This is a genomic window from Bradyrhizobium sp. UFLA05-89, assembly GCF_059803475.1.
The window spans coordinates 1-53641 of the sequence record NZ_JBANBA010000064.1; the positions used below are offsets into that span (position 1 = coordinate 1).

Consider the following 53641-nt stretch of genomic DNA (forward strand, 5'->3'; position numbering starts at 1 on the left):
GGCCACGACCCCGCCCGCCAGCTCCGCCCCGGTTCAGGCCGCCGATCCCTTTGGCCAGGAGATGACGCTGGAGCCGAAGAAGGTCGTGATGGCCAAGGGAAGCGCCAACTGGGATTCCGCCTTCGACACGCTGATCGATTCGTTCAAGGCGCTGAACGCGCTTTTGGACAAGCAGGGCATCAAGCCCGCGGGCAATCCGATGATCGTCTACACCTCGACCGACGACACCGGCTTCACCTTCCTCGCGGAGATCCCGATCGACCAGGATCCCAAGAGCCTGGGCAAGGACATGAGCATCGGCAAGTCGCCGGAGGGCAAGGCGCTGAAGTTCGTCCATCGCGGCTCCTACGACAACATGGACAACACCTATGAGGCGATCACCAATCACCTCGACGACAAGAAGCTGGAAGCCAAGGACACTTTCATCGAGGAGTACCTCACCGATCCCCTGAAGACGGCGGAGGACAAGCTCGTGATCAACGTCTATGTGCCGCTGAAGTGAACGTGATGAAGAACAACGCGATCATGGCCGCTGTTTTCACCGCCGCGCTTGGCGCGACTCCTGCGCTTGCCGACGATTTTCCGTCGGCGGTCTCGGTGAGCGGCGAGGCGAGCGTGTCGGCGGCACCTGATCTCGCGCAGATCGATGCGGGTGTCGCCAACGACGCGAAGACCGCGAAGGAAGCCTCCGACGCCAACAACGCGGCGATGGGCAAGGTGCTGCTGGCCTTGAAGGGCGCGGGCATCGACGAGAAGGACTATCAGACCTCGCGGCTATCGCTGCAGCCGCAATATGCAACCTCGTCCAAGACCTCGGACCGCGCAACGAGCATCGTCAGCTTCCGCGCCAGCAACCGCGTCACGGTGAAGATTCGCGACGTGACCAAGGTGGCCAGCGTGATCGACACGCTGGTCGGCGCCGGCGCCAATGATGTCGGCAACATTTCCTTCGAGGTCACGCTGGCCTCGAAACTGCTCGACGGTGCCCGCGAGCAGGCGCTTGCCGATGCCCGCCGCAAGGCCGAGATCTACGCCAAGGCCGCCGGCGTGACGCTCGGCGCGCCCCTCAGCATCTCCGAAGGCGGCGGTCCGATGCCGCTGTTCAAGAGCCGCATAGCAGCCGCACCCATGGCCGCAGCCCCGGCGCAGGTCGCTCCCGGCGAGGAGACGCTGTCGGTGACGGTGAATGTGAGCTGGGCGATCAAGCCGGCACAACCGGCGCAGTAAGAGGCACACTGCCGCACCAACCTGGGTGTGCGCTCGCTACGCTCGCTTGTCCGTGACGACACCGGAGATAAACGGCGCAGTCATCAAATCTCCACCACCTGCCCCGGCTTCAGCGCCACGAACCGCTCGCGCGGGATGCTCGCTGCATCGAGCGCTTCGAGCAGCGCCTTTGCCGGCGCGTCGATGGCCTCATCGGTGAGCTGGAACGTGCCATGGTGATGCGCCAGCGCGGCCTGCGCGCCGCAGTCCGATAGCGCCTTCACCGCGTCTTCCGGATTCATGTGCTGCTCGCGCATGAACCAGCGCGGCTCGTAGGCACCGATCGGCAGGATCGCGAGACGCAAGGGACCGTGCGCTTCGCCGACGCGGCGGAAATGCGCGCCCTCGCCGTAGCCGGAATCGCAGACGACGTAGATCTTTCCCGCGGGCGTCTCCAGCACGAAGCTCGCCCACAGCGCCCTGTTGCGGTCGAACAGGCTGCGCGCCGACCAGTGGCGTGTCGGCACGAGATGCACGGCAATGTCGCCGCCGAGCTCGACGCGGTCGTGCCAGTCGAACGCCTCGGCGCGGATCGCGCCGTCGCGCTCACGCATGGTGAGATCGTTGCCGAGCGGCGTGATCACGCGCGGCGCAAAATTCTTGGCGAGCCGCGACAGCGTCGCGATGTCGAGGTGATCGTAGTGACCGTGCGAGACCAGCACGACGTCGATCTTCGGCAGCTTGTCGAAGGCGATGCCGGGGTCGTTGTGGCGCTTCGGCCCGGCCCAGCCCACCGGCGAGACCCGCATCGACCAGACAGGATCGACGAGGATATTGAGCCCGCCGGTCTGGATCAGCCAGCTCGCGTGCCCGACAAAGGACAGCCTGACCTTGCCGCCATTAACCTCCACCGGCGGATAATCGGCATAGGGGCTCGGAACCCAGGCCGGCCAGACCGACCGGTCGCGCTTGCCGCCGAACTGCCAGCGCAGGACCTCGCGCAGCGATTTTGGCGGAACTCCATCGGGGTCGAAGAACTTTTCGCCGTCGAAATGATCGGACGGCGGGCCGGAATAGGTCTTGATGCTGCGGCGGGTCATCTAACGGCCCGAATGGCCCCAAAATAAAGGTTCCGGGAAGGAATAAGCAGCCGAACCGCCCCCTTCAAGATGCCACATTCCGGCTTGTTTCCTTGACTTTTGCGGCTTGCGGGGGTTTAAGGCCGCACCACTTCTCGGAAAGGCTTTCTTTTCGACCCGCCGACTGGCCCTGGAGGCCAGAGGTCAACGCCCGACAGCGCGATGCGCCCTCGGGCGTAAAGGTGTTTGGAAGATCGTATTTGGCTTCGGGCCACGACCCGAGCAAGTGGTCATCCCCTGCGAAGGCGGGGGATCCAGTATTCCGAGACGGCTCGGCTTGAACCGAGAGGCCGCGGCGTACTGGATGCCCCGCCTTCGCGGGGCATGACAGCGGAGAGTAACGGAGCGCGCCCCCACGGGGGACAGCAACAGGACGACTTCATTGTTCGACAATCTGTCGGAAAGGCTTGGCGGCATCCTCGATCGTCTGACGGGGCGCGGTGCGCTGACCGAAAAGGACGTCGACGCCGCGATGCGCGAAGTGCGCCGCGCGCTGCTGGAGGCCGACGTCGCGCTCGAAGTGGTGCGCAGCTTCACCGAGCGCGTGCGCGAGCAGGCGATCGGCGCCACCGTCGTGAAGTCGGTCACCCCCGGCCAGATGGTCGTCAAGATCGTCCATGACGAGCTGATCAACACGCTCGGCGCCGAAGGCCAGACCATCGACGTGAATTCCGTGCCGCCGGTGCCGATCATGATGGTCGGCCTGCAAGGTTCCGGCAAGACGACGACCACCGCGAAGCTCGCCCGCCGCCTCGTCCAGCGCGACAAGCGCAAGGTGCTGATGGCTTCGCTCGACGTCTACCGTCCGGCGGCGATGGAGCAGCTCGCCGTGCTCGGCCGCGATCTCGACATTCCGACCCTGCCGATCGTCGCGGGCCAGCAGCCGCCGCAAATCGCGAAGCGCGCGCTGGAAGCCGGCAAGCTCGGCGGCTACGACATCGTGCTGCTCGACACCGCCGGCCGCACCACGCTCGACGAAGAGATGATGGCGGAGGCTGCCGCGATCAAAGCCGCAGCCAATCCGCATGAAGTGCTGCTGGTTGCGGATAGCCTCACCGGCCAGGACGCGGTGAACCTCGCGCGCTCGTTCGATCAGCGCGTCGGCCTCACGGGCATCGTGCTGACAAGGGTGGACGGCGACGGCCGCGGCGGCGCCGCGCTGTCGATGCGCGCAGTCACCGGCAAGCCGATCAAGCTGATCGGCACCGGCGAAAAGACCGATGCGCTGGAGGATTTCCATCCCGACCGTATCGCCGGCCGTATCCTCGGCATGGGCGACGTGGTGTCGCTGGTCGAACGGGCCGCCGCGAACATCGACGCCGAGAAGGCCGCGCGCACCGCCGAGCGGATGCGCAAGGGCCAGTTCGATCTCAACGACATGCGCGAGCAGCTGTCGCAGATGGCCAATATGGGCGGCATCAGCGGGCTGATGGGCATGATGCCCGGCATCTCCAAGATGAAGAACCAGATTGCCGCCGCAGGGATCGACGACAAGATCCTGAAGCGGCAGGTCGCGATCATCGATTCCATGACGCGCGAGGAGCGCCGGCACCCCGACCTGCTCAAGGCGAGTCGCAAGAAGCGGATCGCCGCCGGAAGCGGCCAGAGCGTCGAGCACGTCAACAAGCTGCTCAAGATGCACCGGAACATGGCCGACGTGATGAAGGCGATGGGCTCGGGCAAGCGCGGCCCGCTCGCCGGCATCGCGCAGGCCATGGGCTTTGGCGGCGGCATGAAGATGCCCTCGCCCGAAGAGATGAAGGCGCTGCAGGAGAAGATGCAGGGCGGTGGCGGCGGACAGGGCTTGCCCAACCTGCCGAAGGATTTGCCGCCTGGTCTTCGCACCGGCCTGCCGAACCTGCCTGGACTGACCGGGCTGAGCGGCAAGCCGACGCTGCCGGGCCTCGGCGGTTTTCCAGGCAAGAAGAAATGAGGAATTCGTCGCGGGGGATCGTCAGCATCCTGCGCAACGCGGAATACCAATCAACCGAACGAACTGTACTTTGAAGGAGAACTGAATGTCCGTCGTTATCCGCCTCGCGCGCGCAGGCACCAAGAAGCGCCCCGTCTATCACGTTGTCGTCGCCGACTCGCGCTTTCCGCGCGATGGCCGCTTCATCGAGCGCTTGGGCTATTTCAACCCGCTGCTGCCGAAGGACAACGAGACCCGTCTCAAGCTCGACATGGACAAGGTGAAGGCCTGGCTCGCCAAGGGCGCGCAGCCCTCGGACCGCGTGATGCGCTTCCTGGACGCAGCCGGCGTGAAGAAGCGCGAAGCGCGCAGCAACCCGCAGAAGGCCGTGCCGCGCAAGGAGCGCAAGGCGCAGGCCGAAGCCGCCGCGAAGGCTTAAGTCTCTTCGATGCCCAGGCCTTCATGCTTCGAGACGCACGGCTTTCGCCGTGCTCCTCAGCATGAGTGTCTATCTCCTCATCCTGAGGAGCACGCGCACCCGAGCAAGCCGAGCGAAAGCGAGGCCGTCGCGAACGGTGCAAACAAAGCGTGCGTCTCGAAGGGTGAGGCCACCTGATGTCTCAACTCATTTGCGTCGCGCGGATCGGCGCCGCGCATGGAGTGCGCGGCGCGGTCAAATTGTGGACCTTCACCGAAGATCCCTTTGCCGTGCGGCGCTATGGTCCGCTGTCGACCCTCGACGGCAAGCGCCAGTTCGAGCTCGCGCAGGCACGCGAGGCCAAGGATCATCTGGTCGCGACGTTCAAGGGCGTCACGACCCGCGATGAAGCCGAACGGCTCAACGGCATCGAGCTCTATGTCGCGCGCGAAAAGCTGCCTGCGACCGATGACGACGAATATTACCACGCCGATCTGATCGGGCTCGCCGCCGTCACCACGGCCGGCGACGCGCTCGGTCGTGTGTTCGCGATCCACAATTTCGGCGCCGGCGACATCATCGAGATTGCTCCGCCCAAGGGTACGACGATGCTGCTGCCGTTCTCCAACGCGGTGGTGCCGGAGGTCGATCTCGACGGCGGTCGCGTCGTGATCGCGCTGCCGCAGGAGATCGAAGGCGAGGACGAAGGCGACGCTCTCTCCACCAGTCCCCGCGAAAGCGGGGACCCATAACCACAGGCCGTGGTTTTTGGCTAAGCTGATTGCAATGACCAACTCCTCACCCTGGCGCGCGACGGTGCTGACGCTGTTTCCCGAGATGTTTCCGGGACCGCTCGGCGTGAGCCTGGCCGGCCGGGCGCTGGCCTCCGGGCTTTGGGAGCTCGAGGCGCGGGACATCCGGGCGTCCGCGACCGATCGTCACCGCAGCGTCGACGACACGCCGGCCGGTGGCGGGCCGGGCATGGTGCTGCGGGCGGATGTCCTGGCCGCGGCCATCGATGCCGCCGGGATCGGCGAGGTGCGGCCAAAGCTCCTCATGAGCCCCCGCGGTCGGCCATTGACCCAGGCCCGCGTCATCGAGCTGGCAAAGGGCCCCGGCCCCCTGATTGTCTGCGGCCGGTTCGAGGGGATCGACCAGCGGGTGATCGAGGCAAGGGGCCTGGAGGAGGTCTCGATCGGCGATTACGTGCTTTCCGGCGGCGAAATCGCAGCACTGGCGCTGATCGACGCGTGCGTGCGGCTCTTGCCGGGAGTGATGGGCAAGGAGGCCTCGGGAACCGAGGAAAGCTTCTCCGAAGGTCTCCTGGAATATCCCCAATACACCCGTCCGCAGCTGTTTGAAGGGGTTCCGATCCCGGAGATCCTTACCTCCGGCGACCATGCCAAGGTCGCGGCCTGGCGGCGGGCCGAATCCGAGGCCCTGACGGCTGCCCGGCGGCCGGATCTGTGGGAAAAAGCGACGAATCGAGCCTCCGGCCAAAAAACGCCAAAAAACAAGACAGACGGGTGACAAACGCTCCCGCTTGCCTTATAGGAGCGGCCAAATCCGCAATGGCTGGATAGACGAATTTCGCGCAGCCCCCTCTTTTTCGTGGCTGGGCGCGCCGATGGAGAATTACCCATGAACCTGATCAAGCAGCTCGAAAAAGAGCAATTCGACAAGCTCTCCGCCGGCAAGGAGATTCCGGAATTCGCCCCCGGCGACACCGTGATCGTCAACGTGAAGGTCGTCGAAGGCGACCGCACCCGCGTGCAGGCCTATGAAGGCGTCTGCATCGGCCGTTCCGGCGGTGGCCTCAACGAGAGCTTCACCGTGCGCAAGATCTCCTACGGCGAGGGCGTCGAGCGCGTGTTCCCGCTGCTCTCCCCGATGATCGACTCGATCAAGGTGGTGCGTCGCGGCAAGGTGCGTCGCGCCAAGCTCTATTACCTGCGCAATCTCCGCGGCAAGTCGGCTCGCATCGTCGAGAAGCAGGACCGCGCGACTGCAGTCAACGAGTAATCTTCGCAACAGGCGGATCGGCGAAGAAGCGCGGGGCTTGGCTCCGCGCTTTTTTGTTTGCGGTTCGTGCGGTGACGACGAGGTGTCGATCCTCATCCTGAGGAGCGCGGAACGCGCGTCTCGAAGGATGAAGGCCCGGTCCGTGGCCTCGCCCTTCGAGACGCGCGCCAAGGCGCGCTCCTCAGGGTGAGGGGCATGCCCTGTGCAAGTAGTGAAAGCTCTCGCGCTTCCAAATCGGCCTGCTATATATTCCTGGAATGTTTCCAGATCAGACCCGCAACGAGCCCATCAAGCGCATCGTCATCGACGATCGCTCGCGGCTGCCTGGCCGGTTCTTCGGACGCTTTGCGACCTCGGCAACGTCAGAGCTTAGACGCGCAGCTTAAACGCTGCGCCGACGATTTGTTTGCCCGCGCGCAAAGGCGCGCTTCACATCGCTACCAAACATTGCTGGAGCTCACGCTCATGTCCAAACCGACCACACTGTACGACAAGATCTGGAACGATCACCTGGTGCACGAAGCCGAGGACGGCACCTGCCTGCTCTATATCGACCGCCATCTGGTGCACGAAGTCACCTCGCCGCAGGCTTTCGAAGGCCTGCGTACCACGGGCCGCAAGGTGCACGCGCCCGAAAAGACGCTCGCCGTCGTCGACCACAACGTGCCGACCACCGATCGCACCAAGCCGAACCCCGACCCTGAAAGCATCGAGCAGATCAAGGCGCTCGCGGAGAATGCCAAGGAATTCGGCATCGAATATTACAACGAGTTCGACAAGCGCCAGGGCATCGTCCACGTCATCGGCCCCGAGCAGGGCTTTACGCTGCCCGGCACCACCATCGTCTGCGGTGACAGCCACACCTCGACGCATGGCGCGTTCGGCGCGCTCGCGCACGGCATCGGCACGAGCGAGGTCGAGCACGTGCTGGCGACGCAGACGCTGATCCAGAAGAAGGCCAAGAACATGCGCGTCACCGTCGACGGCAAATTGCCGGAGGGCGTGACGGGCAAGGACATCATCCTGGCCATCATCGGCGAGATCGGCACCGCCGGCGGCACCGGTTACGTGCTGGAATACGCTGGCGATGCGATCCGCGCGCTCAGCATGGAAGGCCGCATGACGGTCTGCAACATGTCGATCGAAGGTGGCGCCCGCGCCGGCCTCGTCGCGCCCGACCAGAAGGCCTTCGACTTCCTGCGCGGCCGTCCGAAGTCGCCGCAGGGCGCAGCCTGGGATGACGCGATGCGCTACTGGGAGAAGTTGCGCTCCGACGACGGCGCGCATTTCGACCACGAGCTTCGGCTGGATGCAGCCAAGCTGCCGCCGATCGTGACCTGGGGCACCTCGCCTGAAGACGTGATCTCGGTGACCGGCCTCGTGCCGGATCCGGACAAGATCGAGGATGAGGCCAAGCGCCTCTCCAAGCATCGCGCGCTGAAATATATGGGCCTGGCCGCGGGCACGAAGATCACCGACATCAAGCTCGATCGCGTCTTCATCGGCTCCTGCACCAACGGGCGCATCGAAGACCTGCGCGCCGCGGCGAAGATCGCCGAGGGCAAGACCGTCAGCGCCCATGTCAACGCCATGGTCGTGCCGGGCTCCGGCATCGTGAAGGAGCAGGCCGAAGCGGAGGGTCTGGACAAGATCTTCATCAAGGCCGGCTTCGAATGGCGTGAGCCGGGCTGCTCGATGTGCCTCGCCATGAACCCGGACAAGCTCAAGCCGGAAGAGCGCTGCGCCTCGACCTCGAACCGCAATTTCGAGGGCCGCCAGGGCTTCAAGGGCCGCACGCATCTGGTGTCGCCGGCGATGGCGGCCGCGGCTGCGATCGCGGGTCACTTCGTCGACGTCAGGGATTGGCGCTGAGCCACATCAGCGCAATTCTAACGATCCGGGCAAGCGTGCCTTAAGCGGCTTGCCCCAAGACTTCATCCTCGCGACGAGCTCGCGAGGATGAAGATGGCCAACAAGCCGGACTACATCGACCTCATCAGCGATGCGACGCGCCAGCATCGGCGCCGCGCTGCGCCGTCGCGCGTCGTCGCCAAGCCCGAGATCGAGGAGACCTCGCGCCTCAGCCGCTGGCCGCCGGCGATGTTCCGGCAATGGAAGCTCGACAATCTGATGCGCTGGAAGCCTGCATCCTGGAAGCTCGGGGATTGGCTCTAGCCACAAGCACTCCGCATCATGCCCGGGGCATCCACGACCTTTCTTTGCGAGGCCAAGAACGTGGATGGCCGGGACGAAGCCCGGCCATGACGTGACGGATAGAGTTCGGCGGTTCTCACATCACCAATAGCGATGCCGCCAGCCCCAGTGGTGCCAGCGATGCCAATGGTGCCAGCGGCAGATGCGGCGCGGGCCCCAATGGGTCCAGATGACCCGGCAGCGGCGCGGATAGCTGTAATAGGGATAGTAGCCGCCGTAATAGTAGCGCCGGTGGAAGTGGCGATAGCCGTAGTAGGGACGATAACCCCAGTGACGGTGATATCCGCCGTAACGGAAGCCGCCATAGCGATAGCCGCCGCCATGAAAGGCCGGCGCGGCACGGAAGCCACCACCGTGGAAGCCGCCGCCACGGACGCCGCCGAAATGCGCTCCGCCACCGCCGTGAAACCCTCCGCCGCCGTGAAAACCTCCACCACCACGGAAGCCGCCCCCATGGCCGCCACCGCCGCCACCACCGTGGCGGACCTGCGTGACCATGTCATCGGTCGCGGCTTTCGCTGCCGGTAAGGCGACCGGATTGATTGGGGTCAGCGCCTCGGCGCGCTGCGCAGTCCCTGCCGACAGCACCAGCGCTGCCACGGCCGCAAGTCCGAACAAGCGGACCACGCTCGCCGGGGGATCAAAACTCCTCAGCATCAAACCCTCCCTGGATCTGGACAGCGCGGCGTGAGCCCACCTCGAAGTGCGAGGCGGACGTGGCGGGCGCTGTTCATTTGCGGTCGCTCCCCAAGATTAAATTAGGGACAGTGACGTGAACGCCTCATGAATGAATGAGAGCGAGAGGATCGGCTGCGATGGAGAGTCGCTAGAGAGCGTGCAGTTGCGCCAACAAAAGAGCGCGGAAGTCTCACCACCACGGCCCGAAGCCGAGCACGAAGGGAGCGGGCACGCTGTAGGGATAGGGCCGATAATAGACGGGCCGCGCGTAGTAGTGCGGCTGATAGGGCGCGTGCCGAACGCTACGCACGTATCGGTCGTGACGTCGCATGCCGAAATCAACCGTTCGCGCCGACGACTGCTGCGTGGCGATTGACGTCGCCGCAACCGATGCATCAGGCAGGGCCATTGCCAGTCCCAATGCGCCGACGATGACGATCGCTGTCTTCATGACCATCTCCATGCCGCCAGCATGAAGCCTTCGTGACGTCATCTGCAAGCGAAAACAGGCCCGGTTATCCGGGCCTGTTTTGCCGCCGATCGACGCGTCACCACCAGCGCCGGTGATGCCAATGGTGCCAGCGCCAGTGATGATGGTGCCAGCCACGCCAATGCACTTCCGTCGTGGTGGCAGCGACATCCTGCACCGCTGGTGCGGCGCCGGGATTGATGAGGGATACGGCATGCGCGCGCTGGATGGGCGCAGCGGACATCAGCACGGCTGCGACGGCAGCGAGACCGAACACCCTAGCCTTCGTGAATTGCATGTCGTCCTCCTCCTATCTCCAAGTGTGACGCAATATGTGTGACGAAAATCCAGCATGGCGTCACGGAGGAGAACGCTAGAGGCGGCAGCCTGAATCGTGTATGAATGAACGCGCCGCAAAGATGAATGCAAAGAGCTGCTCGCGAAAGACCTGCGGCCAGATGCTTTCGAGACCCGCGCAACGCATTTCGTTTGCGCCAATAAAACCAACCGTCAATGATCAGCGTATCTTCTGGACGACCAGATGCAGGAGATGGTCATGGCACTGTCACGTGGTGGGCTGCCGGTTTCGCGCTTTGCTGTTTCAACGGTTACCCTGTTCGGCTCGGAGGTCGCGCTCGCCGCACAAGGACCGGGCGTTGAAGTGGGCGCGGCGAGCCCGTTCGTGCAAGCGGTGATGGCGATCCTGGTCTACGGCGCGTCCGCGCTCGTCGTCGGCGTTGGCCTGATCGGGGCGTTGCGAGGTCGTTGATCTAGCCCCGTCGCCAGTAGCAGCTCATGCGCGGCACGATCACGGTGCCGCTCGGCCGATATTCCTGCACATAGGTGGCGTTGCATTCCCGTACCGCGTCCGGGCCGGGATTGTAGCGCGGATAGACCCCGTCCGGCGTCTCGTACGGCACCACGCGCAACCGCGGCCGGCGGCGCGGCGGCGGCGCATCCGGGGGCAAGGCATCTGGCGAAAAGACCTGGGCCAGCCGGACTGCGGCGCCAGTCGCCTGGGCTTTCGCGCCGGAATCAAAAAACAGCGAAAACAACCCCATGCAAAGTAAGACCTGGCAAAGTAAGATCAGTGCCGCTGTTCCCGCCCGCATCGTGCCACCCACCTGAATCGACCCCATCAAGGCGCCGTACGCTCCCCGTTTTGGTGCCGCGCGTCAACCTTGCCGCGATCATAAAGCCGGATGCATCGCCGGGGAACCCGCGCTAAGAGAGGGCATGTGGACGGAATTGAAAGCGCCTTCGCTCGCCGAAATGGAGGCGGTGGCGCACGACATCTTCGAGCGCCTGCCGAAACACTTTCGCGATCTCTGCGAGGGCGTGATCCTCCGCGTCGACGACTTCCCGACTGACGAGGTCCTCGACGAGATGGACTGCGAGAGCGAGTTCGACCTGCTCGGCCTGTTCCAGGGGGTCGGCCTGCCGCGGCAAAGCTTCGCCGACGTGGCGCGGCTGCCGAACATGGTTTGGCTCTACCGCCGGCCGATCCTGGATTATTGGGCCGAGCACGAGGAGAGCCTCGGCCATATCGTCCGCCACGTGCTGATCCATGAGATCGGGCACCATTTCGGCCTCTCCGACGACGATATGGCCGCGATTGAGGCCTCCGTAGACTAGATCTCATCGAGCCACGGGCTCGGTCAACCTCCCCCGCAAGCGGGAGAGGGAGCCGACCTACTTCGTGGCGAGCAGATGAGATCTGCCGAATTTGGCCTAGGATTCGGGCCCTAATCGCGATAAACAGCCGTTCCCCTGACCTACCCGGGAAGCGCAACCATGGACAAGTTCACCACGCTGGAAGGCGTCGCGGCGCCGCTGAAGATCATCAATGTCGACACCGACATGATCATTCCGAAGCAGTACCTGAAGACCATCAAGCGTACCGGCCTTGGCAAGGGGCTGTTCTCCGAGCAGCGCTACAACGACGACGGCAGCGAGAATCCGGACTTCGTGCTCAACCAGCCGGCCTATCGCAATTCGAAGGTGCTGGTCGCCGGCGACAATTTCGGCTGCGGCTCGAGCCGCGAGCACGCGCCCTGGGCGCTGCTCGACTTCGGCATCCGCTGCGTGATCTCGACCTCGTTCGGCGACATCTTCTACAACAACTGCTTCAAGAACGGCATTCTGCCGATCCGCGTTGCCCAAGAAGACCTCGACAAGCTGTTCGACGATGCGGAGCGCGGCGCCAATGCGACGCTCACCATCGACCTGCCCAACCAGGAGATCCGCGGCCCCGACGGCGGCAAGGTCAAGTTCGAGATCGACCCGTTCCGCAAGCACTGCCTGATCAACGGCCTCGACGACATCGGCCTCACGATGGAGAAGAAGGCCTCGATCGACACCTACGAGGAGAAGCTCAAGCGCGAACGCGCCTGGGCCTGAGATCGGCTTTTATTTCGAGCCCCGGTGCGATGCGCGCCGGGGCTTTTTCTTTGCCCGCTGTTCTTTGCCCTCTCGCGTTTGTCATTTATAGCTTGCCCGCATGTTGCCCGACATCGTCACCTTCTGGCATGGCCCGATGGACGCGCTGCGCCAGACCTGTCTGCGCTCGCAGCTCGCGGCCGGGCACAGGGTCACTGTCTACAGCTTCGATACGATTCCGGGCCTGCCTTCCGGCGTCGACAATGCCGAGGCCGAAGCAATCCTGCCGCATGTGTTCTCGGAAAAGCTGCGGCCACCGCAGCCGGACGGAAGCTGGCGCGACTGGACCACGCTTCAGTTCAGCGACTTCTTCCGCATGAAGCTGATGGCTCAAGACGCAGGCCTGTGGCTCGACGCCGATGTGCTGCTCTTGAAACCCGTCGAGATCGATCCGGCAAAACCCTATTTTGCCTGGGAGCGGCCGCGCCAGCTCGGCAACTCCGTGCTCTATTTGCCGCCCGAGCACGGCATCGTTCGCGCCTTCGAGGCGCTGATGGAGCAGGAGGAGCTGACGCCGGACTGGCTGTCGCTGCGCCACCGCCTGACGTTTGCATTGCGCCGCCTGCGCGGCGGCTCGAACCGGCTCTCGGATATTCGCGTCGCGATCTATGGTCCGGCCGCGTTGACCGCACTCGCGCATCGCTTCGGCGAACTTGATAACGCGTTGCCCAAGCAGTCGTTCTATGCGGTGCATGCCGAACCAAAACTGTTCTTCGAACCGTCCAACTATCTCGGCCTCGTCGCCAACCCCGAAATCATCGGCCTGCACATCTCGCCCAAGGGACGCGGCGGCCAGAAGCCGATTCCGGGAAGCCTGTATGCCTGGGCCGCGGAGCGGTTTAGCTAGCTTCCCTTCGTCGCGAACTCTCGTACCCCGGATGCAGCGCAGCGCTTCTTCAGCGGTGCGCTGCTGAGCCGGGGCCCAGCAATGCTGGCACGATGGGTCCCGGCTCTGCGGAGCGGCACCATAGCGCGTCGAAGACGCGCGTGAACGCGCTTACGGCGCCGCACCGCGTCCGGGACACGAGAATCGTAGGTGCGGGCTCGTTCCCTTCATCATTCCTGTTTGATCCAGCGCAACGCAATTTCCTGCAGGTTTGCTCTATTCCTCCAATACCGCCGAATGGAGCTTCGAGATGAGCACCCAGAGCAGACCCTATCCCGTGGTTCAGGATCTCATCGATTCCTTTGCCGGCTGGCTGAAGCATCGCCGCGAGCTGAACGAGATGCGGCAGCTCGATCGCTCCGATTTCAACCGGATCGCGAGCGATCTGCGCGTTTCGCCGGATGATCTCGAAGAGCTGGTCCGTCACGGCCGTCATGCCGCTGACGAGCTGCCGAAGATGCTGGCGCAGCTCGGCATCAGCGAAGAGCAGCTCGGCCGCGCTCAGCCGCTTCTGCTGCGCGACATGGAGCGCGTTTGCGCGCTATGCAACGAAAAGGCGCATTGCCACCGCGATCTCGCCGACGGCACCGCAGCCGAGAACTACGGGGGTTATTGCCCGAACGCCTCCACGCTGGAGACGCTCGATCGCACGGGCCACATACCGCACTGACGAGCGGCGGGAGCATTCGCCAGGGCGTGATCCTGGACCCGAAGGGCCACGTTAGCGCAAAGTGCGGAGCGATTTTCCCTCGCGACAAAGGCGGAACGTGTTTGCGCTGAGATCATGCACAAACAACAAACCTAGAGCGCGATTTGTCCCAGGCAGCTATGGGCAGGGATGGACCTGTCCGTCATAGCCCCTGTAATTTCCAGAGGAGGCATTATAGGTTCGATACTGCTGGCAGTTGGCGCCAGTGCTCTGGCTCACAGCCCGGCGCCGTCGGCCTGTTTCGGTAGCTCTGTTCTCTTGTTGACCTTGCTCTAGTGCAACGCCAGCAGACTGCTTGGTAGCCGGCGTATCGGCAATCGTTTTCTGCTCTTCCATGGCTTGGCGCACTTGTGCCAATTCAGCTGCCAGCGCCTCGGCCCGATCGTGCTCCTGCTGCAGAGACTGCCGCAACCCCGCTGTCACGCTCTCGATTGACTGCTTGGGCTGTTGCGCCATCTCGCTCGCCCCGCTGCGTGAACGTGCTAACCCGGTCGTCTCGGTTTTGCTTCGAGCCTTCGCGACGTCGCCATCAGGCGCAGTGGAGGCGGAGAGCTCCGTGGGATTCAGTATTGTCCGCTGCAAATAGACGCCACCAATGACCCCTGCGATGACCATTGCGGCAATCCACCAACGTGCAGATCCACGTCGCTCGTGCAGTGGCACAATCTGAACAGTCTCTGCAAGTGCAGAGACTGTCGCGGTGGCGGGTCGCTCGGGAGGCATATCCGACGGCTGAGACTTAAAAAAACTGTAACATGGGTACCAATGCGATGGCCTCATCTGGCTCACTTCGCCGTACTCGCCGATCCATCCATTGGTCTCAGTAGACCACCGAGCAACCTCAAAGCTTTCGCGCGCTTCATCCTCGAGCACGATTGTGTGCCCATTCTTCGGTGCGATCTCTATCGGATAGCGCATGCGAAGGACGCCTCTTCAACTTGACGCGTTGGTCAATGATGACCTGCGCTGGCCGGAAATTCAAGAAAGTCGCATCGCTTTCATTTTTTAAAGCACCCCACTCGCGACTGTGACTCTCACCCCGCTTACAATGTACGGTGAGGCGACCATAATTGTGGCTGGAGCCATGCAGCAGACACTTGCTCGATGGTATTCCCGGGCGGTTCCCGCAGCCGCGTCGGCATCAGCGAAGAGCGGTTTGGCCGCACCGCAGTTGCCGCGTGACCTCGACCGTGTCTGACCGCAATGGGACGGACCTCGTCAGCGGCGTCGCCGCCGAGAACTACAGGCGCTGCCGCCCGAACGCCGCAACGCTGAAGACACTCGATCGCACCACGGGCGGCGTGCCGCTCTGACGAGCAGTCTAGTGGGTCAATTTATAGCAATGTCCACCGCCCCTGTGCTTTACACGCTCGCGACACGTATCCAGCGTCGAAAACGAGCAGTCAGGTTGTCCGGCAGCCTTCGCCCCTCTCAACTGCGCACAGAATGTGGCAGCATTGGCAGGGTCCTGAGGACTGAGAACGAAGCTCATCGAGAGAAGCATCATCGCGGAGATAAGCGCCAGCTTTGAACGCGACATACCAATTCCTATGAGGTTTGCCCCATTCTTCTCCCTTGAAACTGCCAAAACGTGCTGCTCGTTCAGTGGTTGCTAGGCGCGCGAGCAAGTTTCAAAAATCGCCATCCGGCAAGCGGTTCATAGCGGCGGAACGTCCGCCCGCCGCCGGGGTTCCGTCGGTGTGAATTTACATGCGCCGCATCCGCATTTGACGAGACAATCCCGCTTACTCAAGTTGCATCGGGCCGCTTAAACCATCTCCGACTTGTGAACACCTGGAACCGATTAGCTGGCAGGAGACTTTTCGGTCTGTGTTAAACGTTGGCCGCGCGTATCAAGCGGATCAGGGGCAGCACTCAAGTCAGTACGGGAGTGTTCAATGTCAGACCTTGTTGCGATCGTGTACCCATCCGAAGCCAAAGCAGAGGAAGTTCGGCAAAAAATACTCAAGCTCCAGAAGGAGTATCTGATCGCGATCAATGATGCCGTGATCGCCGTCAAAACAGGGGATTCCGTCAAACTCAATCAGCTTGTGAACACGACGATGACTGGCGCCGCAAGCGGCAGCTTCTGGGGACTGTTGTTTGGATTGGTGTTCTTGAATCCCCTCATCGGCGTGGCTCTCGGTGCCGGCGCAGGCGCATTGGGCGGCGCGCTGACCGATTTCGGGATTAGAGATCAGTTCATGAAGGATCTCACAGCGAAGGTGAAATCGGGAGATGCCGTTCTATTCCTGCTGATCCAGAGCATGACCTCGGACAAGGTTCTCAATGAGATCAAGGATGCGGGAGGGACGGTTCTCAAGACCTCGCTGGACGAAAAGAAGGAACAGCACCTGCGCGATACCCTCGCAGCCGCAGCTCAATCCAAGGCTGCCTAGCTGCGTGAGGCAAAGCCTGGGAGAGCGGGAATCGCCGAGGGCGGCGAGGAGCAAGTCATGCAAAAATTGACCCTATGGGTGCTTGCGATTGCGGTTGCTTCGGCAGCGGTCATGACGACTGGCGGTCGTTCGCAGGCGAGCCTTATCGCACCACTGGGGTCGCATGAGATCGCCGATCAGCTTCGTCTTGCGGAAACAGTCCAGTTCACCTGGAGAGGCCGCCGCTACTGTTGGTACAATGGCGGATGGCGCGGCGGCGGCTGGTACTGGTGTGGCTACAATTGGCGGCGTGGCATGGGCTGGGGTGGCCCGGCCGGCTGGCATGGGTGGCGGCGGCCACATCAGCGCCCGGTGGCACGCCCACCGACGGTTCGCCCCCCGGCAGCGCGCCCACCGAGGCCAAATCGACCAGGGCAAAATCGACCGGGGCCAAGTCGGCCGGGAACGCAGCGGCCGCAAACACTCCCCGAGCGCATTCAGAACAGGTGATAATCGCTGCTTTGCGTCGGCCGCAGGCCTCGGAAGGACATCGCTTTTTCTGAGCACAGCCGCAACGCTTGCTCATCGGCCACAATCGCATCCGCGATCTCGATCGAGCGGCGCGCTGCCTATGGCAGCCCCTCCGGGTTGGGCCCACTTTCAGACCTGCCGACGAGTTGGTATGTGAGATATGGAATGAGGCAGACGATGAAATCCCGCGTAGAGACGCTCACACCGCCGAATACGCCAAAACCGATCGGACCTTACAATCACATCGCCAAAGTCGGTGAACATATATGGATTGGGGGGACCGCTGGAGTCGATCCAGCGACAGGACATTTGGCAGGGGCAGACATAGGTGCCCAGACACGGCAAATCTTCAAATCATTCACAGTGATGCTTGATGCTGTTGGCTCCGACCTCAGCCACGTTACTCACATCAATGTCTTCTTGCAGCACATGTCTGACTTCGAGGCGATGAATGCTGCCTATGTCGAGATGATGGGCGACCACAGACCTGCGCGCACGGTTTTTTCTGTCCAGGAGCTCCCTAAGCCAGGCGTCTTGCTTACGATGAACCTTACGGCGGTGACGCGAGAGCGATGATCCGTTGCGCGCCGGAAGGCGCGGAGACCGCTTTCCGCAATGAATCACAAGCGGCAATGCCTTTCGCTAACAGAAGATTTGCGCCTGGCGTCGGAAAGACCGATGTCGCCTTTAAGCGTGGCCCTACCCCTTGCCCATTGCAGCGATCGCATCCGCGATCTCGATCGTGCGGCGTGCCATGTCCGCGTGCAGCCGTTCCACCATCTGCCCATCGAGCCGGATCGCGCCGCGCGAGACATTCTCCGGCAATTCGAACGCCGCGATGATCTTGCGGGCGCGCGCGACGTCCTCCTCGGGTGGCGTGAAGATGACGTTGCAGGCCTCGATCTGCGAGGGATGAATCAGCGTCTTGCCGTCGAAGCCGAGATCGCGCCCCTGCGCGCATTCCGTCGCAAAACCGCTCGAGTTGTTGATGTCGCTATAGGGCCCGTCGAGGATCTCGAGGCCATGCGCCCGCGTTGCCAGGATGCAATGGGTGATCATCGGGATCATTGCGGCGCGGCCCTCCAGCATCCTGATCCGCGTTTCCCGCGAGATGTCGTTCGGTCCGAACACGAAGCCGACGAGGCGCGTGTTGGGATCGCGCGCGGCGGCGGAGAGCTCTTCCGCATGCAGGACCGCGCGCGCGGTCTCGATCATGGCCCAGACCTTCACCGTCGGCGCGGCGCCGAGCTCAGCCAGCCGCCGGCCGATGGCGTCGAGGTCCTCGACACTGGAGACCTTTGGAACCAGGATGCCGTCGGGCGAGGATTTTGCCGCCATGGCAACGTCGTCGGCCCACCAGGGCGTATCGAGGCCGTTGGTCCGGATCAGGATCTCGCGCTTGCCAAAGCCTTTTGCAGCGATCGCAGCCGCGATCTGGTCCCGCGCCTCCGCCTTGGCGTCAGGGGCGACGGAATCCTCCAGGTCCAGGATCAGGCCGTCGGCCGGCAGGTTGCGGGCTTTTTCCAGCGCGCGGGGGTTGGAGCCGGGCATGAACAGATGGCTGCGGCGCGGACGGGTCATGCGAGCGTTCCCTTGAAGTTCAAGTGTTCCCTCCGGAGCCGATAGCACCTGGCCTGCCTATTCGAAAGGCTTGTTCGCCCCTGCGGTATATGATTAGGCATTGGTCATGATCACATTCCCAAGACATTTGCTGGACGGCTACAAGGCCTTCGCGACGCAGCGGCTGCCGACCGAGCAGACGCGCTATCGCGAATTATCGGTGAAGGGCCAGTCACCCGAAGTGATGGTGATCGGCTGCTGCGATTCCCGCGTCTCGCCCGAGGTGATCTTCGACGTCGGTCCGGGCGAGCTGTTCGTGATGCGCAACATCGCCAATCTGGTCCCGACGTATCAGCCCGACGAGAATGCGCACGGCGTCTCGGCGGCGCTGGAATATGCCGTGACGGTGCTGAAGGTGAAGCACATCGTGGTGCTCGGGCATGCGCAATGCGGCGGCATCCGCGCCTTCGTCGACAAGATCGAGCCGCTCACCCCCGGCGATTTCATCGGCAAATGGATGCAGATGTTCATCAAGCCCGGCGAGGTGGTCGAGCAGCGCGACCGCGAGACGATGGCACAATTCGTCGAGCGCATCGAGAAGGCCGCGGTGTTCCGCAGCCTCGAAAACCTCATGACATTCCCGTTCGTGCGCAGGGCGGTCGACGCCGGCCAGATGCAGACGCACGGCGCCTATTTCGGCGTCGCGGAGGGATCGCTGTTCGTGCTCGACAAGGCCGCGAAGGAATTTCGAAGCGTCAGGGACGCAGGGTAGTTCGGTAGGGTGGATTTGGTAGGGTGGGCAAAGCGAAGCGTGCCCACCACTTCTATCGCGATCGTGGAGAGGTGGTGGGCACGGCGCGCGAAGAGCGCGCCTTTGCCCACCCTACGCAGCCCTTAAGCCGCCTTCTTCTTCGCGGTGATCAGCTTGCGGTTGATCAGGACTTCGGCGATCTGGATCGCGTTGAGCGCGGCGCCCTTGCGAAGGTTGTCCGACACGCACCAGAACGCGAGACCGTTCTCGACCGTGGCGTCCTCGCGGATGCGGCTGATATAGGTCGCGTCCTCGCCGGCCGCCTCATAGGGCGTGGCATAGCCGCCGGGCTCCTGCTTGTCGATGACGAGACAGCCGGGCGCCTTGCGCAGGATCTCGCGCGCCTCGTCCGCCGCGAGCGGATTCTCGAACTCGACGTTGACGGCCTCCGAATGGCCGACGAACACCGGCACGCGCACGCAGGTCGCGGAGAGCTTGATCTTGGGATCAAGGATCTTCTTGGTCTCCGCCATCATCTTCCACTCTTCCTTGGTGTAGCCGTCTTCCATGAAGACGTCGATGTGGGGGATGACGTTGAAGGCGATGCGCTTGGGAAACTTCTTATTGATCAGCTCGTCATTGGTGTAGACGGCCTTGGTTTGCGAGAACAATTCGTCCATCGCATCCTTGCCGGCGCCCGAGACCGATTGATAGGTCGAGACCACGACGCGCTTGATGGTCGCCTTGTCGTGCAGCGGCTTCAGCGCGACGACGAGCTGCGCGGTCGAGCAGTTCGGGTTGGCGATGATGTTCTTCTTGGCAAAACCCTTGGTCGCATCGGCATTCACCTCGGGCACGATCAGCGGCACGTCCGGATCCATGCGCCAGGCCGAGGAATTGTCGATCACGACCGCACCGGCGGCGCCGATCTTCGGCGACCATTCCTTCGACACCGAGCCGCCCGCCGACATCAGGCAGATGTCGATGTCGGAGAAGTCGTAGTGCTCGAGCGCTTTGACCTTCAACGTCCGATCACCATAGGAGACCTCGACGCCGACGCTGCGGCGTGAGGCCAGCGCCACGACCTCGTCCGCGGGGAATTTGCGCTCATCGAGAATGTTGAGCATTTCCCGTCCGACATTGCCGGTCGCTCCGACGACTGCGACTTTGTAACCCATCGTTCACTCTCCGATGAAAAAGGCCTTCCCAAAGCTGCGCGCTTAACCAGGAAGAGCAGCGCTTCTATGCGAGAACCGCCCGCAAGACAACGTTTGACCGTGCCAGAAGGCATTGGATGCCGCCGTACCAGGCCACCCCGGCCGCATATCCCAGAACCAGGATCCATCTGGCACTCCTAGGCTTTGCCGACGAGGTCGTCGGCACGCTGGCGCGCCTGTTCGCCTATGTGGGGACGCTGGCGCTGCTTGCCATCCTGTTGCTTGCCGCACTCGGCCAATTGCCGAACCTGCATGACGACGGGCCGGCGACGAGGCCGGGCTGGTCCGTGGCCGACCGATCACATCCCGCCTTTGCCGTCAGCCGGCTCGATTCCAACGACAAAACAGACGCTTACGTCATCCTCCGGCATCCCGAGGGCGGCCGCAAGGACGTCATGCGCTGGGTCGGCGATACGCCGGTACCGGTCGCCGAGCTCGAAATCTACCGACCCGGCGGCGAGTTCGGTCCGGCGGCGCGCCTGCCTTCAGACATGGCTGCCCGGATGGGCCTTAGGCAGTCGACACCGCTCGAGGAAGCAGGCGTCATCGACAGCAAGTTCGGGCCAGTGGCCCTGTATCGCCCGAGCGGGCAGGCGTCCGGCTGTCTTGGCTATGTCAAGCGGATCGAGGAGCCCCCGCTTCAGATCTCCGGCTGGTCGTGCCAGGGCGACGCACTGCCGGCACGGCGCGCCGCGATCGCCTGCACGCTGAATCGGCTGACGCTGCTCACCTCCGGCAACGAGCCGAAGCTGGCCGAATTGTTCGCCCATGCCGAGTTGAAGCGCCGTCCGTGCGGCCCTCCCGCCTCCGTGGACTGGCTGATGAGCCCCGGAAATGCGCAGCTGCGCGGCGCGCTTTGACGCGCATCAAGCTCAAGTGGCTGGTTTTCATGCAACTTTTGGCCGCAGGCGCGATTATTCCGGCGCGGTGTGACCCAATTGACCTAGTTGCGGTCACCCCTGGCGCGCTAGTATGAGGTGAAATCGATTGGTGGCCTGCCGCCTGAAGGGGACGTGATGAGCTCGAAATTTTCCGCCGCGAACAAATTGGCGATCTGGCTTGCGGCGGGTGCGGTCGCCGCGATGGGTGTTGCGACGTCGGCATCGGCCGACACCAAGAAGCAGCGCTATGACGATCGCGGCCGCGTCTATTATGGTCCGAGCGGCCCCAACGTCGTCTATCAGCAGGGCCCGCGTACCCGCATCTATGTCAGCAAGCGCTCCTGGCTCGATGGTGGCACCGAGGTCAATCCGGGCGATCGCAAGTTCTCCGACTACGCCTTCCCGCCGGATGTCGGCTATCCCACCTTCGCGCGCGAGAACCTCAACCGTCCGATCGATCGCCAGCCGCTCAGCACGCCGGCTGATGTCGGCGGCTATCCGAGGACGTTCCCGCTTTACTGAAGCGGACACGACTGACGAATTCGAAATGGCCGGGCTCGCGTTCGGCCATTTTTTAATTTTGTGATGGCTTCAGACTCACATCTTGACGCGTTTCTTTCCGCGAACCGGTATCCACTTCGCTCGAACACGCTCTACCGGCCGGGCGCAAAAGCCGGGTCGTAGCGCTTGCAAAATTGTTCGATCGCCTCGGAGCGGAAATCGCTCAAGCGTTCGAAGATGACCTCATCGGGCCAATCCCACCAGGCGATACGGCGCAGGCTTTCCGTGACAGATTCGGTAAAGCGCTCGCGGATGGGGCGCGCGGGAACGCCGCCGACGATCGTGTAGGGCGGTACGCTGCGGCTGACGACCGCACCTGCGGCGATCACCGCGCCGTCGCCGACCGTCACGCCCGGCAGCAGGATGGCGGCGTGCCCGATCCAGCAATCATTGCCAACGATCACCCGGTCGCTGTGGCGCTCCGCAAAGAAGTCGCGGTCACGGGTCGCTGTCGCCTCGTAATATTCCGGGCAATAGGTGAAGCGATGCTGGGACGGCCGGCCCATCGGATGGTTCGGCGCGCCGATCCGCACCGAGTTGGCGATTGCCGTGAACTTCCCGATCACCGCGTCGGCGACCTCGCAGTTCTCCCCGAGATAGGAGTAGTCGCCGAGCGAGGAAAACTCGATGCGCGTGTTGCAGAGGACTTCGCAGCGGCGCCCGATCTGCACTTCGCGCAGGCGCACCGTTTCATGGATGACGGTTTCCGCGATCTTGGGGCGATGCGACGCGTCCATCAAACGGCTCCTGAGGTTTTACGGGCGGCGCATCCCGGTCACGTCTACGCGGACTGCGTAGGGCGGACAAAGGCGCGAAAGCGCCGTGCCCACCGTCATTCCGGGGCACGCGAAGCGTGAACCCGGAATCCCGAGATTCCGGGTTCGATGCTGCGCATCGCCCCGGAATGACAGTGCAAGTGACTACGCGTGCAGCTTCTGCAGTTCCTTCAGGATCGCTTCGCCCATCTGCGTGGTCGAGGCGGCGGTGGTGCCTTCCGACTTGATGTCGGCAGTGCGCAGGCCGCTCGCCAGCACCGCAGCGATCGCGGCGTCGAGCTTGTCGGCGAGCGCGCCCATGTCGAAGGAGTAGCGCAGCGCCATGCCGAAGGACGAGATCATCGCGATCGGATTGGCGAGGCCCTTGCCGGCGATATCGGGCGCCGAGCCGTGTACGGGCTCATACAGCGCCTTGCGCTTCTTGCTCTTCACGTCGACCTCGCCGAGCGAGGCCGAGGGCAGCATGCCGAGCGAGCCGGTCAGCATCGCCGCGATGTCGGAGAGCATGTCGCCGAACAGGTTGTCGGTGACGATGACGTCGAACTGCTTGGGCCATTTCACCAGCATCATGCCGCCGGAGTCGGCGAGCTGATGCTCGAGCGTCACATCGGGATATTCGCGCTTGTGGACCTGTGTGACCACCTCGTTCCAGAGCACACCGGACTTCATGACGTTGCGCTTTTCCATCGACGTCACCTTGTTGCGACGCTTCTTGGCGAGGTCAAAGGCGACGCGGGCGATGCGCTCGATCTCGTAGGTGTCGTAGACCTGGGTGTCGATGGCACGCTTCTGGCCGTTGCCGAGATCGGTGATGGTCTTGGGCTCGCCGAAATAGACGCCGCCGGTGAGCTCGCGCACGATCACGATGTCGAGGCCCTCGACCGCCTCGCGCTTCAGGCTGGAGGCATCCGCCAGCGCCGGATAGCACACGGCCGGACGCAGATTGGCGAACAAAGCGAGATCCTTGCGCAGCCGGAGCAGGCCGGCCTCGGGGCGCACGTCGTAGGGCACCGCATCCCATTTCGGGCCGCCGACCGCACCGAAGATGACGGCGTCGGCGTCCTTCGCCTTGGCCATGTCGCCTTCGGAAATCGATACCTTGTGCGCGTCATAGGCGGCGCCGCCGACGAGGCCGGTGTCGGTCTCGAACTTGGCGATCCCGGCCGAGTCGAGCCAGTCGATCAGCCGCTTCACCTCGCCCATCACCTCGGGGCCGATACCGTCGCCGGGGAGCAGCAGCAATTTGTGGGTCGCCATGGTCGTTCTTCCTCCGTTTCGTCATGGCCCGGCTTGACCCGGCCATCCACGTCTTGCCTCGGGTGCAGAAGAACGTGGATGCCCGGCACAAGGCCGGGCATGACGGCGCTCATGAATTTCGGCCGGAGTGCTAGAGCGGCGTTGCGCGCTTGGCAAGACACCATTGCCGCCTCGCGGCTGTGCAAGCCGGGCGGGGCCTGCCACAATCGGGCTTGCCGGAGTACCCCTTGCACGCCCAAGACTACCTCACTCAAGATCGCCGCCTCCCGCACGACGCGCGCCCTGCGCGGCTGATTCTGACGCTGTCGCTGGCGGCGACGGTCGGGCTCGGCATCGGCCGCTTTGCCTATGCGCTGGTGCTGCCGGACATGCGCGACAGCCTGAACTGGTCCTACTCCGCCGCCGGCTTCATGAACACCATCAACGCCGTCGGCTACCTCGCGGGCGCCCTGATGGCCTCGCGACTGATCAAGCGGGTCGGCTGGTCGGCCGCGATCCGCGGCGGAACGCTGGCCTGCCTCGCGGCCCTGGCGATCTGCGCGCTCACCGGGAACTTCATCGCGCTCAGCCTGGCGCGGCTGGTGCTGGGCCTGGGCGCGGCGGCGGGTTTCGTCGCCGGCGGCGCGCTGGCCGCAACCATCGCGCAGTCGCATCCCGAAAGGGCCAATTTCCTGCTCAGCCTGTTCTATGCCGGCCCCGGTATCGGCATCCTCGCTTCGGGGCTGATCGCGCCGTTCACGCTGCAATATTTCGGGCCGGGCTCGTGGTGGATCGTGTGGTGGGCACTGACGCTGCTCTCAGCCGCCATGACCATCCCGCTGTTCCTGATGCGCATCGAGAGCAAGGCGCGCTTCAGCGAGGCGGGGCACGGCTCGTTCGCGATCCTCCCCATCCTGATCTATCTCGCCGGCTACTTCCTGTTCGGCGCGGGCTACATCGCCTACATGACCTTCATGATCGCCTATGTGCGCGATGCCGGCGGCGGCGCGGCGGCACAAGCCGCGTTCTGGAGCCTGATCGGGGTGAGCGCCTTTGCGACGCCCTGGGTCTGGCGCGGCGTGCTCGCGCTCGACCGCGGCGGGCTCGCAACCGCGATCATCCTCGGCACCAATGCGCTGGGCGCCAGCTTGCCGATGCTGGGGCATTCGACGGCATGGCTTGCGACCTCGGCCGTCGTGTTTGGTGTCGCCTTCTTTGCCGTGGTGGGTTCGACGACGGCGTTTGTCCGTTTCAACTACCCGCCCCCAGTATGGCCAACGGCGATCGCGGCGATGACGATCTCGTTCGGCATCGGCCAGACTCTCGGGCCGATCGTGGTCGGCGCGATCACGGATGCGCTGGGGAGCCTTTCGTATGCGCTGAACGTGTCCGCCGCGTTGTTAGCGCTCGGTGCGGTCGCGGCACTGTGCCAGTGGAAGGTGGGACCGAAGAGCTCGGTGTCGTAGGGTGGGCAAAGGCGCGTAGCGCCGTGCCCACCATCAATCGTCAACGCGGATACACAAGTGGCGGGCACGCTTCCGCCTTCGCTCTTCGAGCTACGGCGGACAAGTCGCTTTGCCGACCCTACAAATCGCGTCAGCTCCCGCTGAACGAATTGTAGCCCTGGTCTTCCCAGTAGCCGCCCTTGTACTCGTTGGTGACTTCCATCGAGACGACATATTTCGGGTTCTTGAAGCCGAGTTTTGTCGGCACGCGGATCTTCATCGGGTAGCCATAGGCGCGCGGCAGGATTTCATTCGCATATTTGAACGTCATCTGGGTCTGCGGATGCAGCGCGCTGCGCATGTCCAGCGGGGAATTGTAGCCGTCCTTGTCGGCGCACTGGAACCACACATATTTCGCACGCGTGTCGGCGCCGATCAGCTTCAGGAAATCGCGGAGCGGCGTGCCAGTCCAGCTTCCGATCGCGCTCCAGCCCTCGACGCAGATGTGGCGGGTGATTTGCGTGACCTGTGGCAGCTGGTGGAGCTCGTCCAGCGTCCAGGATTTCTTGTTGTCGACGAGGCCACGCACCTCGAGCTTCCAGTCCTTCCCATCGACTTCCGGCGCTTCGTCGAGATCGTAATAGGCATTGAATGGGAACGGCTTCGTGATCGCGCTTTCCGGGAAGGTCGGTGCCAGCGCGTCCGGATTGAAGATGAAGGCCTGCACCGCGTCGTTGAACTTTGACGCTTTCTTCAGCAACTCCTCGGCGGAGGAACTATCAACGACGTCGCAGCCGGTGAGCAGTGTCAGCGCGCCGAGGCTCGCACCGCCTGTGATGAAACGGCGGCGGGTCAGGTCCGGCATTACCTTGAGCGAGTCCTTGATGAGCAGACGCTTGTCGACGCCGGGGATCAGGAATGAACGCTTGGCCATGAAAGTTCTCCAGCATCTCTTGTTCTGAGCATGATCTTATCGGAAAACCGGTTCCCACTTTTCCGGATCATGCTTGCTCAGCGGCCGATGATCATGGCGCGCAGGCTCTTCGGCACCAGCAGCGCCAGCGCGACGTGAACCACCAGGAAGGCGCAGATCGCGGCCATGCAAAAGAAGTGGACGTAACGCGCCGTCGGATAGTCACCGAACAGCATCACCAGGTAATAGAGCTGCACGGGTTTCCAGATCGACAGGCCCGACAGCACGATGAGCACGCCGACCACGATGATGCCGGCGTAGAGCAGGCGCTGCACGTAGTTGTAGACGGTGAGATCGTCATGGCCGAGCTTGAAGGTCAGCGCGGCCTTGACGTCGTGCAGCACGCCGGACGGCGTGATCGGCAGCAGTTTCTTGGCGAAGCGGCCGGTGGCAAAGCCCGTGATGAGATAGGCGAGCCCGTTGATCATGAGGATCCACATCGCCGCAAAATGCCAGAGCAGCGCGCCGCCGAGCCAGCCGCCGAGCGTGATGTCGCGGGAGAAGCTGAAGTTGAACAGCGGCGAGGCGTTGTAGATCTGCCAGCCCGACATGATCATCAGGATCACGGCGAACGCATTGATCCAGTGCATCAGCCTCACCCAGGCCGGCTGGATGGTTTTGGCCTTGGTGGCGCTGATCGGAGCGTCGGCTGCGGCTAGGCTCGACATGGTGGTTCCGTCCTCAAGTGTCGCGTGACGATAAATATACGCCAGCGGCTTCGGTTTCGTTACGTCCTGCCGGCTACCGATTTGATATCCGAAAGGTATCGTGGTCACAAAAAAGCGAGCCGGGATCCCCGACTCGCCGTTTCTCGCATCCTGTTCGGGGATGAAACAGGGAGGTGCGGTGTTACGTCGCCGGCGGTGTTACGTCGCCGGCATCAGCACGGTGTCGACCACATGGATGACGCCGTTCGACTGGTTGACGTTGGTGATCGTCACCATCGAGGTGCCGCCCTTGGCATCGACGATCCAGGTCTTGCCGTCCATCTTCTTGACTGTCAGCTCCTCGCCTTCAGCGGTCTTCAGCTTCTTGCCGTCGGTGAGGTCGGAGGCCTCGAGCTTGCCGGGCACGACATGGTAGGTGAGGATCTTGGTCAGGGTTGCCTTGTTCTCGGGCTTGACCAGGGTGTCGACGGTGCCGGCCGGCAGCTTGCCGAAGGCCGCGTTGGTCGGCGCGAACACCGTGAACGGCCCCTTGCCTTCCAGCGTCTGCACGAGGCCGGCGGCCTTCACCGCGGCCACCAGCGTGGTGTGGTCCTTGGAGTTGACGGCGTTCTGGATGATGTTCTTGGAGGGGAACATCGCAGCGCCGCCGACCATCACGGTCTTTTCCTCGGCCCTCACAGGTGCGACGACGGTCGCGGTGATGGCAAGGGCGCTGAAAGCGGCAGCAGCGAGATAGGCAATACGCTTCGACATGGAGAGTCTCCCGATATCTGGATGAAGTCCTGCAACAACGGCACCTAGCGACAGGTGTGAGGCAGGAGCGCCGTCGTTGGGCCGAACTACGGGAGGATTCGGCGAGCGGTTTCGGGGAATAATTTATTGTGATGCGTGAAACTTTGCGTGGGGGTTTCCGTGTGAGGGCGCGACGGGCGCCAAGCACGCCAGTGCCGTAGGCTGGGCAAAGGCGCGCAAGCGCCGTGCCCACCACTTAAGTCCAGATTCGCTGAAAAATGGTGGGCACGCTTCGCTTTGCCCACCCTACGACACTGAGAGTATTGCACGGTCGAGCATCTCAATCCCTGCTGAGCGGCGTCTGGATAAACCCGCGATTGTGGGTCGGGCTGATCAGCACCTCGTTGATGCAGACGCGCGGCGGCATGGAGGCGATGAAGGCGATGGTGCGGCCAAGATCTTCGGACTGAAGCATCCTCGCCTGCTCCTCCTCGCTGGGTACCACCGGGCGCTGTTTCAGAATGGGGGTGGCCACCTCGCCCGGCATCAGGCAGCAGGCGCGCAGGCCGTTGACGCACTCGTCCATGTTGAAGGAATGGGTCAGTGCCAGCACCGCATGTTTGGTCGTGGTGTAGGCCGGCCCCGGCATCTTCGAGACGTGGCGGCCCGCCCAGGACGAGACATTGATGATGCAGCCGTCCTGCTGCTTGCGCATCGGCGGCAGCACCGCGCGCATGCAATAGAGCACGCCGTTGAGGTTGATCTCGACGAGCTTGTCCCAACCCTCCAGTTCCAGGTCGTTCCAGCTTCGCTTGCGAACGTTGACGCCGGCGCTGTTGACCAGGAGGTCGATGCGGCCGTGCCTGGCCAGGATCTGATCGGCCGCCTTCTGGACATCGGCGGCAATGCTGACGTCGAGCGGGATCGCCTCCGCGGCGCCTCCGGCGTTGGTGATTTTGGCGACCACCGCATCCAGCGCGTCCTTGCGCCGCCCGGACACCACCACCGTCCAGCCGTCAGCGGCAAGCGCCTCCGCGCCGGCCTCCCCGATCCCGCTGCCACCGCCCGTGACCCAGGCCGCGCGTTTCCTTTCCTTTGTCATGCAAACTGTCTCCGTTGCTTCATCGGGGCGGTTTTTGCTAATCCAGCCCTCGGTTTTGACCGGCCTTCGCCTTTGAGGAATGTTGCATGAACCAAGCTGCCAACACCAATCTGTTTTCCCGCCTGTTCGATGGCCTGAAGGATCCGACGCGGCTTGCGATCGAGACCCATGACGGCGGCCGCATCACCTATGGCGAGCTGATCGCACGCGCGGGCCAGATGGCGAATGTGCTGGTCGAACGCGGCGTAAAGCCTGGCGACCGTGTCGCGGTGCAGGTGGAAAAATCCGTCGCCAATATCGTGCTGTATCTGGCAACCGTGCGGGCCGGCGCGGTCTATCTGCCGCTCAACACGGCCTATACGCTGAACGAGCTCGACTACTTCATCACCGATGCCGAACCGTCGCTGGTGGTGTGCGATCCCTCCAAGGCCGACGGCATCGCCGCGATCGCCGCTAAGGTGAAGGCCAAGGTCGAGACGCTCGATTCCAGCGGCAATGGCTCGCTGACGGACGCCGCCGCGAAGGCGAAGAGTGAGTTCGCCACCGTGCCGCGCGCGAACGATGACCTTGCGGCGATTCTCTACACGTCGGGCACCACCGGCCGTTCCAAGGGCGCGATGCTGTCCCACGACAATCTCGCCTCGAACTCGCAAACGCTGGTCGACTACTGGCGCTTCACCGACAAGGACGTGCTGATCCACGCGCTGCCGATCTACCACACCCACGGCCTGTTCGTGGCGACCAACGTCACGCTGTTCGCCCGGGCCTCGATGATCTTCCTGCCAAAGCTCGATCCGGACCTGATCATCAAGCTGATGGCGCGCGCCACCGTGCTGATGGGCGTGCCGACGTTCTATACGCGTCTTCTGCAAAACCCCGCGCTGTCGCGCGAGACGACGAAGCACATGCGCCTGTTCATCTCGGGCTCGGCGCCGCTGCTGGCCGACACCCATCGCGAATGGTCGGCGCGAACGGGCCATGCGGTGCTCGAGCGCTACGGCATGACCGAGACCAACATGAATACGTCGAACCCCTATGACGGCGAGCGCGTGCCCGGCGCGGTCGGCTTCCCGCTGCCCGGCGTCTCCGCCCGCGTCACCGATCCCGAGACCGGCAAGGAGCTGCCGCGTGACGAGATCGGCATGATCGAGGTGAAGGGACCGAACGTCTTCAAGGGCTATTGGCGCATGCCGGAGAAGACCAAGTCCGAATTCCGCCCGGACGGCTTCTTCATCACCGGCGATCTCGGCAAGATCGACGCGAGGGGCTACGTCCACATCCTCGGCCGTGGCAAGGATCTCGTGATCTCCGGCGGCTTCAACGTCTATCCGAAGGAAATCGAGAGCGAGATCGACGCCATGCCGGGCGTGATCGAATCCGCCGTGATCGGCGTGCCGCATGCCGATTTCGGCGAGGGCGTCACGGCGGTCCTTGTCTGCAACAAGGGCGCTGAGGTGAGCGAAGCCTCGGTGTTGAAGGCGCTCGACGGCCGGCTCGCAAAGTTCAAGATGCCCAAGCGGGTGTTCGTGGTCGACGAACTGCCGCGCAACACCATGGGCAAGGTGCAGAAGAACGTGCTGCGGGATACGTACAAGGATATTTACGCGAAGAAGTAGGTTGCGGTCTCTAGCCACCACAGACGCTGTCATGCCCCGGCTTGACCGGGGCACCCAGTACGCCTTGGCTTCTCGGTTCAATCACTACCGTCGCTGGAATACCGGATTGCCCGCCTTCGCGGGCAATGACCCTTGAGTGTGGGGCGTGCGCTTTGCCGCGAGCCGTCACTGTCCGCCCACCAAGCTCATCACGAACCGGCTGCCAACGATAAACAGATAACAGCCGAACGCGGCCTCCAGCGTGCGCTTCGACATCGCATGCGCGGCCTTAACGCCGAGCGGTGCGGTGACGAGGCTCATCGGCATCACCAGCACGGCTCCGATCAACGAGACAAAGCCGAGCGCGAACGGGAATTGCAGGGCTGCGACTGACGGAAAACGCGCGGCCGCCGGCCAGCCGGCATAGATGTAGCCGAGCGCGCCGGGGATCGAGATCAGCACCGCCAACGCCGACGACGTTGCGACCGCCTGATGGATCGGGCGGCCATAGAAGGTCATCAGCAGATTGGAGAACAGGCCGCCGCCAATGCCCATCAGGGTCGAGAGGATTCCGACCACGAAGCCGTAGATGCGCATCAGCGGGCCTGTCGGCAGGTCGTCACCGAACTTCCAGGTTTCGCGCGCGAAGATGAGGCGGGCCGCGGCGGAATAAGCGACGGCGACGAAGACGATCTTGAACAGCCGCTCCGGCGCGTAGCGCGCGACCACGCTGCCGGCGATGACGCCGATGACGATCGGCAGCCACCAGACGCGCAGAATCGTCATGTCGACCGCGCCGCGCTTGTAGTGCGCCTGGAACGAGCGGATCGAGGTTGGGATGATCACCGCGAGCGAGGTGCCGACACAGAGCGGCATCCGCACCTCCAGCGGCACGCCGGCAATGCGGAAGCATTCGTAGAACACGGGGACGAGGATCGCCCCGCCGCCGATTCCGAACACGCCAGCGAGAAAGCCCGAGAGCGCACCAACCGCGATGAGCAGCAGCGCCAGCTCGACGATGTCCTGGAGATTGAGACCTGCAATCACGCGAATCGTATCCCGGCACGCCGGCGACGCGCCTCCCGGCCGTGCGCAACTTGTAGGCTATCCTGCTCGCGTGGTCGTCAGCGGGAAGCGACAGGCGCGGAATGCGGGACACGCATATCGGACGCGCCCTGGCGAGGTGTTGGAGGGGAAAACGGGTCAAGCGACGTGCGCAGAGGGCTCTTTCGCGGTTCCCCCGAGGCTGTTTTGATCCCACTTTGCAGTATGAACGGACTGGTTCGCATGACGACGATCCTCTTGCGATTTCAAGTCGGGAGACGAGCGCCAGAAAAACTGGCTACGAATTCACTCCTTCAACATCCCGATCTCGCTCTGGTATACCGAGCCCCTGATCAGTCTTGGTTCGTCGCCGCTCTAAAGCTGAACGACGGTTCGCTTTATGGCGATTTGGTGATTGCGCGGATAGATTCGACTCCGTAAATAGGGCCGACCTTTCGCGATCCCCGCGCGCCCCATGCTGGGCCGCAATAAAACACCAAAGCCGCCCATGACCGCACGGATCGAACGACCGCTTTCACCCCACCTGCAAGTCTACCGCTGGACGCTGACGATGGCGCTGTCCATCGTCCACCGCGCCACCGGTATCGCCCTTTATGTCGGAACCCTGCTGCTGGCCTGGTGGTTGATCGCCGCGGCCTCCGGCCCGGCGGCGTACTCCCATGTGCAGGCCTTTACCGGCAGCATCATCGGACGGCTGATCGTGTTCGGGTACACTTGGGCGCTGATGCACCACATGCTGAGCGGCATCCGGCATTTCGTCTGGGACCTCGGCTATGGCTTCAAGGCCAATGAGCGCGAGGCGCTCACCTGGGGCGCGCTGATCGGCGGCATCACGCTGACTGTCCTGATCTGGATCATTGCCTACGCGATCGGAGGCGGACGATGAGCTCGACCGATACGCCCAAGCGCAGCATGCGCACCCCGCTCGGCCGCGTCCGCAATCTTGGCGCCGCGCATTCCGGCACGTCTGACTTCTGGCGCCAGCGCCTCACCGGCGTCGCCATGACGCTGTTGATGCTGCCCGTGATCGTCGTCGTCATGATGCTGCTCGGCCGCAACCAGGCGGGCGCTGCGCAGATTCTCGGCTCGCTGCCGATCGCGCTGATTCTCCTGCTCTTCATCTTCGCCAGCGCCTGGCACATGAAGATCGGCATGCAGGTCGTGATCGAGGACTACGTCCATAACGAGAAGGTGAAGCTCGTTGCGGTCATGCTCAACAACTTCTTCTCGATCGCGGTGGCGCTCGCTTCGACCTACGCGATTCTCAAGCTGTCATCCGGAGTGTAACCCATGGCTACCGGAACATCGGCCGCCACCACGAATGGCAAGGGCAACGGCGCTCCCGCCACCAACGGAAAAGCCTATCCGATCGAAGACCACACCTATGACGTCGTCGTGGTCGGCGCCGGTGGCGCGGGCCTGCGCGCCGTCGTCGGCTGCAGCGAGGCGGGCCTGCGCACGGCCTGCATCACCAAGGTGTTTCCGACCCGTTCGCACACCGTCGCGGCGCAGGGCGGCATCTCCGCCTCGCTCGGCAACATGCACAAGGACGACTGGCGCTGGCACATGTACGACACCGTGAAGGGGTCGGACTGGCTGGGCGACCAGGACGCGATCGAATACATGGTGCGTCACGCCCCCGAAGCGGTCTACGAGCTCGAGCATTGGGGCGTGCCGTTCTCGCGTACCGAGGATGGCAAGATCTACCAGCGTCCGTTCGGCGGCATGACCACGGAATTCGGCAAGAGCCAGGCGCAGCGCACCTGCGCCGCCGCCGACCGCACCGGTCACGCCATGCTGCACACGATGTATGGCCAGTCGCTGCGCCATGCGGCAGAATTCTTCATCGAGTTCTTCGCCATCGACCTGATCATGGACGACCAGGGCGCCTGCCGCGGCGTGATCGCGCTGAAGCTCGATGACGGCACGCTGCATCGCTTCCGCGCCCAGACCACGATCCTGGCGACCGGCGGCTACGGCCGCGCCTATGCGTCCTGCACCTCGGCCCATACCTGCACCGGCGACGGCGGCGGCATGGTGCTGCGCGCCGGCCTGCCGCTCCAGGACATGGAATTCGTGCAGTTCCACCCGACCGGCATCTACGGGTCGGGCTGTCTCGTCACCGAAGGCGCGCGCGGCGAGGGCGGCTATCTCGTCAACTCCGAGGGCGAGCGCTTCATGGAGCGCTACGCACCGTCGGCCAAGGACCTCGCCTCGCGCGACGTCGTCTCGCGCGCGATGACCATCGAAATCCGCGAGGGGCGCGGCGTCGGCAAGAAGAAGGATCACATCTTCCTGCACCTCGACCATCTCGATCCAAAGGTCCTGCAGGAGCGGCTGCCGGGTATTTCCGAATCGGCAAAGATCTTCGCCAATGTCGACGTGACGCGCGAGCCGATTCCGATCGTGCCGACCGTGCACTACAACATGGGCGGCATCCCGACGAATTATCACGGCGAGGTGCTGACCAAGAAGGACGGCGACGACAACGCCGTGATCCCGGGCCTGATGGCGATCGGCGAGGCGGCCTGCGTCTCCGTGCACGGCGCCAACCGTCTCGGCTCCAACTCGCTGATCGACCTCGTGGTGTTCGGCCGCGCCGCGGCGCTGCGCTGCGCCGAAAAGCTCACCGCCAACGGCAAGCAGCCGGAGCTGCCGGCGGACTCGGCCGAACAGTCGCTCGGCCGCCTCGACCACTACCGCTACGCCTCAGGCGGCACCCCGACCGCGAAGCTGCGCGAGGGCATGCAGCACGTGATGCAGAACAATTGCGCGGTGTTCCGCACCGGCGAGGTGCTGAGCGAAGGCCAGAACCTGATCCAGAAGGTCCACAGCGGCATCACCGACATCGCCGTGTCCGACCGCTCGCTGGTGTGGAACTCGGACCTCGTCGAGACGCTCGAGTTCGACAATCTGATCTCGCAGGCAGTGGTGACGATGAACTCGGCCGCCAACCGCACCGAAAGCCGCGGCGCGCATGCGCGCGAGGATTTCTCCGCACGCGACGACAAGAACTGGATGAAGCACACGCTGGCCTGGCTCGACGATGCCGCCAAGGTGACGATCGACTACCGTCCGGTGCACAACTACACCATGACCAACGACGTGCAGTACATCCCGCCGAAGGCGCGCGTGTACTGAGGAAGAACAACAGTAGCTCGTCATTCCGGGGCGATGCGGAGCATCGAGCCCGGAATCTCGAGATTCCGGGGCTGGTCCTTCGGACCATCCCGGAATGACGAAAGGTTAGAGCAATGGTTGAATTCGCACTTCCGAAGAACTCGAAGATATCAGGCGGCAAGACCTGGCCGAAGCCCGCGGGCGCGACTGAGCTTCGCGAATTCCGCGTCTATCGCTGGAATCCGGACGACGGCAAGAATCCGAGCGTCGACACCTATTACGTCGACACCCACGATTGCGGTCCGATGGTGCTGGACGGCCTGATCTGGATCAAGAACCACATCGACCCGTCGCTGACCTTCCGCCGCTCCTGCCGCGAGGGCGTCTGCGGCTCCTGCGCCATGAACATCGACGGCCAGAACACGCTCGCCTGCACCCGTTCGATGCACGACGTGAAGGACGGCGCGGTGAAGATCAACCCGCTGCCGCACCAGCCGGTGGTGAAGGATCTCGTCCCCGACCTCACCAATTTCTACGCGCAATACGCTTCCGTCGAGCCGTGGCTGAAGACGACCTCGCCGACGCCGCAAAAGGAATGGCGCCAGAGCCACGAGGACCGCGAGAAGCTCGATGGCCTCTACGAGTGCATCCTGTGCGCCTGCTGCTCGACCTCCTGCCCAAGCTATTGGTGGAACAGCGAGCGCTATCTCGGCCCCGCCGCCCTGCTCCAGGCGAACCGCTGGGTGTCCGATTCGCGCGATGAGGCAACCGGCGAACGGCTCGACAATCTCGAGGACCCGTTCCGGCTCTATCGCTGCCACACCATCATGAACTGCGCCAAGGCCTGCCCGAAAGGCCTGAACCCCGCAGAGGCGATCGCCGAGCTGAAGCTGAAGCTCGTCGAGCGGCAAGTTTAAGCGAACTTTATGCATCCGCCGCGGTCGCTGGCGCTGCGGCCGCATTGCTACCTAGAGTAGTTTAACATAGGTCTGCTACTGGCGCATCCTTTGCGGGCGGAGTCGAGCCGGCCGCAACCAAAGGTTCCATTCACAAAGCACTTCCTTCCCTGCGGGAAATTCAAGTAAACTTCGCTTCGGGTCAGGAGCGACTGTGCAGGGCGCGCAACGCAATTCGTTGAAACTGCTACAGTGGATGATGGCGGCATCCCTGGCGCTGCCGATTGCGCTGTTCATCATCGCCTCGGCGATCTCCTATAATTCGACCAACGACATCGCCGACCGCGAGATCGAGCGTACGCTCGAAGTCGCCCACGAGCATGCGCTCAAGGTGTTCGAGACCATCGACCGCAGCCTCGCCGAGCTCAACGAGGTCGTGCGCGGCCTTTCGGACGAGGCGATCCGGTCGCGCGAGGCGGTGCTGCATCTGCGCCTGAAGCGGCTGACCGATTCGCTGCCGCAGCTCAAATCCGCCTGGATCTTCGATGCGCAGGGCCACGCGCTGGTCAACAGCCTGTTGTCGCCGGCGCCGCAGCTCAGCTTCGCGGACCGGGATTATTTCAACGCGCATGTCGACCAGAACATCGGCACCTTCATCGGCACACCGCTGACGCCGCGCCAACCCTACCAGGGCGCCCGCTTCTTCGGCGTGAGCCGCCGCCGCGAATCCGACGACGGCAGCTTCATCGGCGTGATCCAGGCCTCGGTATTTCCCGAATATTTCGAGAGCTTTTATGCGCGCATCGGCAGCGATCCCGGCAGCTTCTTCGCGATGGGGCGGACCGATGGCGTCCTGCTGGCGCATTATCCGCACCTCGACCACGACGTCCGGCTCGATCCCGGCGGGCCGGTCGGCCGCAAAATCGCGCTGAGCCCCGAGCACGGGCTCATGACCATCGCCTGGCCCGCCGACGGCATCGAGCGTCGCATCGGCTACAAGCGCGTCGCCGAATATCCGATCTATGTCAGCGCGGGGCTCGAGACCGCGGCGATCCGTTCGCGCTGGCTCGCCACCATGGGCCAGCACCTGATCTTCGGCCTGCCGGCCACGGCCCTGCTGTTCTTCATCCTCGCGCTGGCATTCCGGCGCACCCAGAACCTCCAGGCCGAAGCGGCACGGCGGCGCGACGCCGAGGAGGCACTCAAGCACAGCCAGCGCCTCGAGGCACTCGGACAGCTCACCGGCGGCGTGGCGCACGACTTCAACAACCTGCTGACCGTGATCCGCGCCTCCATCGACCTATTGAACCGGCCGCAATTGTCCGAGGAGCGGAGACAGCGCTACATCAACGCCATCACAGACGCTGTCGCGCGCGCAGCGAAACTGACCTCGCAGCTCCTGGCCTTCGCGCGGCGACAGACGCTGAAGCCCGAGGTATTCGACGTCGGCGCACGCGTGCAGTCGTTGCGCGACATGATCGCCACGCTGATCGGGCCGGCCATCGAGATCGTGATCCGGCTGCCGGCGGGGTCCTTTCTCGTCAACGCCGATGCCGGCCAGTTCGAGACGGCACTGTTCAACATGGCGGTCAATGCGCGCGATGCGATGCAGGGCCGCGGCAGGATCACGTTCGCGGTGGAGGCCGCGACGGCCGTTCCCGACAGCCTGGCACATCTCGTCGGCAGCCACGGCTTCGTCACCGTCACGGTCACCGATACCGGGTCCGGCATTCCCGCAGGCCAGCTCGGCCGCATCTTCGAGCCGTTCTTCACGACCAAGCAGGTCGGCCACGGCACCGGGCTCGGCCTGTCGCAGGTGTTCGGCTTCGTCAAGCAATCCGGCGGCGAGGTGACGGTTGCGAGCGAGGTCGGCCGCGGCAGCGCCTTCACGCTCTACCTGCCGCGCGTGCCCGCCGAGGTGCTGCCGCAGCGGCAGGCGCCCGACACCGCGCCCGCAATTGCCGGCAGCGGCATGTCGGTGCTGGTCGTCGAGGACAATATCGAGGTGGCCAATTTCGCCGCCGACGGGCTCACCGAGCTCGGTTACAGCGTCACGCTGGTCGACAATGCCAGCGATGCGCTCGCCGAGCTGACCGTGGACACTGATCGCTTCGACGTGATGTTCTCCGACGTGGTGATGCCCGGCATGACCGGGCTCGATCTCGCGCACGCGATCCGCGACCGTGGCATCGACGTGCCCATCGTGCTCACCAGCGGCTACAGCCACGTACTGGCGCAGGACGGCAGTTTCGGCTTCGAGCTGCTGCAAAAGCCCTATTCGATCGAGGCGCTGTCACGCGTGCTGTACAAGGCCGCACGGCTGCGCCGTGTGCGGGATGGGGCGGCAGAATAAGGCAGCGCAACCGGAACAACGAGGAACCGTTTGATTTTCCCTCGCGTTGTTCCGGATGCAGAAGCCGGCCGCTGAGCGCGAAAAGGGCAAGACGCCACCCATTGTCGAGATCGCTGGCGAGAGCGGCGTCGAGGTCGCCCCGCCGCCTCCGGAGCTTCTCGAATCCGACGCGGATTTATCACCTGAGGAGGCCGAGGAGGCGCGCAAGGAATATCTGCTGGCGCGCTTCTGGATCAGTGCCAGGGGATTTTGGGGACAAAATGGCGATCGGCTGGCGTGGCCTTTCTCCATCGGCCTGGTGGTCCTGATCGTCGCCACCGTGGGCTGTCAGTACGGCATCAATGTCTGGAATCGCGCGATCTTCGATGCGATCGAGCAACGCAACGCCGCCACCGTCTTCCATTTGACGGCCGTGTTCTTTCCGCTCGCGTTCGGCAGCATCGCGCTTAGCGTGGCTCAGGTGTTCGCGCGCATGCGCATCCAGCGCCGCTGGCGCGGCTGGCTCACCGCAAGCGTGCTGACGCGATGGCTCGCGAACGGCCGCTACTATCAGCTCAATCTCGTCAGCGGCGACCACGATAATCCCGAATACCGGATCGCCGAGGATTTGCGGATCGCAACGGATTCGCCGGTCGACTTCCTCGCCGGCGTCACCTCGGCGTCGTTGTCTGCCGCGACCTTCATCGTCGTGCTCTGGACCATCGGCGGCGCGCTCACCGTCACGCTCGGTGGATCATCGTTCACCATTCCCGGCTTCCTGGTCGTCGCCGCGATTCTCTACGCGGCGATCGCATCCAGCTCGATCCTGGTGATCGGCCGGCGCTTCGTGCAGGTCTCCGAGAACAAGAACCAGGCGGAAGCCGACTTCCGTTATACTCTCACGCGCGTGCGCGAGAACGGCGAGAGCATCGCCCTGCTCGGTGGCGAGGACGAGGAGCGCGAGGGCATCGACCGCAACTTCACCAACGTGCTCCAGCAATGGGCGCGACTCGCCGGCCAGCATATGCGCACGACGCTGGTGTCGCAGGGCTCGAGCCTCGTTGCTCCCGTGGTCCCTCTCTTGCTCTGCGCACCGAAATTCCTCGATGGCAGCATGACGCTCGGACAGGTGATGCAGGCGACTTCCGCCTTCACCATCGTGCAGAGCGCCTTCGGGTGGCTGGTCGACAACTATCCGCGGCTCGCCGACTGGAACGCCTGCGCGCGCCGCATCGCCTCGCTGATGATGTCGCTCGATGGTCTCGAGCGCGCGGAGCAAGGCGACGGTCTCGGCCGCATCAGGCGTGGCGAAACCGGGAATGAGGCGATGCTCGAATTGCGCGACCTTTCCGTCACTCTCGACGACGGCACCGCGGTGGTCGGTGAAACCGAGGTGGTCATCGAGCCCGGCGAGCGCCTGCTGGTGGCCGGTGAATCCGGCACCGGAAAGAGCACTCTGGTGCGCGCGATCGCTGGCCTGTGGCCATGGGGTGGTGGCAGCGTCAACCTCCACCCCGACCGACGGCTTTTCATGCTGCCGCAGCGTCCCTATGTGCCGACCGGAACCCTGCGTCGCGCCGTCGCCTATCCCGGCGCCGCCGAAGACTGGACGGTCGATGAGATCTGCGCGGCCCTGCGCAAGGTCGGCCTCGATCATCTCAAGGAGAAGATCGAGGAAGAGGGCCCGTGGGACCAGACGCTCTCGGGCGGTGAGAAGCAGCGTCTCGCCTTCGCGCGCCTCCTGCTGCACAGCCCGGACATCGTGGTGCTGGACGAGGCGACCTCGGCGCTCGACGAAAAGAGCCAGGACAGGATGATGAAGATGATCACGGACGAATTGCCGAAGGCGACCATCGTCAGCGTGGCGCATCGCGCCGAGCTCGAGGCCTTTCATAGCCGCAAGATCGTGCTGGAGCGGCACAAGGGCGGCGCCAGGCTCGTGAGCGACGTCGACCTCGTTCCACGCAAGGGCCGGCGACGGCTGCTCGGCCGTTTCCTGCGTCAGCGCAAGGCAACACCGAAAAAGGCGGTCTGAGCGACATTGGAGTTGCTGGCAAAACCGGCTATGCATGCGCCGCTTGCTACGAGGACTTTTGCTTGACGCCCGATACCGACCCCACGTCCGCGCCATTCGGCGCGTTCGCGCCGAATGCGGCGCAGGCTGCGATCATCTCGCTTGCGCACCGCTCCGGACTGAAGCGCGGCGCATTCCGCCCGTGGCTGTCGCGGCTGGTCGATTTGCTGCGCGCAGGTCCGGTCGACGTGCAATATCAGGGCGCCTCGTTCCGCTTGCATCATCAGGCGAGCGCGACCGAGCGCGGCGCGCTGTTCAACCCCGACTATAATCTCGACGAGCTCGACTTCCTGCGCCAGCACACGCCGGCCGGCGGCGTATTCGTCGACGTAGGCGCCAATGTCGGCACATTTGCGCTGGTGATGGCGCGCCATGTCGGCGCGATAGGCAAGGTCATCGCGATCGAGCCGCACCCGGTGACCTTCGCGCGGCTGTCGTTCAACAACGCGGCTTCGGGGTCGAGCCAGGTCCGCCTCGTGCAGGCCGCGGCGGGCGATGCCGACGGCGAGCTGATGATCGAGACCGACGGCGACAATCTCGGCGCCAGCCATGTCGTGACCGGCACGGCGACGGCAAAGGCCATCAAAGTGCCGTCGTTACGGCTGATACGCATCCTCGACGAGGCCGGCGTCACGAAAGTCGATACCCTCAAGATCGACGTCGAGGGCTTCGAAGACCGCGTGCTGATCGGTTTCTTCCGCGATGCGCCGCAAGCGCTATGGCCCCGCGCCGTCGTGATCGAGCATCTGTCACAAAACGAATGGCGCGAGGATTGTATTGCAGACATGGTCGCGCGCGGATTTGCGATCACGCGCAGGACGCGCAGCAACACCTTCCTGTCGCGCTGACGACAACCAGCAACGGAGATTCCGATGATCGATCACATGGGTTTTCCGGTTTCCGACTATGAGCGCGCCAAGGCGTTCTATGCCAAGGCGCTGGCGCCGCTCGGCTACAGCCTGATCATGGAGGTCACGCAGGAGCAGACCGGCCACGATCCCGCCGCGGGCTTTGGCGCCGACGGCAAGCCGGACTTCTGGATCGGCGGCGAAGGCGCGTTGAACAAGCCGGTCCATGTCGCGATTCTCGCAAAAGACCGCACCACGGTGGATGCCTTCTACAAGGCGGCGATTGCGGCCGGCGGGCGCGACAACGGGCCGCCCGGCATTCGCGCACATTATCATCCGACTTACTACGGGGCGTTCGTGCTCGATCCAGATGGTCACAACATCGAAGCCGTCTGTCACGCGCTCGAATAAGCCTGTTCCATCGCCACCATGCGCGGGAACATCGACGCATTGGCAACGTTATCGTCTTTCGAGCAACGACATGTCGATGATGGATGATGCCGATCGAACCCCCGGAGATTCCGCCGGCAACACCGGGCACACCGAGTGAGCCGCCACCAGGAATTCCGCCGGGCAATCCGCAGCCCGATATCACGCCGCCGGTGCGCGAGCCCGGCGAATCACCACGCCCCGATGAATTGCCCGGGCGTGTCCCGGAGGAGATTCCGCCGCGCGGACCGAACGGACCGCGCACGCCGAATCCCGCGACGGATGCGAATTTGTCGCACCGTCACATCTGAGGCGATTGCAAGATGGGCCTGAATGCGCAATGAACGTCGATGTTCTGAAGTGATTTGCATGCAGAAATAAATCGAGACGCGGCTGCTTCGCACGCCACAATCCGGCCTAATGCGTATCCGTTGATCGCAACACTGACTCTCCAAACTCTACAAGAACCTTCCCTAGGATCTCACCACATGACTCAATTTCGCTTCGTGCTGCTTGCCACGACGGCTCTGACCGCGATGCCATTCGCAAGCTCCGCATCGCACGAGCAAAGCGCACCCATCGTGATCGCGCAGGCGCAGGGCGAAGTCGGCCCTGACGGAAAACCGAAGCAGCCATCCCGGGAGCAGCCAAAGGCGCCGGGACAACAACCGCCGGCCGCCCGCCCCACACCGGCCCCGCCGCCTCCGCCGGCAGCCCCTGCGCGTCCCACTGCGCCGCCGCCGACCGCAGCTCCGCCGCACGCACCGTCTCCGACACCGCCGCCTCCCGCGCCGGCCCGGCCGACGCCTCCACCACCACCGCCACCGGCTGCGGCTCCGAAGCAGCCGTCAACGCCTCCGGCGGCGGCCCCGCAGCAGCATGCGCCGACACCGCCGCCTCCGGCCACGGCGCCCTCGCGCGTGGCGCCGACGCCAACACCGCCGCCTTCGGCCGCGCCCTCGCGCGTTGCCCCGACACCGACGCCTCCGCCGCCAGCGGTTGCGCCTCCAGCCCGCGTCGCTCCGACGCCAGCACCTGCTCCGACGCCAGCACCGGCAGCGCCAACGACTCGCGCCACGCCGACACCTGCACCAACTGCGACGCCCGCACCTGCTGCACCGGCGGCACCAACGACTCGTGCCACGCCAACGCCTGCGCCGACTGCGACGCCAGCGCCGGGTGGTACGCCGACCCCGCCACCATCCGGGCGTCCGGGCCCGGCACCGACGCCTGCACCGGGTGTCGCGCCAGCACCGACCGCAACACCCGCTCCCGGCGGAGCCACGCCGCCAACCGGCCGCCAGGGCGCAACACCGCCAGCCGGCACACCGCCTGCGCCGCAGGCGGGCGCCCCGGCCCGGCCCACGCCTCCCGCCGGCGCCGCGGCGCCGACTGTCGTCCCTGGCACGGCAGCCGCAACGCCGCCGCCCAACAGGGCGCAATACGCTCCGCCGACGGTTGCGCCGGCCTTCCGGGCCGCGCCTACGGTCGCAGCACCGCTGCCGCCACCGCCGCGCCCCCCACAGCGTGACCTGACGCCGCTCGCGATCGGCGCAGGCGTGGTGGCCGGTGCCGTGATCGGCGCGACCATCGCCGACTACCGCAACCAGCGGCAGGAGATCGTCGAAGGCGGTCGCACCGTCTACACCGAGCCGGACCGCATCATCATCCGCGATCCAGGCGGGCAGGCCTACGTCCGCGGCAACGATCTCTATCGCTTCCGCTATGGCGCCCGCGACATCCGCAGCGAGACGATCGGCGGCGAGACCCGCACCGTCGTGATCCGTCCCGACGGCAGCGAGGTCATCACCGTGGTCGGTCCGGACGGCCAGTTGCTGCGGCGAATCCGCAGGGACCCCGGCGGGCGCGAGATCGTCATCATCGACAACAGCTACCGCGATCCGCGGTCGGTCGGCGGCTTCTATGTCGACGTGCCGCCGCCGGTGGTCAACATTCCCTACGATCGCTACATCGTCGACGCCCAGGAGGCGTCGCCGGACGTGATCTACGAGACCATGGAGGCACCGCCGGTGCAGCGGATCGATCGGCGCTACTCGCTCGACGAGATCCGTTACAGCCCGAATGTTCGCATGCAGATGCCGAGCATCGACGTCAACACGATCAACTTCGAAACGGGATCGTGGACCATCCCGCCGGACCAGGCTGCAAGGCTGCAAGTGATCGCCGACGGCCTCAACCGGGCGATCCAGCGCAACCCGCGCGAGGTGTTCCTGATCGAGGGACACACCGACGCGGTCGGCAACGACGTCGACAATCTGTCATTGTCGGACCGCCGTGCGCAGGCCGCGGCCGAATTGCTGACGCAGCAGTTCGGTGTGCCGGCGGAGAACCTGACGTCGCAGGGCTACGGCGAGCAGTATCTGAAGGAGCAGACGGACGGACCGAGCCGGATCAACCGGCGTGTCACCATCCGTCGCATCACCCCGCTGCTCAATGGCGGTCAGGCCTCGCTGCCACCGCCGCCGCCCGGCACCGCGCCGCCGCGGTGAGGCGAAGCGTACAAATGGCGAAATGGCCGGGAGCGATCCCGGCCATTTTTGTTTGCTCTCGCGTAGGGTGGGCAGAGGCGCGCTCTTCGCGTGCCGTGCCCCCCACTTCTGTTTACAATCGGGGCAAGATGGTGGGCACGCTTCGCTTTGCCCACCCTACGGGAGCATCACCCCTTGTCGCTCTCGAGCCTGAAGATCTGCGAGCCTTCGCCGCCCGACAGCAAGCCGTTCTCGGTGTAGAGCTTGAGCTTGGTGCGGGTGTCGGCGATGTCGAGGTTGCGCATGGTAAGCTGGCCGATGCGGTCGGCCGGCGTGAACGCGGCGTCCTCGACCTTCTCCATGCTCAGCCGCTCCGGCGCATAGGTCAGGTTGGGGCTCTCGGTGTTGAGGATTGAATAGTCGTTGCCACGACGCAGCTCCAGCGTCACCTCGCCGGTGACGGCGCGCGCGACCCAGCGCTGCGCGGTCTCGCGCAGCATCAGCGCCTGCGAATCGAACCAGCGGCCCTGATAGAGCAGACGGCCGAGGCGCAGGCCGCTGACGCGGTATTGCTCGATGGTGTCCTCGTTATGGATGCCGGTGACGAGGCGCTCATAGGCAATGTGCAAGAGCGCCATGCCCGGCGCCTCATAGACGCCGCGGCTCTTGGCCTCGATGATGCGGTTCTCGATCTGATCGCTCATGCCGAGGCCATGGCGGCCGCCGATCGCATTGGCTTCGAGGAACAGCGCGACGGGATCGGCGAAGGTCTGGCCGTTGAGCGCCGTGGGCTGGCCCTCCTCGAAACGCACGACGACCTTCTCGGCCTTGACGGCGCAATCGTCGCGCCAGAACGGCACGCCCATGATGGGATTGACGATCTTGATGCCGCTGTCGAGGCTTTCGAGATCCTTCGCCTCGTGTGTGGCGCCGAGCAGATTGCTGTCGGTCGAGTACGCCTTCTCCGCGCTCATCTTGTACGCAAAACCCTGGGCGGTCATGAACGCCGACATTTCGGCGCGGCCACCAAGCTCGTCGATGAACTGCTGGTCGAGCCAGGGCTTGTAGATGCGCAGGCTCGGATTGGTCAAAAGGCCGTAGCGATAGAAGCGCTCGATGTCGTTGCCCTTGAAGGTCGAGCCGTCGCCCCAGATGTTGACGCCATCTTCCTTCATTGCAGCAACCAGCATCGTGCCGGTCACGGCGCGCCCGAGCGGCGTGGTGTTGAAATAGGTGATGCCGCCGGTCGAGATGTGGAAGGCGCCAGACTGGATCGCGGCGATGCCTTCGTGGACGAGCTGCGTGCGGCAATCGACCAGCCGCGCCTTCTCCGCGCCGAACTCCATCGCCTTGCGCGGGATCTCGTTGTAGTCGGCCTCGTCCGGCTGGCCGAGATTGGCGGTATAGGCGTAGCAGCGCGCGCCCTTCTGCTTCATCCACAGCAGCGCTGCGCTGGTGTCGAGACCGCCGGAGAAAGCGATGCCGACTTTTTCCCCCTTGGGCAGGCTCTTCAGAATCGTAGTCATGGCGCTTCCAATCGGATCTTAAGGGGCTGATGTCGTCTTCGGTTTGGACTTGCGCGATTATCAAATTTCGCGCGCATGGGCACGCCTTTAATGGCTCACATCGACGCCGCCGGGCCGGTTTTGCGGCCGAACAGGCGCAACCGGAGCCGATAGGCCGGCCAGGCCAAGCGGGTCAGGGCGGCATCGACCGCCTCGTCGGAAAACCGTGTCCGCGGCCAGCGGTAGATCAGGGCGTAGGCGAGCCAGATCACGACGAAGGTGACCAGGCCCGCGATCGAGACGTCGGTGAAGAAGTGCCCGCCGAATGCCATGCGCAGGCCGCTGGTGACGGTACCGAACACGACGGCCGCGGCATAAGCGAGCGGCCGCCAGGGCGGCGGCGCCAACGCCGCCGGCGCCAGCGTCCAGAACGCGGTCGCGCCCTCGCCGGAGAAGAACGAGCAGTTGCGTCCGCAGCCGCCGCGCGGATCCCACCACGGCACGAATGGCAGATCGCCGGCGAACTCGGTCACGACCACCGGGCGCGGCCGTCCCCAATAGGACTTGAAGGCGAGATTGGTGAGGATGCCGGCCGACAGCGTCAGCGTCACCAGAAGGAAGACGACCGTTCGTCCCGAGACCATCAGCGGCCGGTCGGGCCTGATCAGCTTGACCACCAGCGCCACGATCGAGGGAGCTGCGAACGCCCAGGCGATCCACATCGCGGCATCGCGCGCGAAGCTCGCCCAGCCATTCAGCTTGAGCGGAAACGTCTTCGTCTCGGGATCGAAGAACAGCGCGGCGAGCTTGAGATCGAGCTCGGGAAAGACGCCGAAGACGACGCCGATCACGAGCCACAGCGCCAGCGCGATGAAGAGTCCGGTCCGGTTCATGGCGCGCGGTTTAGCCGAGCGGAGAGTGGATGAAAACCCCGCCGCAGCTCATTCCGGCCGCGAGGCGGCGGGCAGCGGCGGGGGCGGCTTGCGCGGGGCCGGCGGATGGCGCCAGGCACCGGCGTTGCGACCGGCGATCATCCAGTAGACGACGCCGGCAACGATGCCAGCTCCAGTCATGATTTCCAGGTGGCGGCGAACGATGCCCTCGAATTGCAGCGTCTCGGGATGAAAGGGAATGAGGCCGAGATAGCAGGCAAGCCCGACGAGCCCGCCGCCGACCGCGTAGGCGAGCGCGCTGCGGATATAGAAGGCCTCGGTGATCGCGACAATGACCATCGCCGGCAACAGCGCAAAGCCGGAGACGAAGATGAAGCCAAAGCCGAGCAGGATGTCGATCGTGCCCTCATCGACGGGACCTGCGCCGAGATCGGAGAATTCCGGAAACAGCAGCGCAGCCACGACGATCATGCCGCCGACCAGGCATGAGACCAGAAAACCGATGAAGATCACGACGAGGCGTCCGATCAATGCCATCGGTCGAATCCATCATCATTGAGCGTGAACAGCACCACATCCCCCGCCGTCATGCCCAACCCCGCCTGTGGCCATGACGGATGTTGATGGCCGCTTCATGTCAATCGGTCATCGCCATCGCGCGCAGCGCCTGACGCTCGCGGGCGGAGAGCTTTTCCGTCTCCGACTTGAGCTGGCCGCAGGCGGCGAGGATGTCGCGGCCGCGCGGCGTACGCACCGGCGAGGAATAGCCTGCGTTGAAGATATATTCGGAGAATTTTTCGATCTGGTCCCAGTCCGAGCATTCATAGGCCGTGCCGGGCCAGGGATTGAACGGGATCAGGTTGATCTTGGCCGGGATGCCCTTGAGCAGCTTCACAAGGAGCCTGGCGTCGTCGAGGGAATCGTTGACGCCCTTGAGCATCACATATTCGAAGGTGATGCGGCGCGCATTCGAGGCGCCAGGATAATCGCGGCAGGCCTGCAACAATTCCGCGATCGGATATTTGCGATTGAGCGGTACGAGCTCGTTGCGGAGTTCGTCGCGCACCGCATGCAGCGAGATCGCGAGCATGACGCCGATCTCGTCGCCGGCGCGCACGATGTTCGGCACCACGCCCGAGGTCGACAGCGTGATGCGGCGGCGGGAGATGCCGATGCCCTCATTGTCTCCGACGATGAGCAGCGCATCGCGCACCGCGTCGAAATTGTAGAGCGGCTCGCCCATGCCCATCATCACGATGTTGGTGACGAGGCGCGTGCCGTTCTCGCGATCGGCCCAATCATTCAGGCGATCGCGCGCCACCATCACCTGCCCGACGATCTCGCCGGCGGTGAGGTTGCGCACCAGCCGCTGCGTGCCGGTGTGGCAGAACGCGCAATTCAAGGTGCAGCCGACCTGCGAGGAGACACACAGCGTGCCGCGATCGGTCTCGGGGATGTAGACGCACTCGACCTCGTGCGCCCTCTCGACATTGTCGCCGCTCGGCAGGCGCAACAGCCATTTGCGGGTGCCGTCGCTGGAGATCTGCTCGGCCACGACTTCGGGCCGATCGACGGTGAAGTGCTTTGCGAGCTCGGCGCGGATGTCCTTCGAGATCGAGGTCATCTCGTCGAAACTCTTGGCGCCGCGGAAATAGATCCAGTGCCACAATTGCTGCACGCGCATCTTGCGCTGCGCGGGCGCAACACCGATCTCGCCGAGGCGTTCGGCCAGCTCGCTGCGCGACAGGCCAATGAACGAGGGCCTCGCCGGCGGCACATAGGTTTCGAGCGGAGTCTTCTCCAAGGGTAGCCCGGCTGCGGCAACGGTATTGGTCAATTGAACGCTCATCGTGGTTCTGGCTTGAGAAAACTCGCCCCCCTCTTCCTGAGGAGCGTGCCTTGCACGCGTCTCGAGGGATGAAGGCCCGGATCAAGCACCTCGGCCCCGCGGTTCGAGACGGCGCTTGTGCGCCTCCTCACCGTGAGGGGAAACAGTGTTCAAATAGGCGTTCGAAAGTCCCCAAACAACGCCAAAATAGCTCGAAACCGCGCTACCGCTTGCAGTCCTGCGCTATACGATCAAGGGCCTGCGCGAGGCCCTTGAGCGAGAAGGTGTCGGAGGTCTCGGTCCCCTTGGCCGAGACGCCCTTGACCACGAGATCGGCGGATTTGCGCATGGCCTCGACCATCCGCTCCTCCTCTGCCGCGTTCTTGATCCAGAGGCCGTCGCCTTGCGTATACATCGCGTAGGACGCGCCCCCGACCTCGAGCGTCGATTCCGAGCCCGGCTTCAGCGCGTAGCCGATCATGACCGAGACTTCGTTGCTGACCTTCTCCGACGGCCGGGTCGAGACGAAGGCGTAGGCCGGATCGCGCGGGCGGTTCGGCGGATTGGTCTTCGATGACGAGGGTTTTGCCAGCGCAAAACAGACTTTCTTGCCGTTTGGCGTCGCCGCATAGGCACCCCAGGTGCCGAACTGGCCGATCAGGGTCGGTTCCGCGCCCCCTGCAATGGCCGGGGGCGGCGTCACCGGCTTGCTCTCGGGCTTTGCGGCCGTCTTGGCAGCCGCGGCCGGCTTAGCCGCTGTTTTGGGCGCCGCTTGCGCCGGTTGCGCGGTTTGCGCGGTTTGCGCGCGCGCAAGATCGGCCGTCCCGCACGCCACCACGCCAGTCATCAAGGATAAAAGGAGCACCCGCCACATTCTGGAGTGGTTCCCTCAATATTGTGACTGGAAGATGGCCCGGTCGGACTTTGTCCCACGGCCAAAATAACCGGTAAGCGCCTGATTCGGAACGAGGTTACAGGGAAGAAAGTCCTAGCCGATGGTCTAACTCTTGGACCTTGCGGTGTGCTGCGCGGCCCATTGCGCCTCGGTCCAGCCGAGCAGGTCCTCGGCGCCGGAACTGCGCAGATGGGCGCCGCCGTCGATCACCACCATTTCGCCATTGATGTAGCCGGCGCGGTCCGACACCAGAAAGCTGGCGAGATCGGCGAGCTCGGCATGCTCCCCGGTGCGGCCCAGCGGATTGCGCGACGTCCAGCCCTCATCGCGGCCCGCCGGGCGCAGCTGGCCGGAGGCGCCGGTTGTCGGGAACGGTCCCGGTGCAATCGCCACGGTGCGGATGCCCTTCGGGCCCCATTCCACGGCGAGGCTCCTGGTCATCGCAAGCACAGCCGACTTCGCCATCGCGGAAGGCACGGTGAAGGCGCGGCCGGTGATGGTCGAGGTCGAGAGGATGGAGAGCACCACGCCCCTGTGTGCGCCTTCGATCCAGCGGCGGCCCGCCGCAAGCGTGCAATACATCGCGCCGTGCAACGTCGGCGCCAGGATCGCGTCCGCCGCACGGAACGAGAGACGCTCGCTCTGCGCGATGAAGGTCGCGGCCGCATTGTTGACGAGGATATCGAGCGGCGCCTCGCGCCAGATCTGATCCATCAGACAATCGACCGCGGCACCGTCGCGGATATCGCAGACGATGGTCGTGACCTTGCCGCCGATCTCGTTTCGCATCTCGCTGGCCGCAGCCTCGAGGCGATCGAGCTTGCGGCCGCAGATCACGAGCTCGGCGCCGAGCGTGAGGAAGCGACGCGCCATCGCAGCACCGAGTCCGGAGCCGCCGCCGGTGACCAGGATGCGCTTGTCGCTGAGCAGGCCCGTTTCAAACATCGTTTGAATCCTCCGCGCTGTATTGTGGCCCGGCTTCAAATCCGGCAAAAACGAGCCCAACAATAATTCCGATCTCGAAACGCCAACATGTCTACGAACGTGTGTCTCAAGAAGGTGTCGCCATGAAAGCCATCCTCTGCTCGCAATATTGCCAACCCGACGATCTCGTCCTGGCCGATGTGCCGGATCCGGTGGCAGGGCCCGGCGAAGCCGTGATCGCGATCAAGGCGGCGGCGTTGAATTTCTTCGACATCCTGATGATCCAGGGCAAGTACCAGATCAAGCCACCGTTCCCGTTCTCGCCGGCCGCCGAGGTCGCCGGCGTGATCGAGAGCATCGGCTCCGGCGTGACCGATCTGAAAGTGGGCGATCGCGTGGTGGCCTCCTGCGGCCATAACGGCGCGCGCGAGAAGATCGCGCTGCCGGCCGCTTCGATCGTGAAGATTCCGGACAATCTCGATTATGACCGCGCGGCCGGCATCATCATCATCTACGGCACCGCGCTGCATGCGCTTGAGGATCGCGCGAGCCCGAAGCCGGGCGAGACGCTCGCGGTGCTCGGCGCAGCCGGCGGCACCGGCTTGGCGGCCTGCGAGCTCGGCAAGCTGATGGGGCTGAAGGTGATCGCCTGCGCCTCGTCGGACGAGAAGCTCGCCTTTGCGAAAGCGCACGGCGCGGAGCTGACGCTCAATTACGGCAAGGAAGATCTGAAGGAAGGACTGCGCAAGCTCACCGACGGCAAGGGCGTCGACGTCATCTTCGATCCCGTGGGCGGTGCTTACGCGGAAGCCGCGCTGCGCGCGATCGCGTGGGAAGGCCGCTTCCTGGTGATCGGCTTTGCCGCCGGCGACATTCCAAAGATGCCGCTCAATCTCGCGCTGCTGAAGGGTTGCGATATCCGCGGCGTGTTCTGGGGCGCATGGACGCGGCTCAATCCAGCGAAGAACCGTGCCAATCTGGAGAAGCTCGTGAAGTGGACGGCGGAAGGCAAGATCTCGTCCCACGTCGACCGCACCTTCCCCCTGGCGCAGACCGCGGATGCGCTGAAAGTGCTGGCCGGCCGTCAGGCGATGGGCAAGGTGATCCTGCATCCCTGACGTCGCGCGGCTGTTGCCAAACGTTGCTGAGCCTGGCTGCCGTGAGGCGTTAGACGTATACGGAGAAGCCGCGGCGCACTGGATTCCCGGCTTGTCGCCTACGCCGAAGCTTCGGCGAGCCAAGACCTCACGCCCCGGCGAAGCCGGGTCGCGGTGAATGACACTGCAGAACGTGACGAAGCCAACGTGCCACTCTCACACAGCGAATCACCGGATTTAAGGTTAAGGTTCCCTCAACCACTGCGATTAAAATTGCGGTGTGCTCCCCGCTGTTGCCTCAATCAAACCTAAATCTTTCCTGATTCGCACAAACGGTGGTCGTCTTTTGGGCTGAATCGGACGGCGATTTACCGGTTCCAGTGGCGGGGGCTTCTGGACAACCATAAGAAGACTATACCCGGGATGCCCCCAGCGCGTTGCGTTCAGTATTCGGGGAGCATTACACCATGGAGACGACGGCCTACCGTCTGTCCAACACGTCTCGAGCGTTCGACGTCGAGCAAGTGGCGACCGATCCGAACGCCATGCCCTATCATCTGGCACAGGCTGACCGGACCGAGCTTTCGCCGCACGATCCGATCCCGCTGTTTCTGTCCGATCCGCAGGGCACGCCGGATCCACGAGAGTTTACGCCCCGCCGGGTGCGGCGCATTGGCCTCGCAACGCAGATCGTGGCCAGCGTGCTGGCCGCATCCGCGATCGCCGTGCTGGTCGTGCTGTTTCAATCCGACGTCAGCCGCCTGTATGCAGTCTATGCCACGGCCTGGATCGGGAGCGTGTCGGCGGAGCAGCCGACCACACCTCCGGTCCCGGTCGCACGCCAGGCTCCGCTAAAGGACCCGGCCCGGGTGTCGAACCCGATGCAACTCGCGAGCGCAGAAACCCGCGAGGCGATCGCGCCGTCGACGCCGAGCCGCGAGGCGATCGCGACCGCCTACCAGAACGCGCTGCAAGCGCAGACGCCGACACAGGCACCGACACAGACCGCCGCCGCACCCGCCGCGTCGGTCGCGCCACCGCCCGCACCGCCGGCGCCACCTCAGCCCGTCAAAACGCTCGACGCCGATACGCTGGCCGGGCTGATGACGCGCGCCAAGAGCCTGATGGCGATCGGCGATATCGCCGCCGCCCGGCTGCTGCTCGAGCGCGCGGCGAATGCGCAGGACCCGACAGCGGCGTTCGTTCTGGCGCAGACTTTTGACCCAGCCGTGCTCGGCACCAAGGATACGCGCAGCATCACCGCGGATCCGGCCGCTGCACGGAGCTGGTACCAGAAGGCCGCCGCTCTCGGATCCGCGGAAGCACGGGCGCGCCTTACGCAACTTCAAGAATAAGACTTCAAGAATAAGACTTAAAGACAGCAGGGAACATCATGCGTAACGCTCTGAAAGTGGCGCTTGCCGCCATAATTGCGATGTGCGGCCTGTCGGCACGGGCCGAGCAGACCGAATACGACCCCAGCAAGGTCTCGGACAGCCTGAAGGCGATCTTCCAGTTCGGATCGGTCTCGACCAAGCAGGCGTTGAACGCCAACACGGTCACGCTGATCACGGGCACCATCGGCGGCACCTATGTGCAGTTCGGCGCCGACCTCGCCTCCGTGCTCGATGACGGCAACAAGCTGCGCGTGCTGCCGATCGTCGGCCGCGGCTCGGTGCAGAGCGTCGCCGACATCCTGTTCCTCCAGGGTGTCGATCTCGGCATCGTTCGCGCCGACACGCTCGACTATCTCGAGCGCAAGGGGTTTGCGAGCGACATCAAGAAGCAGTTCACCTATGTGACCAAGCTCTACAACGAGGAAATGCAGGTCATCGCGCCGAAGTCGGTTGCGACGCTAAAGGATCTCGAGGGCAAGAAGGTCAGCGTCGACTTGCCCAACGGCGGCACCTTCGTCACCGCGCTCACGGTGTTCGAGCGGCTCGGGATCAAGGCGGACTTCGTCTATATCGAGCAGCGCATCGCAATGGAGAAGCTGAAGGCCGGCGAGATCGACGCGGTGATCGTGGTCGGCGGCAAGCCGTACAAATCGGTCTCGACCTTCAACAATGACGGCCGCTTCCATCTTGCGGGCGTGGACTACGCCAAGCCGCTGCAGAGCGACTACCTGCCCGCAACGCTGACGGCAAAGGACTATCCGAACCTGATCAAGGATGGCGAGACGGTCGATACGATCGCGGTCCCGGCCGTGCTTGCGGCCTATAATTGGGGGCCGAAGACGGATCGTTACCGCAAGATCGCACTGTTCGTGGACGCGTTCTTCACGAAATTCCCGACGCTGCAGAACCCGCCCTTCCATCCCAAATGGAAGGAGGTCTCGCTCGCGGCCCCGTTGTCGGGCTGGAACAGGCTGCCGGTGGCGCAGCAATGGCTCGACAGCCACGGCGTCGAACCGGTCGCGCGCCAGCGCTTCGAGACGTTCCTGAAGCAGAACCCGACGGCGGCAAAGGTGTCCGACACCGACAAGGAAGCGCTGTTCAAGCAATTCCAGGCTTGGGAAGCGCAGAACAACGGCTCGCGGGCGCAGGCGAGGTCGGACAAGAAGTAGAACGGGGACTCTCACCGATGGTCGTCCTGGTTTGCGCCAGGACGACGTTGGGACGGCGCGCAACATATTTCTCGATGTCGTCGCCCGCGAAAGCGAAAGCGGGCGATCCAGTACGCCGCGGCCTCTCGATTCAGGCAGAACTGTCTCTGGAATACTTGTATGGGCTTGGTCAAGGATGAGTG

Annotated in this window: 56 protein-coding genes; 35 read left to right on the plus strand and 21 right to left on the minus strand. The window is 64.1% G+C overall.

Annotated features, from left to right (window positions below; all coding sequences use genetic code 11):
* Together SO139_RS27820 and SO139_RS27825 are read left to right on the plus strand one after the other, a co-directional pair.
* Positions 1 to 502: GyrI-like domain-containing protein (locus SO139_RS27820; RefSeq protein ID WP_498541010.1), on the plus strand; the 502-nt coding region annotated here is incomplete at its 5' end.
* 5 nt (positions 503 to 507) lie between these two features.
* On the plus strand, positions 508 to 1227 hold the full coding sequence (locus SO139_RS27825) for an SIMPL domain-containing protein (protein WP_449384351.1): 720 nt from the start codon (positions 508 to 510) through the stop codon (positions 1225 to 1227).
* An 83-nt stretch (positions 1228 to 1310) separates the two neighbouring features.
* On the opposite strand, the gene SO139_RS27830 is transcribed toward SO139_RS27825, so the two are convergent.
* Positions 1311 to 2306 (minus strand): MBL fold metallo-hydrolase, encoded by a 996-nt coding sequence (locus SO139_RS27830; RefSeq protein WP_449384352.1) that lies wholly within the window; start codon positions 2304 to 2306, stop codon positions 1311 to 1313.
* Between the two features lie 421 nt (positions 2307 to 2727).
* On the opposite strand from SO139_RS27830, the gene ffh reads away from it, so the two are divergent.
* The 7 genes from ffh (at position 2728) to SO139_RS27865 (ending at position 8872) form a co-directional block, all read left to right on the plus strand.
* A complete protein-coding gene (ffh, locus tag SO139_RS27835; protein WP_449384353.1) occupies positions 2728 to 4278 on the plus strand; it encodes a signal recognition particle protein in 1551 nt (516 codons plus the stop codon).
* A gap of 85 nt (positions 4279 to 4363) precedes the next feature.
* The gene (gene rpsP, locus SO139_RS27840; protein WP_027523519.1) at positions 4364 to 4696 is read left to right on the plus strand and encodes a 30S ribosomal protein S16; all 333 of its coding nucleotides are present in this window, start codon (positions 4364 to 4366) and stop codon (positions 4694 to 4696) included.
* 176 nt (positions 4697 to 4872) lie between these two features.
* Positions 4873 to 5427 (plus strand): ribosome maturation factor RimM, encoded by a 555-nt coding sequence (rimM, locus tag SO139_RS27845; RefSeq protein ID WP_449384354.1) that lies wholly within the window; start codon positions 4873 to 4875, stop codon positions 5425 to 5427.
* A gap of 34 nt (positions 5428 to 5461) precedes the next feature.
* Positions 5462 to 6205: a tRNA (guanosine(37)-N1)-methyltransferase TrmD gene (trmD, locus tag SO139_RS27850; RefSeq protein WP_449384355.1), complete on the plus strand. Its 744-nt coding sequence runs from the start codon at positions 5462 to 5464 to the stop codon at positions 6203 to 6205.
* 111 nt (positions 6206 to 6316) lie between these two features.
* Positions 6317 to 6697 carry a 50S ribosomal protein L19 gene (gene rplS / locus SO139_RS27855; protein WP_254101811.1) on the plus strand — a complete coding sequence of 127 codons (381 nt, stop codon included), beginning with the start codon at positions 6317 to 6319 and terminating at the stop codon, positions 6695 to 6697.
* Between the two features lie 465 nt (positions 6698 to 7162).
* Positions 7163 to 8569, plus strand: coding sequence for a 3-isopropylmalate dehydratase large subunit (gene leuC, locus SO139_RS27860; RefSeq protein WP_449384356.1), 1407 nt, complete (start codon positions 7163 to 7165; stop codon positions 8567 to 8569).
* A gap of 93 nt (positions 8570 to 8662) precedes the next feature.
* Positions 8663 to 8872 carry a hypothetical protein gene (locus SO139_RS27865; RefSeq protein WP_449384364.1) on the plus strand — a complete coding sequence of 70 codons (210 nt, stop codon included), beginning with the start codon at positions 8663 to 8665 and terminating at the stop codon, positions 8870 to 8872.
* A 120-nt stretch (positions 8873 to 8992) separates the two neighbouring features.
* Here SO139_RS27865 and SO139_RS27870 read toward each other — a convergent pair whose 3' ends face one another.
* From SO139_RS27870 to SO139_RS27880, 3 genes are all read right to left on the minus strand, one after another.
* Positions 8993 to 9568, minus strand: coding sequence for a hypothetical protein (locus tag SO139_RS27870; protein WP_449384357.1), 576 nt, complete (start codon positions 9566 to 9568; stop codon positions 8993 to 8995).
* 211 nt (positions 9569 to 9779) lie between these two features.
* The gene (locus tag SO139_RS27875; protein ID WP_449384358.1) at positions 9780 to 10040 is read right to left on the minus strand and encodes a hypothetical protein; all 261 of its coding nucleotides are present in this window, start codon (positions 10038 to 10040) and stop codon (positions 9780 to 9782) included.
* A gap of 97 nt (positions 10041 to 10137) precedes the next feature.
* Entirely contained in the window at positions 10138 to 10356 is a 219-nt protein-coding gene (locus SO139_RS27880; protein WP_449384359.1) for a hypothetical protein, read from the minus strand.
* Between the two features lie 243 nt (positions 10357 to 10599).
* On the opposite strand from SO139_RS27880, the gene SO139_RS27885 reads away from it, so the two are divergent.
* A complete protein-coding gene (locus SO139_RS27885) occupies positions 10600 to 10827 on the plus strand; it encodes a hypothetical protein (protein ID WP_449384360.1) in 228 nt (75 codons plus the stop codon).
* Between the two features lies 1 nt (position 10828).
* On the opposite strand, the gene SO139_RS27890 is transcribed toward SO139_RS27885, so the two are convergent.
* On the minus strand, positions 10829 to 11119 hold the full coding sequence (locus tag SO139_RS27890; RefSeq protein WP_449384365.1) for a hypothetical protein: 291 nt from the start codon (positions 11117 to 11119) through the stop codon (positions 10829 to 10831).
* Positions 11120 to 11294: 175 nt separating this feature from the next.
* Here SO139_RS27890 and SO139_RS27895 point away from each other — a divergent pair, with 175 nt between their 5' ends.
* From SO139_RS27895 to SO139_RS27910, 4 genes are all read left to right on the plus strand, one after another.
* Positions 11295 to 11693, plus strand: coding sequence for a metallopeptidase family protein (locus SO139_RS27895; protein ID WP_449384361.1), 399 nt, complete (start codon positions 11295 to 11297; stop codon positions 11691 to 11693).
* 159 nt (positions 11694 to 11852) lie between these two features.
* Positions 11853 to 12458 (plus strand): 3-isopropylmalate dehydratase small subunit, encoded by a 606-nt coding sequence (gene leuD, locus SO139_RS27900; RefSeq protein WP_449384362.1) that lies wholly within the window; start codon positions 11853 to 11855, stop codon positions 12456 to 12458.
* Between the two features lie 100 nt (positions 12459 to 12558).
* Positions 12559 to 13344: a glycosyltransferase family 32 protein gene (locus tag SO139_RS27905; protein ID WP_449384363.1), complete on the plus strand. Its 786-nt coding sequence runs from the start codon at positions 12559 to 12561 to the stop codon at positions 13342 to 13344.
* A gap of 289 nt (positions 13345 to 13633) precedes the next feature.
* Positions 13634 to 14053 (plus strand): hypothetical protein, encoded by a 420-nt coding sequence (locus tag SO139_RS27910; protein WP_449383687.1) that lies wholly within the window; start codon positions 13634 to 13636, stop codon positions 14051 to 14053.
* 156 nt (positions 14054 to 14209) lie between these two features.
* Here the strand turns inward: SO139_RS27910 and SO139_RS27915 are convergent, their stop codons facing one another.
* The gene (locus SO139_RS27915; protein WP_449383688.1) at positions 14210 to 15010 is read right to left on the minus strand and encodes a BA14K family protein; all 801 of its coding nucleotides are present in this window, start codon (positions 15008 to 15010) and stop codon (positions 14210 to 14212) included.
* A 272-nt stretch (positions 15011 to 15282) separates the two neighbouring features.
* On the opposite strand from SO139_RS27915, the gene SO139_RS27920 reads away from it, so the two are divergent.
* The 3 genes from SO139_RS27920 to SO139_RS27930 all read left to right on the plus strand — a co-directional run bounded on the left by SO139_RS27920 (position 15283) and on the right by SO139_RS27930 (position 17577).
* The gene (locus SO139_RS27920; protein ID WP_449383689.1) at positions 15283 to 15405 is read left to right on the plus strand and encodes a hypothetical protein; all 123 of its coding nucleotides are present in this window, start codon (positions 15283 to 15285) and stop codon (positions 15403 to 15405) included.
* 585 nt (positions 15406 to 15990) lie between these two features.
* On the plus strand, positions 15991 to 16491 hold the full coding sequence (locus tag SO139_RS27925; protein ID WP_449383690.1) for a DUF1269 domain-containing protein: 501 nt from the start codon (positions 15991 to 15993) through the stop codon (positions 16489 to 16491).
* Between the two features lie 675 nt (positions 16492 to 17166).
* Positions 17167 to 17577: a RidA family protein gene (locus tag SO139_RS27930; protein WP_449383691.1), complete on the plus strand. Its 411-nt coding sequence runs from the start codon at positions 17167 to 17169 to the stop codon at positions 17575 to 17577.
* A gap of 123 nt (positions 17578 to 17700) precedes the next feature.
* Here SO139_RS27930 and SO139_RS27935 read toward each other — a convergent pair whose 3' ends face one another.
* Positions 17701 to 18582 carry an HpcH/HpaI aldolase/citrate lyase family protein gene (locus SO139_RS27935; protein ID WP_449383692.1) on the minus strand — a complete coding sequence of 294 codons (882 nt, stop codon included), beginning with the start codon at positions 18580 to 18582 and terminating at the stop codon, positions 17701 to 17703.
* 106 nt (positions 18583 to 18688) lie between these two features.
* On the opposite strand from SO139_RS27935, the gene SO139_RS27940 reads away from it, so the two are divergent.
* Positions 18689 to 19333: a carbonic anhydrase gene (locus SO139_RS27940; RefSeq protein WP_498541011.1), complete on the plus strand. Its 645-nt coding sequence runs from the start codon at positions 18689 to 18691 to the stop codon at positions 19331 to 19333.
* Between the two features lie 122 nt (positions 19334 to 19455).
* Here SO139_RS27940 and SO139_RS27945 read toward each other — a convergent pair whose 3' ends face one another.
* Entirely contained in the window at positions 19456 to 20490 is a 1035-nt protein-coding gene (locus SO139_RS27945; protein WP_449383694.1) for an aspartate-semialdehyde dehydrogenase, read from the minus strand.
* Positions 20491 to 20606: 116 nt separating this feature from the next.
* Here SO139_RS27945 and SO139_RS27950 point away from each other — a divergent pair, with 116 nt between their 5' ends.
* Both SO139_RS27950 and SO139_RS27955 read left to right on the plus strand, forming a co-directional pair.
* Positions 20607 to 21389, plus strand: a complete 783-nt coding sequence (locus SO139_RS27950) for a hypothetical protein (RefSeq protein WP_449383695.1) — start codon at positions 20607 to 20609, stop codon at positions 21387 to 21389.
* A gap of 156 nt (positions 21390 to 21545) precedes the next feature.
* On the plus strand, positions 21546 to 21932 hold the full coding sequence (locus SO139_RS27955; protein ID WP_449383696.1) for a hypothetical protein: 387 nt from the start codon (positions 21546 to 21548) through the stop codon (positions 21930 to 21932).
* A 131-nt stretch (positions 21933 to 22063) separates the two neighbouring features.
* Here SO139_RS27955 and SO139_RS27960 read toward each other — a convergent pair whose 3' ends face one another.
* The gene (locus SO139_RS27960; protein ID WP_449383697.1) at positions 22064 to 22708 is read right to left on the minus strand and encodes a DapH/DapD/GlmU-related protein; all 645 of its coding nucleotides are present in this window, start codon (positions 22706 to 22708) and stop codon (positions 22064 to 22066) included.
* A gap of 183 nt (positions 22709 to 22891) precedes the next feature.
* Positions 22892 to 24004, minus strand: coding sequence for a 3-isopropylmalate dehydrogenase (leuB, locus tag SO139_RS27965; RefSeq protein WP_449383698.1), 1113 nt, complete (start codon positions 24002 to 24004; stop codon positions 22892 to 22894).
* A gap of 227 nt (positions 24005 to 24231) precedes the next feature.
* On the opposite strand from leuB, the gene SO139_RS27970 reads away from it, so the two are divergent.
* A complete protein-coding gene (locus tag SO139_RS27970) occupies positions 24232 to 25449 on the plus strand; it encodes a YbfB/YjiJ family MFS transporter (RefSeq protein WP_498541012.1) in 1218 nt (405 codons plus the stop codon).
* Positions 25450 to 25579: 130 nt separating this feature from the next.
* Here SO139_RS27970 and SO139_RS27975 read toward each other — a convergent pair whose 3' ends face one another.
* The 4 genes from SO139_RS27975 to SO139_RS27990 form a co-directional block, all read right to left on the minus strand.
* Positions 25580 to 26362, minus strand: coding sequence for a molybdopterin-binding protein (locus tag SO139_RS27975; RefSeq protein WP_449383700.1), 783 nt, complete (start codon positions 26360 to 26362; stop codon positions 25580 to 25582).
* A gap of 77 nt (positions 26363 to 26439) precedes the next feature.
* Entirely contained in the window at positions 26440 to 27069 is a 630-nt protein-coding gene (locus SO139_RS27980) for a cytochrome b/b6 domain-containing protein (RefSeq protein WP_449383701.1), read from the minus strand.
* 198 nt (positions 27070 to 27267) lie between these two features.
* Entirely contained in the window at positions 27268 to 27822 is a 555-nt protein-coding gene (locus SO139_RS27985) for a fasciclin domain-containing protein (RefSeq protein WP_449383702.1), read from the minus strand.
* Positions 27823 to 28141: 319 nt separating this feature from the next.
* Positions 28142 to 28903, minus strand: coding sequence for an SDR family oxidoreductase (locus SO139_RS27990; protein ID WP_449383703.1), 762 nt, complete (start codon positions 28901 to 28903; stop codon positions 28142 to 28144).
* 86 nt (positions 28904 to 28989) lie between these two features.
* Between SO139_RS27990 and SO139_RS27995 the strand changes: the two genes are divergently transcribed.
* Positions 28990 to 30519 (plus strand): malonate--CoA ligase, encoded by a 1530-nt coding sequence (locus SO139_RS27995; protein WP_498541013.1) that lies wholly within the window; start codon positions 28990 to 28992, stop codon positions 30517 to 30519.
* Positions 30520 to 30684: 165 nt separating this feature from the next.
* Here SO139_RS27995 and SO139_RS28000 read toward each other — a convergent pair whose 3' ends face one another.
* Entirely contained in the window at positions 30685 to 31545 is an 861-nt protein-coding gene (locus SO139_RS28000; RefSeq protein ID WP_449383705.1) for a sulfite exporter TauE/SafE family protein, read from the minus strand.
* A gap of 505 nt (positions 31546 to 32050) precedes the next feature.
* Between SO139_RS28000 and sdhC the strand changes: the two genes are divergently transcribed.
* The 10 genes from sdhC (at position 32051) to SO139_RS28050 (ending at position 43772) form a co-directional block, all read left to right on the plus strand.
* Complete coding sequence (gene sdhC, locus SO139_RS28005) at positions 32051 to 32449, plus strand: succinate dehydrogenase, cytochrome b556 subunit (RefSeq protein ID WP_449383706.1); 399 nt, start codon at positions 32051 to 32053, stop codon at positions 32447 to 32449.
* The gene (gene sdhD / locus SO139_RS28010) at positions 32446 to 32850 is read left to right on the plus strand and encodes a succinate dehydrogenase, hydrophobic membrane anchor protein (RefSeq protein ID WP_449383707.1); all 405 of its coding nucleotides are present in this window, start codon (positions 32446 to 32448) and stop codon (positions 32848 to 32850) included. Before sdhC ends, sdhD begins: the two co-directional genes overlap by 4 nt.
* A gap of 3 nt (positions 32851 to 32853) precedes the next feature.
* A complete protein-coding gene (sdhA, locus tag SO139_RS28015; RefSeq protein WP_449383708.1) occupies positions 32854 to 34704 on the plus strand; it encodes a succinate dehydrogenase flavoprotein subunit in 1851 nt (616 codons plus the stop codon).
* 113 nt (positions 34705 to 34817) lie between these two features.
* Positions 34818 to 35600 carry a succinate dehydrogenase iron-sulfur subunit gene (locus tag SO139_RS28020; protein WP_449383709.1) on the plus strand — a complete coding sequence of 261 codons (783 nt, stop codon included), beginning with the start codon at positions 34818 to 34820 and terminating at the stop codon, positions 35598 to 35600.
* Between the two features lie 193 nt (positions 35601 to 35793).
* Positions 35794 to 37932 (plus strand): ATP-binding protein, encoded by a 2139-nt coding sequence (locus tag SO139_RS28025; protein ID WP_449383710.1) that lies wholly within the window; start codon positions 35794 to 35796, stop codon positions 37930 to 37932.
* Positions 37933 to 37987: 55 nt separating this feature from the next.
* Complete coding sequence (locus tag SO139_RS28030; protein ID WP_449383711.1) at positions 37988 to 39946, plus strand: ABC transporter ATP-binding protein/permease; 1959 nt, start codon at positions 37988 to 37990, stop codon at positions 39944 to 39946.
* 62 nt (positions 39947 to 40008) lie between these two features.
* Entirely contained in the window at positions 40009 to 40833 is an 825-nt protein-coding gene (locus SO139_RS28035; protein WP_474802987.1) for an FkbM family methyltransferase, read from the plus strand.
* A 24-nt stretch (positions 40834 to 40857) separates the two neighbouring features.
* Complete coding sequence (locus SO139_RS28040) at positions 40858 to 41244, plus strand: VOC family protein (RefSeq protein ID WP_449384707.1); 387 nt, start codon at positions 40858 to 40860, stop codon at positions 41242 to 41244.
* 86 nt (positions 41245 to 41330) lie between these two features.
* The gene (locus tag SO139_RS28045; protein ID WP_449384706.1) at positions 41331 to 41573 is read left to right on the plus strand and encodes a hypothetical protein; all 243 of its coding nucleotides are present in this window, start codon (positions 41331 to 41333) and stop codon (positions 41571 to 41573) included.
* 177 nt (positions 41574 to 41750) lie between these two features.
* Positions 41751 to 43772 carry an OmpA family protein gene (locus SO139_RS28050; RefSeq protein ID WP_498541014.1) on the plus strand — a complete coding sequence of 674 codons (2022 nt, stop codon included), beginning with the start codon at positions 41751 to 41753 and terminating at the stop codon, positions 43770 to 43772.
* Between the two features lie 167 nt (positions 43773 to 43939).
* On the opposite strand, the gene argG is transcribed toward SO139_RS28050, so the two are convergent.
* The 6 genes from argG to SO139_RS28080 all read right to left on the minus strand — a co-directional run bounded on the left by argG (position 43940) and on the right by SO139_RS28080 (position 49817).
* On the minus strand, positions 43940 to 45277 hold the full coding sequence (argG, locus tag SO139_RS28055) for an argininosuccinate synthase (protein ID WP_449384432.1): 1338 nt from the start codon (positions 45275 to 45277) through the stop codon (positions 43940 to 43942).
* 95 nt (positions 45278 to 45372) lie between these two features.
* The gene (locus SO139_RS28060) at positions 45373 to 46149 is read right to left on the minus strand and encodes a phosphatase PAP2 family protein (protein ID WP_449384433.1); all 777 of its coding nucleotides are present in this window, start codon (positions 46147 to 46149) and stop codon (positions 45373 to 45375) included.
* A gap of 48 nt (positions 46150 to 46197) precedes the next feature.
* Positions 46198 to 46686, minus strand: coding sequence for a hypothetical protein (locus SO139_RS28065; protein WP_449384434.1), 489 nt, complete (start codon positions 46684 to 46686; stop codon positions 46198 to 46200).
* A 100-nt stretch (positions 46687 to 46786) separates the two neighbouring features.
* On the minus strand, positions 46787 to 47998 hold the full coding sequence (rlmN, locus tag SO139_RS28070; protein WP_449384435.1) for a dual-specificity RNA methyltransferase RlmN: 1212 nt from the start codon (positions 47996 to 47998) through the stop codon (positions 46787 to 46789).
* A 202-nt stretch (positions 47999 to 48200) separates the two neighbouring features.
* Positions 48201 to 48851: an invasion associated locus B family protein gene (locus SO139_RS28075; RefSeq protein WP_449384436.1), complete on the minus strand. Its 651-nt coding sequence runs from the start codon at positions 48849 to 48851 to the stop codon at positions 48201 to 48203.
* A gap of 126 nt (positions 48852 to 48977) precedes the next feature.
* Positions 48978 to 49817 carry an SDR family oxidoreductase gene (locus SO139_RS28080; RefSeq protein WP_498541015.1) on the minus strand — a complete coding sequence of 280 codons (840 nt, stop codon included), beginning with the start codon at positions 49815 to 49817 and terminating at the stop codon, positions 48978 to 48980.
* Between the two features lie 122 nt (positions 49818 to 49939).
* Between SO139_RS28080 and SO139_RS28085 the strand changes: the two genes are divergently transcribed.
* From SO139_RS28085 to SO139_RS28095, 3 genes are all read left to right on the plus strand, one after another.
* A complete protein-coding gene (locus SO139_RS28085) occupies positions 49940 to 50914 on the plus strand; it encodes an NADPH:quinone oxidoreductase family protein (protein ID WP_449384438.1) in 975 nt (324 codons plus the stop codon).
* A 446-nt stretch (positions 50915 to 51360) separates the two neighbouring features.
* Complete coding sequence (locus SO139_RS28090) at positions 51361 to 52248, plus strand: SEL1-like repeat protein (protein WP_449384439.1); 888 nt, start codon at positions 51361 to 51363, stop codon at positions 52246 to 52248.
* 38 nt (positions 52249 to 52286) lie between these two features.
* On the plus strand, positions 52287 to 53459 hold the full coding sequence (locus SO139_RS28095) for a TAXI family TRAP transporter solute-binding subunit (RefSeq protein WP_449384440.1): 1173 nt from the start codon (positions 52287 to 52289) through the stop codon (positions 53457 to 53459).
* Positions 53460 to 53641: the final 182 nt, after the last annotated feature.

Bases quoted from the DNA above. Each gene is read 5' to 3' on its own strand.
- SO139_RS27885 (WP_449384360.1), top strand. From the start codon at position 10,600: ATGCAGGAGATGGTCATGGCACTGTCACGTGGTGGGCTGCCGGTTTCG.
- SO139_RS27975 (WP_449383700.1), bottom strand. From the start codon at position 26,362: ATGGCCAAGCGTTCATTCCTGATCCCCGGCGTCGACAAGCGTCTGCTC.
- rimM (WP_449384354.1), top strand. From the start codon at position 4,873: ATGTCTCAACTCATTTGCGTCGCGCGGATCGGCGCCGCGCATGGAGTG.
- leuC (WP_449384356.1), top strand. From the start codon at position 7,163: ATGTCCAAACCGACCACACTGTACGACAAGATCTGGAACGATCACCTG.
- SO139_RS28060 (WP_449384433.1), bottom strand. From the start codon at position 46,149: ATGAACCGGACCGGACTCTTCATCGCGCTGGCGCTGTGGCTCGTGATC.
- SO139_RS27990 (WP_449383703.1), bottom strand. From the start codon at position 28,903: ATGACAAAGGAAAGGAAACGCGCGGCCTGGGTCACGGGCGGTGGCAGC.
- SO139_RS27985 (WP_449383702.1), bottom strand. From the start codon at position 27,822: ATGTCGAAGCGTATTGCCTATCTCGCTGCTGCCGCTTTCAGCGCCCTT.
- argG (WP_449384432.1), bottom strand. From the start codon at position 45,277: ATGACTACGATTCTGAAGAGCCTGCCCAAGGGGGAAAAAGTCGGCATC.
- SO139_RS28020 (WP_449383709.1), top strand. From the start codon at position 34,818: ATGGTTGAATTCGCACTTCCGAAGAACTCGAAGATATCAGGCGGCAAG.
- leuB (WP_449383698.1), bottom strand. From the start codon at position 24,004: ATGGCGACCCACAAATTGCTGCTGCTCCCCGGCGACGGTATCGGCCCC.
- trmD (WP_449384355.1), top strand. From the start codon at position 5,462: ATGACCAACTCCTCACCCTGGCGCGCGACGGTGCTGACGCTGTTTCCC.
- SO139_RS27910 (WP_449383687.1), top strand. From the start codon at position 13,634: ATGAGCACCCAGAGCAGACCCTATCCCGTGGTTCAGGATCTCATCGAT.
- SO139_RS27880 (WP_449384359.1), bottom strand. From the start codon at position 10,356: ATGCAATTCACGAAGGCTAGGGTGTTCGGTCTCGCTGCCGTCGCAGCC.
- SO139_RS27955 (WP_449383696.1), top strand. From the start codon at position 21,546: ATGAGCTCGAAATTTTCCGCCGCGAACAAATTGGCGATCTGGCTTGCG.
- SO139_RS28045 (WP_449384706.1), top strand. From the start codon at position 41,331: ATGCCGATCGAACCCCCGGAGATTCCGCCGGCAACACCGGGCACACCG.
- SO139_RS28080 (WP_498541015.1), bottom strand. From the start codon at position 49,817: ATGTTTGAAACGGGCCTGCTCAGCGACAAGCGCATCCTGGTCACCGGC.
- SO139_RS28085 (WP_449384438.1), top strand. From the start codon at position 49,940: ATGAAAGCCATCCTCTGCTCGCAATATTGCCAACCCGACGATCTCGTC.
- SO139_RS27830 (WP_449384352.1), bottom strand. From the start codon at position 2,306: ATGACCCGCCGCAGCATCAAGACCTATTCCGGCCCGCCGTCCGATCAT.
- SO139_RS28030 (WP_449383711.1), top strand. From the start codon at position 37,988: ATGCAGAAGCCGGCCGCTGAGCGCGAAAAGGGCAAGACGCCACCCATT.
- SO139_RS27825 (WP_449384351.1), top strand. From the start codon at position 508: ATGAAGAACAACGCGATCATGGCCGCTGTTTTCACCGCCGCGCTTGGC.
- SO139_RS27890 (WP_449384365.1), bottom strand. From the start codon at position 11,119: ATGGGGTTGTTTTCGCTGTTTTTTGATTCCGGCGCGAAAGCCCAGGCG.
- sdhA (WP_449383708.1), top strand. From the start codon at position 32,854: ATGGCTACCGGAACATCGGCCGCCACCACGAATGGCAAGGGCAACGGC.
- rlmN (WP_449384435.1), bottom strand. From the start codon at position 47,998: ATGAGCGTTCAATTGACCAATACCGTTGCCGCAGCCGGGCTACCCTTG.
- sdhD (WP_449383707.1), top strand. From the start codon at position 32,446: ATGAGCTCGACCGATACGCCCAAGCGCAGCATGCGCACCCCGCTCGGC.
- SO139_RS28065 (WP_449384434.1), bottom strand. From the start codon at position 46,686: ATGGCATTGATCGGACGCCTCGTCGTGATCTTCATCGGTTTTCTGGTC.
- rplS (WP_254101811.1), top strand. From the start codon at position 6,317: ATGAACCTGATCAAGCAGCTCGAAAAAGAGCAATTCGACAAGCTCTCC.
- SO139_RS28095 (WP_449384440.1), top strand. From the start codon at position 52,287: ATGCGTAACGCTCTGAAAGTGGCGCTTGCCGCCATAATTGCGATGTGC.
- SO139_RS28075 (WP_449384436.1), bottom strand. From the start codon at position 48,851: ATGTGGCGGGTGCTCCTTTTATCCTTGATGACTGGCGTGGTGGCGTGC.
- SO139_RS27995 (WP_498541013.1), top strand. From the start codon at position 28,990: ATGAACCAAGCTGCCAACACCAATCTGTTTTCCCGCCTGTTCGATGGC.
- SO139_RS27895 (WP_449384361.1), top strand. From the start codon at position 11,295: ATGTGGACGGAATTGAAAGCGCCTTCGCTCGCCGAAATGGAGGCGGTG.
- SO139_RS27925 (WP_449383690.1), top strand. From the start codon at position 15,991: ATGTCAGACCTTGTTGCGATCGTGTACCCATCCGAAGCCAAAGCAGAG.
- SO139_RS27960 (WP_449383697.1), bottom strand. From the start codon at position 22,708: ATGGACGCGTCGCATCGCCCCAAGATCGCGGAAACCGTCATCCATGAA.
- SO139_RS27865 (WP_449384364.1), top strand. From the start codon at position 8,663: ATGGCCAACAAGCCGGACTACATCGACCTCATCAGCGATGCGACGCGC.
- SO139_RS28040 (WP_449384707.1), top strand. From the start codon at position 40,858: ATGATCGATCACATGGGTTTTCCGGTTTCCGACTATGAGCGCGCCAAG.
- leuD (WP_449384362.1), top strand. From the start codon at position 11,853: ATGGACAAGTTCACCACGCTGGAAGGCGTCGCGGCGCCGCTGAAGATC.
- rpsP (WP_027523519.1), top strand. From the start codon at position 4,364: ATGTCCGTCGTTATCCGCCTCGCGCGCGCAGGCACCAAGAAGCGCCCC.
- SO139_RS27940 (WP_498541011.1), top strand. From the start codon at position 18,689: ATGATCACATTCCCAAGACATTTGCTGGACGGCTACAAGGCCTTCGCG.
- SO139_RS28050 (WP_498541014.1), top strand. From the start codon at position 41,751: ATGACTCAATTTCGCTTCGTGCTGCTTGCCACGACGGCTCTGACCGCG.
- SO139_RS27905 (WP_449384363.1), top strand. From the start codon at position 12,559: ATGTTGCCCGACATCGTCACCTTCTGGCATGGCCCGATGGACGCGCTG.
- SO139_RS27980 (WP_449383701.1), bottom strand. From the start codon at position 27,069: ATGTCGAGCCTAGCCGCAGCCGACGCTCCGATCAGCGCCACCAAGGCC.
- SO139_RS27950 (WP_449383695.1), top strand. From the start codon at position 20,607: ATGCCGCCGTACCAGGCCACCCCGGCCGCATATCCCAGAACCAGGATC.
- SO139_RS28090 (WP_449384439.1), top strand. From the start codon at position 51,361: ATGGAGACGACGGCCTACCGTCTGTCCAACACGTCTCGAGCGTTCGAC.
- sdhC (WP_449383706.1), top strand. From the start codon at position 32,051: ATGACCGCACGGATCGAACGACCGCTTTCACCCCACCTGCAAGTCTAC.
- SO139_RS27935 (WP_449383692.1), bottom strand. From the start codon at position 18,582: ATGACCCGTCCGCGCCGCAGCCATCTGTTCATGCCCGGCTCCAACCCC.
- SO139_RS27915 (WP_449383688.1), bottom strand. From the start codon at position 15,010: ATGCGCTATCCGATAGAGATCGCACCGAAGAATGGGCACACAATCGTG.
- SO139_RS27870 (WP_449384357.1), bottom strand. From the start codon at position 9,568: ATGCTGAGGAGTTTTGATCCCCCGGCGAGCGTGGTCCGCTTGTTCGGA.
- SO139_RS27875 (WP_449384358.1), bottom strand. From the start codon at position 10,040: ATGAAGACAGCGATCGTCATCGTCGGCGCATTGGGACTGGCAATGGCC.
- SO139_RS27945 (WP_449383694.1), bottom strand. From the start codon at position 20,490: ATGGGTTACAAAGTCGCAGTCGTCGGAGCGACCGGCAATGTCGGACGG.
- SO139_RS27930 (WP_449383691.1), top strand. From the start codon at position 17,167: ATGAGGCAGACGATGAAATCCCGCGTAGAGACGCTCACACCGCCGAAT.